The 57671-nt window shown below is 30.4% G+C and carries 52 protein-coding genes (1 of these 52 running past the window's edge); 25 read left to right on the top strand and 27 right to left on the bottom strand.

Features of this window, described 5'->3' with window-relative positions:
* The 6 genes in view from QZ286_RS06010 to polA are tightly spaced (at most 16 nt apart) and all read right to left on the bottom strand, a layout consistent with a single transcriptional unit that may run on beyond the window.
* On the bottom strand, positions 1-112 hold the start of the coding sequence (locus QZ286_RS06010; RefSeq protein WP_291256068.1) for a TaqI-like C-terminal specificity domain-containing protein. 1406 nt of this gene lie to the left of the window's left edge; only the first 112 of its 1518 coding nucleotides appear in the window; its start codon is at positions 110-112; its stop codon lies off the left edge, out of view.
* Positions 112-1572: a murein biosynthesis integral membrane protein MurJ gene (murJ, locus tag QZ286_RS06005; protein WP_291256067.1), complete on the bottom strand. Its 1461-nt coding sequence runs from the start codon at positions 1570-1572 to the stop codon at positions 112-114. The genes QZ286_RS06010 and murJ overlap by 1 nt, the downstream gene beginning before the upstream one ends.
* Positions 1573-1583: 11 nt before the next feature.
* Complete coding sequence (locus QZ286_RS06000) at positions 1584-2261, bottom strand: ScpA family protein (protein ID WP_291256066.1); 678 nt, start codon at positions 2259-2261, stop codon at positions 1584-1586.
* Positions 2252-3199, bottom strand: a complete 948-nt coding sequence (locus QZ286_RS05995; protein WP_291256065.1) for a bifunctional riboflavin kinase/FAD synthetase — start codon at positions 3197-3199, stop codon at positions 2252-2254. Before QZ286_RS05995 ends, QZ286_RS06000 begins: the two co-directional genes overlap by 10 nt.
* A gap of 2 nt (positions 3200-3201) precedes the next feature.
* On the bottom strand, positions 3202-4104 hold the full coding sequence (whiA, locus tag QZ286_RS05990; protein WP_291256064.1) for a DNA-binding protein WhiA: 903 nt from the start codon (positions 4102-4104) through the stop codon (positions 3202-3204).
* Positions 4105-4120: 16 nt separating this feature from the next.
* A complete protein-coding gene (gene polA, locus QZ286_RS05985; RefSeq protein WP_291256063.1) occupies positions 4121-6832 on the bottom strand; it encodes a DNA polymerase I in 2712 nt (903 codons plus the stop codon).
* Positions 6833-6991: 159 nt separating this feature from the next.
* Here polA and QZ286_RS05980 point away from each other — a divergent pair, with 159 nt between their 5' ends.
* The gene (locus QZ286_RS05980) at positions 6992-7408 is read left to right on the top strand and encodes a single-stranded DNA-binding protein (RefSeq protein ID WP_291256062.1); all 417 of its coding nucleotides are present in this window, start codon (positions 6992-6994) and stop codon (positions 7406-7408) included.
* A gap of 40 nt (positions 7409-7448) precedes the next feature.
* Here the strand turns inward: QZ286_RS05980 and QZ286_RS05975 are convergent, their stop codons facing one another.
* Positions 7449-7856: a hypothetical protein gene (locus QZ286_RS05975; protein WP_291256061.1), complete on the bottom strand. Its 408-nt coding sequence runs from the start codon at positions 7854-7856 to the stop codon at positions 7449-7451.
* Between the two features lie 268 nt (positions 7857-8124).
* On the opposite strand from QZ286_RS05975, the gene QZ286_RS05970 reads away from it, so the two are divergent.
* Positions 8125-11490 carry an acyl-[ACP]--phospholipid O-acyltransferase gene (locus QZ286_RS05970; protein ID WP_291256060.1) on the top strand — a complete coding sequence of 1122 codons (3366 nt, stop codon included), beginning with the start codon at positions 8125-8127 and terminating at the stop codon, positions 11488-11490.
* Positions 11491-11608: 118 nt separating this feature from the next.
* On the opposite strand, the gene QZ286_RS05965 is transcribed toward QZ286_RS05970, so the two are convergent.
* Positions 11609-13147, bottom strand: a complete 1539-nt coding sequence (locus QZ286_RS05965) for an AbgT family transporter (protein WP_291256059.1) — start codon at positions 13145-13147, stop codon at positions 11609-11611.
* A 179-nt stretch (positions 13148-13326) separates the two neighbouring features.
* On the opposite strand from QZ286_RS05965, the gene QZ286_RS05960 reads away from it, so the two are divergent.
* From QZ286_RS05960 to QZ286_RS05950, 3 genes are read left to right on the top strand one after another with little or no spacing between them, the layout of a single operon-like run.
* Positions 13327-13842 carry a shikimate kinase gene (locus QZ286_RS05960; RefSeq protein WP_291256058.1) on the top strand — a complete coding sequence of 172 codons (516 nt, stop codon included), beginning with the start codon at positions 13327-13329 and terminating at the stop codon, positions 13840-13842.
* Positions 13843-13855: 13 nt separating this feature from the next.
* The gene (locus QZ286_RS05955; RefSeq protein ID WP_291256057.1) at positions 13856-14638 is read left to right on the top strand and encodes an SDR family NAD(P)-dependent oxidoreductase; all 783 of its coding nucleotides are present in this window, start codon (positions 13856-13858) and stop codon (positions 14636-14638) included.
* Between the two features lie 15 nt (positions 14639-14653).
* A complete protein-coding gene (locus tag QZ286_RS05950) occupies positions 14654-14851 on the top strand; it encodes a hypothetical protein (protein ID WP_291256056.1) in 198 nt (65 codons plus the stop codon).
* Positions 14852-14915: 64 nt separating this feature from the next.
* On the opposite strand, the gene alr is transcribed toward QZ286_RS05950, so the two are convergent.
* The 8 genes from alr to mgtE form a co-directional block, all read right to left on the bottom strand.
* Entirely contained in the window at positions 14916-15950 is a 1035-nt protein-coding gene (alr, locus tag QZ286_RS05945; protein WP_291256055.1) for an alanine racemase, read from the bottom strand.
* Positions 15951-16055: 105 nt separating this feature from the next.
* Positions 16056-17387: a sodium:alanine symporter family protein gene (locus tag QZ286_RS05940; RefSeq protein WP_291256054.1), complete on the bottom strand. Its 1332-nt coding sequence runs from the start codon at positions 17385-17387 to the stop codon at positions 16056-16058.
* A gap of 139 nt (positions 17388-17526) precedes the next feature.
* Positions 17527-18528 (bottom strand): 7-cyano-7-deazaguanine synthase, encoded by a 1002-nt coding sequence (locus QZ286_RS05935; protein ID WP_291256053.1) that lies wholly within the window; start codon positions 18526-18528, stop codon positions 17527-17529.
* A 2-nt stretch (positions 18529-18530) separates the two neighbouring features.
* On the bottom strand, positions 18531-19052 hold the full coding sequence (gene sepF, locus QZ286_RS05930; RefSeq protein WP_291256052.1) for a cell division protein SepF: 522 nt from the start codon (positions 19050-19052) through the stop codon (positions 18531-18533).
* A gap of 13 nt (positions 19053-19065) precedes the next feature.
* Positions 19066-19746 (bottom strand): YggS family pyridoxal phosphate-dependent enzyme, encoded by a 681-nt coding sequence (locus tag QZ286_RS05925; protein WP_291256051.1) that lies wholly within the window; start codon positions 19744-19746, stop codon positions 19066-19068.
* 13 nt (positions 19747-19759) lie between these two features.
* Positions 19760-20836, bottom strand: a complete 1077-nt coding sequence (gene hemW / locus QZ286_RS05920) for a radical SAM family heme chaperone HemW (protein ID WP_291256050.1) — start codon at positions 20834-20836, stop codon at positions 19760-19762.
* 13 nt (positions 20837-20849) lie between these two features.
* Entirely contained in the window at positions 20850-22574 is a 1725-nt protein-coding gene (locus QZ286_RS05915) for a phospho-sugar mutase (protein WP_291256049.1), read from the bottom strand.
* Positions 22575-22723: 149 nt separating this feature from the next.
* Positions 22724-24058, bottom strand: coding sequence for a magnesium transporter (gene mgtE, locus QZ286_RS05910; RefSeq protein WP_291256087.1), 1335 nt, complete (start codon positions 24056-24058; stop codon positions 22724-22726).
* Positions 24059-24214: 156 nt separating this feature from the next.
* On the opposite strand from mgtE, the gene rsmB reads away from it, so the two are divergent.
* The 16 genes from rsmB to QZ286_RS05830 all read left to right on the top strand — a co-directional run bounded on the left by rsmB (position 24215) and on the right by QZ286_RS05830 (position 41969).
* A complete protein-coding gene (gene rsmB / locus QZ286_RS05905) occupies positions 24215-25525 on the top strand; it encodes a 16S rRNA (cytosine(967)-C(5))-methyltransferase RsmB (protein WP_367243731.1) in 1311 nt (436 codons plus the stop codon).
* Positions 25519-26154: an O-methyltransferase gene (locus tag QZ286_RS05900; RefSeq protein WP_291256048.1), complete on the top strand. Its 636-nt coding sequence runs from the start codon at positions 25519-25521 to the stop codon at positions 26152-26154. Before rsmB ends, QZ286_RS05900 begins: the two co-directional genes overlap by 7 nt.
* 132 nt (positions 26155-26286) lie before the next feature.
* Complete coding sequence (locus QZ286_RS05895; RefSeq protein ID WP_291256047.1) at positions 26287-26613, top strand: hypothetical protein; 327 nt, start codon at positions 26287-26289, stop codon at positions 26611-26613.
* Positions 26614-26638: 25 nt separating this feature from the next.
* Positions 26639-30157 (top strand): chromosome segregation protein SMC, encoded by a 3519-nt coding sequence (gene smc / locus QZ286_RS05890; RefSeq protein ID WP_291256046.1) that lies wholly within the window; start codon positions 26639-26641, stop codon positions 30155-30157.
* Between the two features lie 70 nt (positions 30158-30227).
* A complete protein-coding gene (lpxK, locus tag QZ286_RS05885; RefSeq protein ID WP_291256045.1) occupies positions 30228-31250 on the top strand; it encodes a tetraacyldisaccharide 4'-kinase in 1023 nt (340 codons plus the stop codon).
* Positions 31240-32034, top strand: coding sequence for a hypothetical protein (locus tag QZ286_RS05880; RefSeq protein ID WP_291256044.1), 795 nt, complete (start codon positions 31240-31242; stop codon positions 32032-32034). The genes lpxK and QZ286_RS05880 overlap by 11 nt, the downstream gene beginning before the upstream one ends.
* Before the next feature lie 9 nt (positions 32035-32043).
* A complete protein-coding gene (locus tag QZ286_RS05875; RefSeq protein WP_291256043.1) occupies positions 32044-32493 on the top strand; it encodes a PTS sugar transporter subunit IIA in 450 nt (149 codons plus the stop codon).
* Complete coding sequence (nadD, locus tag QZ286_RS05870) at positions 32490-33053, top strand: nicotinate (nicotinamide) nucleotide adenylyltransferase (protein ID WP_291256042.1); 564 nt, start codon at positions 32490-32492, stop codon at positions 33051-33053. The genes QZ286_RS05875 and nadD overlap by 4 nt, the downstream gene beginning before the upstream one ends.
* Positions 33054-33221: 168 nt before the next feature.
* Positions 33222-33914, top strand: coding sequence for a GntR family transcriptional regulator (locus tag QZ286_RS05865; RefSeq protein ID WP_291256041.1), 693 nt, complete (start codon positions 33222-33224; stop codon positions 33912-33914).
* A gap of 27 nt (positions 33915-33941) precedes the next feature.
* A complete protein-coding gene (locus QZ286_RS05860) occupies positions 33942-34838 on the top strand; it encodes an AEC family transporter (RefSeq protein ID WP_291256040.1) in 897 nt (298 codons plus the stop codon).
* 203 nt (positions 34839-35041) lie between these two features.
* Positions 35042-36448, top strand: a complete 1407-nt coding sequence (uxaC, locus tag QZ286_RS05855; protein ID WP_291256039.1) for a glucuronate isomerase — start codon at positions 35042-35044, stop codon at positions 36446-36448.
* 26 nt (positions 36449-36474) lie between these two features.
* Positions 36475-37524 carry a mannonate dehydratase gene (uxuA, locus tag QZ286_RS05850; protein WP_291256038.1) on the top strand — a complete coding sequence of 350 codons (1050 nt, stop codon included), beginning with the start codon at positions 36475-36477 and terminating at the stop codon, positions 37522-37524.
* A gap of 20 nt (positions 37525-37544) precedes the next feature.
* Complete coding sequence (locus QZ286_RS05845) at positions 37545-39146, top strand: mannitol dehydrogenase family protein (protein WP_291256037.1); 1602 nt, start codon at positions 37545-37547, stop codon at positions 39144-39146.
* 16 nt (positions 39147-39162) lie between these two features.
* Positions 39163-40182, top strand: coding sequence for a TRAP transporter substrate-binding protein (locus QZ286_RS05840; protein WP_291256036.1), 1020 nt, complete (start codon positions 39163-39165; stop codon positions 40180-40182).
* Positions 40182-40661, top strand: coding sequence for a TRAP transporter small permease (locus QZ286_RS05835; RefSeq protein WP_291256035.1), 480 nt, complete (start codon positions 40182-40184; stop codon positions 40659-40661). The genes QZ286_RS05840 and QZ286_RS05835 overlap by 1 nt, the downstream gene beginning before the upstream one ends.
* A 3-nt stretch (positions 40662-40664) precedes the next feature.
* On the top strand, positions 40665-41969 hold the full coding sequence (locus tag QZ286_RS05830) for a TRAP transporter large permease (protein ID WP_291256034.1): 1305 nt from the start codon (positions 40665-40667) through the stop codon (positions 41967-41969).
* A gap of 85 nt (positions 41970-42054) precedes the next feature.
* On the opposite strand, the gene QZ286_RS05825 is transcribed toward QZ286_RS05830, so the two are convergent.
* The 3 genes from QZ286_RS05825 to QZ286_RS05815 are packed head-to-tail and all read right to left on the bottom strand — an operon-like array spanning position 42055 to position 44384.
* The gene (locus QZ286_RS05825; RefSeq protein WP_291256033.1) at positions 42055-42792 is read right to left on the bottom strand and encodes an amino acid ABC transporter ATP-binding protein; all 738 of its coding nucleotides are present in this window, start codon (positions 42790-42792) and stop codon (positions 42055-42057) included.
* Positions 42782-43564 (bottom strand): amino acid ABC transporter permease, encoded by a 783-nt coding sequence (locus QZ286_RS05820; protein WP_291256032.1) that lies wholly within the window; start codon positions 43562-43564, stop codon positions 42782-42784. Before QZ286_RS05820 ends, QZ286_RS05825 begins: the two co-directional genes overlap by 11 nt.
* A complete protein-coding gene (locus QZ286_RS05815) occupies positions 43557-44384 on the bottom strand; it encodes a transporter substrate-binding domain-containing protein (RefSeq protein ID WP_291256031.1) in 828 nt (275 codons plus the stop codon). The genes QZ286_RS05820 and QZ286_RS05815 overlap by 8 nt, the downstream gene beginning before the upstream one ends.
* 196 nt (positions 44385-44580) lie before the next feature.
* On the opposite strand from QZ286_RS05815, the gene yfcE reads away from it, so the two are divergent.
* The gene (yfcE, locus tag QZ286_RS05810) at positions 44581-45123 is read left to right on the top strand and encodes a phosphodiesterase (RefSeq protein ID WP_291256030.1); all 543 of its coding nucleotides are present in this window, start codon (positions 44581-44583) and stop codon (positions 45121-45123) included.
* On the opposite strand, the gene QZ286_RS05805 is transcribed toward yfcE, so the two are convergent.
* The 8 genes from QZ286_RS05805 to mutL all read right to left on the bottom strand — a co-directional run bounded on the left by QZ286_RS05805 (position 45120) and on the right by mutL (position 52266).
* A complete protein-coding gene (locus tag QZ286_RS05805) occupies positions 45120-45809 on the bottom strand; it encodes an LrgB family protein (protein ID WP_291256029.1) in 690 nt (229 codons plus the stop codon). The two genes, yfcE and QZ286_RS05805, sit on opposite strands and share 4 nt — an antisense overlap.
* On the bottom strand, positions 45809-46156 hold the full coding sequence (locus QZ286_RS05800) for a CidA/LrgA family protein (RefSeq protein WP_291256028.1): 348 nt from the start codon (positions 46154-46156) through the stop codon (positions 45809-45811). Before QZ286_RS05800 ends, QZ286_RS05805 begins: the two co-directional genes overlap by 1 nt.
* 108 nt (positions 46157-46264) lie before the next feature.
* Positions 46265-47746, bottom strand: coding sequence for a lysine--tRNA ligase (gene lysS, locus QZ286_RS05795; protein ID WP_291256027.1), 1482 nt, complete (start codon positions 47744-47746; stop codon positions 46265-46267).
* 37 nt (positions 47747-47783) lie between these two features.
* A complete protein-coding gene (locus QZ286_RS05790; protein WP_291256026.1) occupies positions 47784-49226 on the bottom strand; it encodes a tetratricopeptide repeat protein in 1443 nt (480 codons plus the stop codon).
* A gap of 10 nt (positions 49227-49236) precedes the next feature.
* The gene (locus QZ286_RS05785; RefSeq protein ID WP_291256025.1) at positions 49237-49608 is read right to left on the bottom strand and encodes a DUF1934 family protein; all 372 of its coding nucleotides are present in this window, start codon (positions 49606-49608) and stop codon (positions 49237-49239) included.
* The gene (locus QZ286_RS05780) at positions 49608-49949 is read right to left on the bottom strand and encodes a hypothetical protein (protein WP_291256024.1); all 342 of its coding nucleotides are present in this window, start codon (positions 49947-49949) and stop codon (positions 49608-49610) included. The genes QZ286_RS05785 and QZ286_RS05780 overlap by 1 nt, the downstream gene beginning before the upstream one ends.
* Before the next feature lie 14 nt (positions 49950-49963).
* Entirely contained in the window at positions 49964-50431 is a 468-nt protein-coding gene (gene rlmH / locus QZ286_RS05775; protein ID WP_291256023.1) for a 23S rRNA (pseudouridine(1915)-N(3))-methyltransferase RlmH, read from the bottom strand.
* Between the two features lie 11 nt (positions 50432-50442).
* Positions 50443-52266: a DNA mismatch repair endonuclease MutL gene (gene mutL, locus QZ286_RS05770; RefSeq protein ID WP_291256022.1), complete on the bottom strand. Its 1824-nt coding sequence runs from the start codon at positions 52264-52266 to the stop codon at positions 50443-50445.
* 144 nt (positions 52267-52410) lie between these two features.
* Between mutL and QZ286_RS05765 the strand changes: the two genes are divergently transcribed.
* The 3 genes from QZ286_RS05765 to rbr all read left to right on the top strand — a co-directional run bounded on the left by QZ286_RS05765 (position 52411) and on the right by rbr (position 57455).
* Positions 52411-54249, top strand: a complete 1839-nt coding sequence (locus tag QZ286_RS05765; protein WP_291256021.1) for a transglycosylase SLT domain-containing protein — start codon at positions 52411-52413, stop codon at positions 54247-54249.
* 14 nt (positions 54250-54263) lie between these two features.
* Positions 54264-56825 (top strand): single-stranded-DNA-specific exonuclease RecJ, encoded by a 2562-nt coding sequence (gene recJ, locus QZ286_RS05760; RefSeq protein ID WP_291256020.1) that lies wholly within the window; start codon positions 54264-54266, stop codon positions 56823-56825.
* Between the two features lie 90 nt (positions 56826-56915).
* Positions 56916-57455: a rubrerythrin gene (rbr, locus tag QZ286_RS05755; RefSeq protein ID WP_291256019.1), complete on the top strand. Its 540-nt coding sequence runs from the start codon at positions 56916-56918 to the stop codon at positions 57453-57455.
* Positions 57456-57671 lie beyond the last annotated feature (216 nt).

Genomic DNA, 57671 nt, shown 5'->3' with positions numbered 1-57671 from the left:
TCAATTTTTCTAAAGTTTTTTCATTTTCAAAATATAGATTTAACCCCTTTTTTACCATCTCTTTAGCTATCTCGTTAGGAGTATACACTTTATAATTATACTGTTTTTCCATTAAAACACTTCCAATTTATTTTTTAATAAACTTTTTGCCCAAAATAGCATATACACACCTGAAAAAACTAGTAGTTTCAAGATTGTATTATCTATTTTGTAACTACATAATAATGAAATTGCGGTTACTACCAAAGTTTTTAAGAAAAATACATAGGATTTTTTTAAACTAAAATTGATATATTTTTTTCTAAATACAGTGACAAGAAGTAGAAAATTAACAGCTGAAGCTATTGAAGTTGATAGTGCTAGTCCTCTGTATTCCATTATATCTATCAACAAGAAATTTAAAACTATATTTATAACTATGGAAATTATTGAAAACTTTACTGGATAGGTACTATTTTTCACACTATAAAAAGCTCTTGTCATCAGATAAATAGCTGTATAGAAATATAACCCTATAGAGTAATAGATCAATGCTTGAGATGTTACTCTCACAGCCTCTTCTCCAAATTTTCCATATGAAAGAGTTAACCTAATCACCTCTGGAGCGTAGAAAGTAAGTACAGCTGTTGAAGGAATAATCAAAAATAACAGTATATTCAACCCCTTAACTATATTGTCTGTAGCCTCTTTCAAATTATTCTTTGACATAGCCTTAGATAGTGCTGGAAATATTACTGTTGAAATTGAAACACCGAAGACACCAACAGGTAATAGGTATAATCTAGTAGCATTTTCTAAAGCAGATACTCCCCCCTCTGCTAAGTATGAGGCAAACATCTGATCCACTATTGTATTTACCTGTCTAGCTACAATCCCAACCAACATTGGACAGATCATTATAAAAATTTTCTTTAAATATGGATCTTTCCAATCTATCTTTAATGAGTAACCTCTAACAATCTTAAAAAAAGAGGGCAATACAACTAAAAACTGCAATAGTCCACCTACTACAACTCCATATGCTAGAGCATCTATTCCATAGGTTTTTCCAAAATACATAGATGCTAAAATAATTGCTAAATTGAAAAAAATAGATGTGGATGCTGGAATAGCAAACTGTTTAAAGTTATTCAATATTGCACATATCATTCCTGACAAACTTATAAAAATAAAGTAGATTGACATTATTTTCAGAAGTTTTGAAGCTATTATCTTAGTTTCATCTGGAAAGCCACTCACTATTCCCAAAATTATCTGATCTGAAAATACTATCATCAATATAGTTATTATTGTACTGAACACAAATAAAAGATTTATTACTGAGAAGATAAACTGTTTGCTTCTCTCCTCTCCTTCACTTTCAACTTTCTCATTATACAGCGGAATAAAGGAACTTCCCAAAGCTCCCTCTCCCAAAAGTTGTCTAAAAAAATTACTAATTTTGAACGCACTAAAAAAAGCATCTGTCATTGCTGATGCTCCAAAATAGTAAGCTATTATTCCAGCTCTTACCAAGCCTAAAACTCTACTTACCATTGTGATTATCATAACTAGAAGTCCACTTCTAAACATAAAACTCCTTTCTACCCTTTTATTCTTATTACCATTTCTCCCTCAATCAAAACTTTTCCCTCTTTGTACAGTTCTAAGAGTGATAAAAATATATATACTAAATGCATCTTTCCCTCTGCTTCAGAAAAAATCGAATCAAAGGTTCTATTCTGTGAGTAAAGTTTCAAGTATAATTTATCCATCTCATCTTTTAGAGTGTATTTTTTCTCCAACTCCAACTCTAAATACTCACTCTCTTGTTTTTCAAAATACCTCTTATAGGCAGAGTACAGATCACTTGCCTGTAGTTTTGAGATATCATACTCTTTAGGAGCTTTTTTTATTATCTTTCTACTTTCACCTCTAGTATACGATATGTTGTACTCATTTTCCATCTCTCCCATTTTGACAGCTATCTCTTTAAATAGTTTATAGTCTTCTAATCTTCTTTTTAACTCTTTCTCTTTATTTTCCTCTTCATTTATAGATAATAGAGTTGAAGCCTTTATCTCTAACAACTCCGAAGCTGTTACTAAGAATTCAACTTTTATATGTAAATTCTCCTCTTGGGCATTTTTTAATATTCCTAAATATTCATCTATAATTTGTGAAATTTTTATCTCTGAGATTTTTAGTTTTTTCTTATCTATTAAATGTAAAAGTAAATCTAATGGTCCCTCAAAATTATCTATTTTTAATACTATATCCATTTTCTCTCTCTTATCTTTTCAGTCCAAACTTTTACATCATTACCAATGACTCTTTTTAACTCTTCAATTGAATCAAACTTCTTCTCTTCTCTCAAGTACTCTAAAAGTTCCACAGCTATTATTTTTCCATATATAAACTCATCAAAATCTAAAATATTCACTTCAACACTTTTCTCTCCAGGTTTTAATGTAGGATTTACACCGATATTTACAACACCATATCTATAAAAATCCTCACCCTCTATCTTAACTCTTGCTCCATATATCCCGTTTTTAGGATAAACTCTCTTTGCCATCTTGACATTAGCTGTTGGAAATCCCAACTCTCTAGCTATTTTCTTACCGTGCACTACCTCACCTAATATTAAAAAGCTATGTCCTAAATATCTGTTAACCTCTGATATATCTCTATGTTCCACCTCTTTTCTAAGAAATGTAGAGCTTACAAGCTGTTCATCTAGATATATTGCTGGGATCTCGTTGACAACTATACCTCTTTCCTCTCCCAATCTTATCAAATCTTTAGTGTTGGATTTTCCACCCTCACCAAAAGAGAAGTTAAATCCTACAAAGATCTCCTTACTCCCCACTTTTTCCTTTAATATATCCACAAACTCCTCAGCTTTTAAGTCTGCAAACTCCTTTGAAAACTCCTGTAAAACTATACAATTCACTCCCATATCTTCTAATATATACACTTTTTCATCAATAGTATTTATATTTTTAGGAGCTTTTTTGCTATTTATAAGCTCCATTGGGTGGCTAGAAAATGTAAAAACTACTGCTTGTCCTCCATTTTTCTCAGCTTTATCTATTGCCATTTTTATAAGTTGTTGATGTCCATAGTGTACACCATCAAAAGTTCCTATTGCCACATAGCTATTTTCCAATTTTTCCTTTAATTCTAGTATATTTTTTACTATTTTTATTTTGCTCATACTTATTCCTCAATCTCTTCATTTTTTAGATTATTGTAAATTTCCTCTATTCTCCTAAATCTATTTCTAACTCCAGATTTTGAAATCCCTATCATTTCAGCTATCTCTTGAAGAGAGCTCTCTGGATTTTTTAATCTCACATATGCAATCTCTTCCAAAACAGGGCTAAGAGAGTTTAGCCCCATCTCCTTATCTATAAGTTTTATCATTTTTATCTGGTTATTCCCAGTATTTAAAGTCTTAGTTTCATTGGCTACTTCCCAGTTCATCTCTCTTATAGTCTTATTTTTTAAGTCTTTTATCATTGTAGTCTCTTCATATTTAAAGAAAGATTGAATAGAACCTATCATAACCATTATATCCATAATATCCTCTGAGTTTCTTATATAGACTAAAGGTTTGTTTCTTTTTAAAGTTTTAAATACCTTTTTCTTTTTAGAAAAAAGTATATTATAAAACTTATCTGCAGTCTCCTCATCATCCATAAAAAAATCTAGAGCATACTCCTTCTGTGGATCTTTTATATAACCGCAAGAGAGAAATATCCCTCTTATAAACCCCTTAAGTATCTCTTCACTTGCTAAAATCAATTTTTCACTAAAACTTCTCATTGTTTCAGTAAAATCTCTATATCCTCTCTGCTTAGGAATAAGTATTATATATACATTATGCTCTCCTAATCTCTTTGAAATAGAGTACTTAATCTCTATTCTTAAATCTGTTACTTCTTTTATGAATTTATAAACTCTTTTTGCAAGTGACAAATTTTCTAATCTCAACTCTATTTTATCTTTATGAAAGGCATTTTTACTAAAAAATATAGCAGAAAGTTCAGCCTTTTTCTCAATCTCTGTCACTAATTCATTCTCTAGTATCTCTTGTTTTACATTATAGGTGTAAGACATCTCTCCTCCTATCTTACTACTTTGTTTCAGCCCAATTTACTCCAATATTAGTATTTATCTCCAATGGAACACTATCAAACTTTACTGTTGTTCTCATTATTCTCTCGATCTCTTCTCTATAAGTCTCAACCTTATCTTTTTCAATTTCAAATATCAATTCGTCATGAACTTGTAAAAGTAGTGATATTCCCTCTTTATCTTTTAAGTATCTATATAATTCAATCATAACTTTTTTTATTATCTCAGCAGCAGTTCCTTGAATTACACTATTAACTGCCATTCTTTCAGCTTGGTTTCTTATATTTTTATTTTTAGAGTTAATTCCTTCGATTATTCTTCTTCTTCCAAAATATGTTTCAGTATAGCCATTTTTCTCTGTAAACTCTATTATCTCTCTTTCAAACTCCTTTACCTTAGGATATTGATTAAAGTATCTATCTATATACTCCCCAGCTTCCTTTTGATTTATTCCCAATTCTTTGGCCAATCCAAAAGCTGTCTTTCCATATATTATACTAAAGTTTATAGTCTTAGCTATGGTTCTCTGCTCTCTTGAAACTTCCTCATCATCACCCAATTCAAATATTCTTCTAGCTGTTAAACTGTGTAAGTCCATATTATTTTGATAAGCAGATCTCAAATTCTCATCTTTACACATCTGCGCCAATACTCTTAACTCTATCTGTGAATAATCTATTCCCATTAAAACACTATCTTTTTCAGCTACAAATCCCTGTCTAATCTTTATTCCTTCATCACTTTTTACAGGAATATTTTGTAAATTTGGATCTGAAGATGAAAGTCTACCTGTTGTTGTTCCAATTTGATTGAAAGTAGTGTGTATTCTATCATCTTTATCTCTCAATTTTGGAATTGCATCTACATAGGTATTTTTTAATTTTGTTAGCTTTCTATATTCCAATATATATTTGGCTATACTTGCCCCATCAGCTTTTAACTTTTCCAAAACCTCTTCATCTGTAGAAAGTCCTGTTTTTGTTTTCTTTACAGGTGGAAGATTCAATTTGAAGAAAAGTATCTCTCCTAACTGCTTTGGTGAATTGATATTAAACTCCTCATCAGCCTCTCTATAGATCTCTTTTTGTAATTTTTCTATAGCTAAGGCTAACTCCTCACCATATTTTGAGAAATAATCTGGATCTATTTTTATCCCCTTTATTTCCATAGCTGAAAGTATTGAAATCAATGGCATCTCTACCTCTTTTAATATTCCCATTAAATTTTTTGATTCTAATTCCTCTTTTAAAGAGTCGTAACACTCTAATAACCCCATAGTTCTTTGACATAGATATTTTCCAAGCTCTTCCTTAGCTAGGTTTTCTGGCTTTTCTTTTCCAAACTTTTCTACATAATTATCCAATTGTACACCTGTTAACTGCTCTATAGGTATATCTATGCTCTCTTTTGTTTGTGAGCTAATCAAGTGGTAAGCTAACATTAAATCCATCTCACACTTATCAATCTTGATCCCATTATTTAAAAGATTTTTTAAGTTATAAGTTATAACCTCTCCATTGAAATTGTTAAAAAACTCATTGATCTCCTCTATTTTAAGAGAGTTATCACTCTTCGGTACAAACTCTGTAAATAAAGATATATTCTCACCTAAAACACTGTCATTTTTTAAAGGGTAGTAATAATCTCCATCATATGAACTCATTGCTACTCCATTCTCTGTGTAGTAGATAGAGATAAGATTTTTCTCTTTCATCTCTGATTTAAAACTCTTAAAATCTTCTTTATTTTCCAATAGTTTGAAATTTCTCTCTTGAGATACTCTCTGAATCTTTTCACTACTCTCTTCTACACTATCCTCTGTACTTTCAAGTCCCATCTTTTTGATCAAAGCTTTAAACTCTAAAACTTTAAAAAGTTCATATAACTTTTCATTATCTATTCCATAAGTTAAACTCTCTAAGTTAAACTCCAAAGGAACATCTTGGCATATTATTGCCAACTCTCTACTCATAAAAGCTATATCTCTATCCTCTTTTAAATTAGCTATCAGTGCTTTCCCTATTCCTGGAATTTCAGTAAGAGAATCTATATTTTCATATATTCCCTCTAAATCTCCATACTTTTCCAACATTGGTATAGCTTTTTTAGGTCCAATTTTTCTAACTCCAGGAATACCATCACTGGAATCTCCTATCAATCCAAAAAGATCTGGAATCTTATGAGAAGGTACACCTAAATAATTGATGACATCTTCATCATCTCTTATTATTTTAAATCTCTCTCCTCCCTCTCCTTTACCAAGTAATGCTACATTTATATTTGAATCTATTATCTGTGACAGGTCCTTATCTCCAGTCACCACATAAACCTCTACCCCTTGATCTGAAAGATTCTTTGCAAGAGTTCCTAAAACATCATCAGCTTCATACCCATCAATTTTGAATCTTGAGATATTGTAACAATCTAGTAACTCCTCTATTCTTGGTATTTGAAGTATTAAATCTTCAGGGGCAGCTTCTCTTTGTGCTTTATAATCACTATATAACTCACTTCTTTTTAGAGAGGCTCTTTTCACGTCAAAAGCAGCTCCTATATAATCAGGGGCAAACTCTTTTATTATACTCATTAAAGTATTTATAAATCCATATATAGCTCCTGTAGGTTCTGTCTTAGTTCGAAAATTCATATTGGCAAAATATGCTCTATACATTATTGCACTTACATCTAAAAGTACAGCTTTTTTCTTCATTTTTCCCTCCCTATTCTCTTCATTTTACTGTATTATTATATCATAAATACCATTTTTTTGCTTTAATATTTTTCTAGAAAATAAAAAATAAATAATGTGACTTAATATTATTTTTGTGTTATAATTAATTAGAGATAGAAATTAACAGGAGGTAACAATATGAATGTTGTTGTTCTAGTTGGAAGATTAACAAGAGACCCAGAGTTAAAATTTGGACAGAGTGGTAAAGCATACTCAAGATTTTCTTTAGCAGTAGATAGACCTTTCTCTAAAGGAGAAGCTGATTTTATCAACTGTGTTGCTTTTGGAAAAACTGCTGAACTTATTGGTGAATATCTTAGAAAAGGTAGAAAAGTTGGTGTCAATGGAAGACTTCAAATGAATAGATTTGAGATGAATGGAGAAAAGAGAACATCTTATGATGTTTTAGTTGAAACTGTTGAATTTTTAGAGTCTAAAGGTTCAAATGATTCTATGGGAGGATATGAGCCTGAGTACTCTTCAGCTCCAGCAAAACCAGCTGTAAAAGAGGTAGAAGAGATACCTTACGAAGATGATGACGAGTTCCCATTCTAATTGAAAAAAATGATCCTATTAACATAGGATCATTTTTCTTTTATTTTGTGTAAAAATCTAAATTAGGTGATATTCCAAAACCAGTAGTAACTGATTTTGTTTTACTTTTCGATCTTGTATGTGTAGTTGTTCTACTCTCACTTGTTGTAACACTTCCTGTTCCAAAGTTTGATACATTAGTATTTGATACTGTATTTGACATGCTGTTTATATCTGTTTTTGTTCTACTATGTGTCTTACTCTTTCCAAAGCTTGGAATGATCTCTGGATGATTGTATAGTGTTGTTGCTATAAATGTATCTAATATTAAAGATCTATTTTCAGTATTGTTTTTTCTGTTGTATGCCTCATTCATTCTTGCGTAAGTTCCACCCTCTGTATTTGTACATCCTATCATAATTACTCCCAACACCAGAATAATTAGTAATTTTAAAACTCCTTTTAACATTTCTCCTCCTATAATAATTTATTAATCCCTTCTTAATTTCATCACAATATTTTCTGATTTAATCATTTTTAATATAATAATATATTTTGTGAATATTGTCAATAATTTTATCTTTTTTAATCAACAATGTCAATTCAAATTGTTAATAACAACTATAAATTTTATATATTACAAGTGTATTTTTACTATAAATAGCAAACTTTATTTTTTTATAAAATTGTGTTATCATATCTATAATCAATTAGGACTTTAATTATTGGAGGAATTTATGTTAATAAAAAATAAACGTTTTTTACCATTATTCATATCCCAATTACTTGGGGCATTTGATGATAATCTTTTAAAAACATCTATTCTAGCTTTTATCACATACAATCTTTCATTTAATAATAAGCAGGAGGGATTGTTTTTAAACTTTATCTCTATTCTCTTTATTCTGCCTTTCTTTCTTGTCTCTGCTACTGCTGGACAAGTTGCAGATAAATATGATAGAAGTAAAATTGCTAAATATCTTAAAATTATAGAGTTTATTTTAATGTCTATTGCCACAGTTTTAATATATTTTAAACTCTATTACTTTTTAATTTTAATTCTTTTTTTAATGAGTATTCAGTCATCTTTTTTTGGACCAGTTAAATATTCACTGATCCCTCAACATCTAGAGGAGAATGAACTGATCACAGGAAATGCCATTATTGATGGAGCAACTTATTTTTCCATACTCATTGGTACTATACTTGGTACAAAATTAGACTCACCTCTACTTATTGCTAGTATACTTTTACTATCTTCATTTATTGGGGTAGTTGCTAGTTGGTACATCCCCTTAGCTCCAGCTCCACGACCAGATCTAAAGTTAAATTTTAATATATTTAAAGATTTAAAAATCACCTTTAAAAAAATTTCAGAGATTAGAAGTATATATATCACTATTTTAGGTATATCTTGGTTTTTTGCATTAGGAGGTGTTATTCTAACACAACTTTATCCTTTAGCAAGTAATATTTTAGGACTTTCTAGAAATACAGTGGCTGTTTTTATGCTAATTTTTTCTCTGGGAATGGCTGTGGGAACTTTTACTTGCAACAAAATAATGAGAGGGGCTGTACACCCTACATTTGTACCTATTAGTGCCTTTGGAATGAGTATTACAACATACTTTTTATATTTATTCTCTAAGAATTTTATTCCCAATGAAAACATAACTCATACAGTGCCATTTTTTAAATCAGCATCTGGTATTGAGATTGCTATTATCCTATTTTTTATGGCTTTCTTTGGAGGTATGTATATAGTACCTCTAAATGCATTTTTACAGAATAAAGCTCCTAAAAAATATCTAGCCACTATAATAGCTGGAAATAATATTTTAAATGCTTTTGGTATTGTGCTTTTATCTGGAATAGTTGGTGGATTATTTAAGCTCGGTCTACAACTTGACTCTATATTTTTGATTCTTTCAATTATTAGTATCTGTGTAGCTATATATATTCTAACTATTATTCCTGATGCCCTACCACGTTCTCTAGCTCAAAGTTTACTATCTATAGTTTTTAAAATAGAGGTAACTGGACTAGAAAATTATGAAAAAGCTGGAAAGAGGGTATTGTTAATAGCCAATCACACATCATTACTAGATGGATTATTGGTAGCTGCTTTTATGCCTGAAAAAATAATTTTTGCAATCAATACCAATATTGCTAAAAAATGGTGGGTAAGGATATTTAACTCTGTAGTCAAACTATATCCTATTGATCCCACTAACCCTATGGCTCTAAAGCAACTTATTACTGAACTTAAAAGAAATCAAAAGTGTATTATCTTCCCAGAGGGACGTATCACTGTTACAGGTTCTTTGATGAAAGTTTATGAAGGAGCTGGAGTTGTTGCTGTCAATGCACATGCCAATATTTTACCTGTGAGAATAGATGGAGCACAGTACTCTAAATTCTCATACCTAAAAAATAAATTTAAAACTAGAATGTTCCCAAGAATAAAAATATCTATTCTTGAGCCAACAAAAATCACCCTATCTCAAGATGAAAAGGGAGCTATTAAAAGAAAAAAAATTAGCAATCAACTATATAGTATAATGACAAATATGCTGTATAAATCTTCACCTTTAGAGAATAATCTCTTTAAATCTCTTTTAAAAGCTGCTAAATTACATGGATATGATCATATAATTGGAGAGGATATAGCAAGACAACCTATTAATTATAAAAAATTTCTCTTAAAATCCTATGTTTTAGGAGAAGCTATCTCTAAAAACTTCCCAGAAAAAAACATAGGAGTTATTTTGCCCAATTCCATTGCAAATGCTGTTGTATTTTTCAGCTTACAGGGTATAGAAAAGATTCCAGCGATGATAAATTTCACTCAAGGAAAAAATCAGATTTTATCCTGTATAAAAACTGCTAATATATCCACTGTATTGACATCTAAAAAGATGGTTGAATTACTACAGATGGGAGATTTAATCAATGGAATTGAGAAGAGTGGAACCAATGTTATCTATCTTGAAGATTTTCAAAATAAAATAACTCTTACTACAAAGCTCAATGGATTTTTTAAATATATTTTGAAAAAATATCCAAAAACCTCTGCAACTGATCCTTGTACTATACTTTTTACATCAGGTTCAGAGGGAATGCCTAAGGCTGTACTTTTGAGTCATGAAAACTTACAAGCAAATCGTTTTCAGCTATCATCACTGTTTTCATTTACAGGTCAGGATATTATCTTTAATGCACTACCTATGTTCCATTCATTTGGTTTAGGAGTTGGAACTGTACTACCTATTCTTTCAGGACTTAAGGTTTTCTTCTATCCTTCACCTGTGCACTACAAGATTATTCCAGAATTAGTCTATGACTCCAATGCCACAATACTCTGTGGAACTGATACTTTCTTCAATGGCTATGCTAAAAAAGCTAATCCTTATGACTTTTATAATATAAAATATGCCATTGTGGGAGCTGAAAAACTAAAGGATTCAACTTATTATTTATGGATGGAAAAATTTGGTGTTAGACTTTTAGAAGGTTATGGTGTAACTGAAGCCAGTCCAGTTATCTCTGTTAACACTCCTATGCACCAGAAAAAAGGAAGTGTAGGTAGACTTCTTCCAGATATTCAATATAAACTTGAAAAAGTGGAAGGTATTGATAATGGTGGTAAACTTTGGATAAAAGGAAAAAATATAATGCTCGGTTATCTTAAAGATGGTGAGATTCTAGCCCCTGAAGATGGTTGGTATGACACTGGAGATATTGTAGAGATAGATGAAAATGGATTTATCTCCATTCTTGGAAGAGCTAAAAGATTTGCTAAAATTGCTGGTGAAATGATCTCATTAACTGCTATAGAGGAGATTTTAAATACCTATGTTAAGGATTTTCCAACAGCAATTGTCTCAATTCCAGATATTAAAAAAGGGGAACAGTTAATTCTTTTCACCGAGAAAAAAGATCTTGAAGTGAAAGCTCTATTTGAATATTTTAAACAAAATGATTATAGCGAATTATGGATTCCTAAAAAAATTGTTTACTTAGATAAACTTCCTCTCCTTGGTACTGGAAAAGTGGATTATGTAAAATTAAAAGAGTTAGCCTTAAATGATACCAACAATTAATCTCACTTAAAACTATAAAATTAGAATAATTAAAGAAAGGGAAAAACTTACTCACAACAGCTAATGCTATTATAGTAGTTCTTCCCTTTTCTTAATTTAATTTTTTATTATATATCTCTTACATATGAATGTGTACATTTGGACCTATTGGTAATCCCAACCAGAACCAAATTACCATTAATATTATCCAACCTATCATAAAACAAATTGAGTATGGTAGCATTAAAGAGATGAGTGTTCCCATTCCACCATCTTTTTTATACTTTTGCATAAATGCAACTGCCATTGCAAAATAAGACATCAATGGAGATATAATATTAGTTGTTGAATCTCCTATTCTATATGCCAACTGTGTAAATTCAGGTGTATAACCTAATTGCATTAACATAGGTACGAATATAGGTGCCATAATAGCCCATTTAGCTGAAGCTGATCCCATAAATAGATTTATAAATCCTGTTAAAATTATAAAGCAGACAATTAGTGGTAACCCTGTAAATCCTATCACTTTTAAAGTTGCTGCTCCTTTTACAGCTATTACAGTCCCTAAGTTAGTATATCCAAAATAAGCTATAAATTGTGAAGCTGTAAATACTATTGCCATATATCCACCCATACTTGCTAGTGAATCTGATATTAATTTTGCTACATCTTTATCATTTTTTATTGTTTTTGCTATATAACCATAAACTATTCCAGGAAGTAGGAAAAATAGCATCATTGATGTTATTAGTCCTGTTGATGTCCAAGCCTTTAGAGATCCATTCTCTCTAAACACTCCATTTTCTGGAACTATACAGAAAGCCATCACTACAACAAAGATTATCATTGTTATTAGAGCACCTTTTAATCCTTTTTTCTCACTTTCTGAAATACTTGTCATATCTATCTCAGCTTCTCCATGATACTCACCTAATCTTGGCTCTATTATTTTTTCAGTAACAAATGTTCCTAAAATTGTAATTAAGAAAGTCGAAACAAACATAAAGTAGTAGTTTGCTGTTGCATCAACAAAATATCCATGTTGTAATAATCTTGCTGCCTCTGTTGTTATTCCTCCCAATAGTGGATCTGTTGTTCCCAGTAGTAAATTGGCTGAAAATCCTCCCGATACTCCAGCAAAAGCTGCTGCAAGTCCTGCTAATGGATGTCTTCCAAATGATAAAAATATTACTGCCCCCAGTGGAACAAGTACAACATATCCAGCATCAGAAGCGATATTTGACATTACACCAGCAAAAACAACTACAGCTGTTATAGCTTTATGATGTGTTGACATTACTATCTTTTTAATAAGAGCTGACATAAGCCCACTACCTTCACACACACCTATTCCTATAATTCCAACTAAAACAGTTCCTAATGGTGCAAATCCTGTAAAGTTACTAATCATAGAATTAAATATGTAACGAACTCCATCTTCTGTCATAAGTGATCTCACTTCTACAGTTGTTTCTTCAAAAGTTTTTGTAGTCTTATTCAAAACCTCATAAGTTACTGAAACTCCCATTTTTTGAGCAATTCCAGAAATTAATATAATTGCTACACAAAATAGAAAAAATAGTGTAACTGGGTGTGGTAGCTTGTTTCCGCCCACCTCAATAAAATCAAGAAATCTATTTACAAATCCTTTATTTTCTTTTTTTTCTCTCAGCATTTCTCCTCCTAAAAATTGTATTTTACATTAAAAAAGAACTTTTTAAGTATACAAACAAAACAAGTTCCTTTAAATTATACTTTATTTTTCAAATAAAATCAATATAAAAATTTCTTTTTATTAATTTCTTACTTTTATTTGATAAATATACATGTTATAATAATTTCAAGGAGGAATAAATGAAGGAAAATATTGCATTAATAGGTTTTATGGGAAGTGGTAAGACTACTATTGGAAAGATACTTGCTAAATATATGGATATGAAATTTATTGATATTGATAAGATGATTGCTGCTCGTGAGAAAAAAAGTATTCCTGAGATTTTTGCTGAGAAAGGTGAACAATACTTTAGAAAATTAGAGCGCGATATTGTTTTTGAAGAATCATTGAATAACAATATTGTAATTGCAACTGGTGGAGGAGTTATCATTGACAATGAAAATATAAAAAATCTTAAAGAAACTTCATTTATTGTCTATCTTAATTGTACTATTGAATGTATTTATGAAAGAGTTAAAAACAATAAATCTCGTCCTCTTCTCAATGTTGAGAATATGTTTGAAAAAATTCAAGAGCTTCATCAAAAAAGAGAACTACTTTATGAAATATCTAGTGATTTTAGCATAAAAATTGATTTAGATAGCAATATGTATGATACTGCTGAAAAAATAAAAAAAGCTTATATTGAAAGCTAAAGGGGAGTTTAAAATGTTTAATGAAAGTAGATTAATTGGAAAGATAGCATTAATTACAGGAGCAACTAGTGGAATTGGAAGATCTTGTGCTATTGCTCTAGCAAAACTGGGAATGAATATCATAGTTGTAGGGAGAAGAGAAAATCTTTTAGAAGAGTTAAAAAATGAGATTGAATCTCAATACTCAACAAAAGTTTTTTCACTAAAATTAGATGTTAGAGATTCTAGTGAAGTTTTCACTAGTTTGTCCTCTCTTCCTGAATCTTGGAAAAATATTGATGTTCTTATTAATAATGCTGGTCTAGCTTTAGGATTGGAAAAATTATATCTAAATACTCCAGAAGATTTTTCTACTGTCTTTAATACCAATGTAATCGGTCTTCTAAATGTTACTAATGCTCTTGTTCCAAATATGATAAAAAGAGGAACCACTGCTACAATTGTCAATATAGGCTCTGTTGCTGGAGATGCTGCCTATGCTGGTGGAGCTGTTTATTGTGCATCTAAAGCAGCTGTCAAAACTCTATCTGATGGACTTAGAATTGACTTAGTTGACACAAAAATAAAAGTTACTGATGTTAAGCCTGGTTTAGTTGAAACAGATTTTAGCTTAGTTAGATTTAAAGGGGATAAAGCTAGAGCTGAAAGTGTTTATAAAGGAATAGAGGCACTTACTGCAGATAATATTGCTGAAACTGTTGCATATATAGTTAATCTTCCTGAGAATGTCCATATTGCAGAGATCACTATACTTTGCAACAATCAAGCTGATGGAAGAACTATTTTTAAAAAATAATATAAGGAGTTAAAATTGGAAAAGTATTTAATTAGTAAAACTGAAAAAGAGAGTTATTTAAAGGAGTATCCTGCACTAAATTGTGAAGATTCTATTGGAATAGATTATGATGGTTATGTATCTATAAAATGTAAAAAAATTACTGGTACTTGTACTTACAAAAATGCTGTAAAAAATGAGTATGAAAATTGTAAATTTTTTAATAAAAAATAGATTGTTTCAACAATTAAGGAGAGAAGGGTTATTTGCCCGTTCTCTCCTTTTTCATTTTAAAAACTTATATTATCTCTCTTTCCAATCTCGGGCTTAATAGAGTCAACATCTCATATATATTCATTCCATTATGAGCAACACTTTTACTTATATCGTGATACAGTACTACCCTATCTCCCTCTTTTACACTTGTGTCTACCTCTATAAATGTATTGTCCATTGAAACTATTACAACAGGAAACTCCTTATTATTAATAAGACAATTGCTCTTTTCATTGATCTTTAAAAATCCATCTGCATAACCTATCTTTATCTTAGCTATATATTTAGTATTTAAAAATCCCAACTCCTCTTTCGTTCCATAAGCTATGTACTTACTTTCTGAAACATCTCTCACACCTGCTACCCTTCCCTCAAGTGAAAAGACCTGTTTCAAATTCTCATCATAGAAGCCTACCTCTTGTAATCCATAGATCAACATTCCAACTCTTAGGTGAGTTACATCTTCACAATCAAAATTTAAAACTCCAGCACTATTTTGAAGGTGTATCATTTGAAATCTCTCTTTTCCAAGATATCTTAATATCTCATGAAATTTACCAATATACTCCAAGCCCTCTTCATAATTTACTGCAAAAAGATGAGAGTATATTCCTCTAAAATTAAGTTGCTTTTCCTCAATATATTCTTTTAACCTCTGTAGATCTCTCAATAAGACTCCATTTCTTCCAAAACCAAAATCAATCTTAACTTGAACTCTCTTACTATCAATTCCAAAATCTATTATCTTTTCTAATTCCTCGTATGTATTGGCACTTATCTCTAACTCCTCTCTATCTTTTACTAAAGATAGATCTCCTACACTTTCAAAAATTAGAATCTTTAGACCTTTTAGTCCCATCTTCAAAATTCTTTCTGCTTCTACATATCTTGCCACTGCAAACTCTCTCTGTCCATTATCATAGAGAATCTGTACTATCTCCTCCATTCCATGTCCATATGCATTGGCTTTTACTACTGGCAAAACCTCTTTTCCCTTGCTCCTTCTCAGATACTCCATATTGTGAATCAAATTCTCTCTTTTTAAATACAATTTCATAGAGTTTATTACCATTATATTTCCCCTCCTGTTTCCTAAATATCCCACTGATATGAGTATACTATATTTTTCCTAAAAAACAAGAGAGTTTCCACTTATTTAAGGTTATTTATCAAAAAATCTAGCTTCGTACTCTTTTAAGCTTTCAATAGCTTTTGATGTCAATGGAAAAACTCCAATCATATTTACAATTGTCATAAGTCCCAATCCTAAGTCAGCTAAATTCCATACTAGGTAGTTTTGTCTAATTCCACCCCAGTATAACATTATTAAAGTAAAAACTTTAAATAGCTCCTGTGGCCACTCCTTCTCACATAAAAAGTATAAATTTGGTTTAGCATAGAAACTAATTCCTAAAATTGTGCTAAATGAGAAAAGAAATAGAATTACTGCTGTAAATATTACTCCCCACTCTCCAACTTGGTATCTAAAAGCTTCTTGAAGTAGAGTCATTCCACCACTTCCTTCAGTTATATGTCCTTTTGATAAAAGTATAACAAAAGCTGTAGCACTACAGATTAAAACGGTATCTACTAAAACTCCCAAAGCTTGTATCAATCCCTGCTTTGCTGGGTGTTCAACCTCTGCTGCTGCTGCTGCACAAGGAGCTGATCCAGATCCAGCCTCATTAGAGAACAATCCTCTCTTTACTCCTTCCATAACAACACTTCCTAAACTTCCACCTAAGAACTGTTTTATTCCAAAGGCATGTTTAAATATATCACTCATTGTATCTGCCATTAAACCTAGATTTTTTATGATGATATAAGTTACGATCCCTAAGTATAACACTGCCATAAATGGAACTAATTTATCTAATACTTTTACTATCTTATTTCTATTTCCAAATAATACTCCTGCTGATAGAACTACTAAAACCAAAGCTGTATTGTTAGTGTCAAATCCAAAAGCTGTATTAAATGATTCTGTAACTGAGTTAGAGATAACTTGGAAAACTCCTCCCCAACATATAATAGCAAAAATTACAAATAATACTCCTAACCACTTTATATCTAACCCTTTTTGAATAAAGTATGGAGCTCCACCTCTATAACCACCTTTAGGATCCTTCTCTCTATGTAATATAGCTATTGTAGATTCTATAAAAGCTGTTGAAGCATTTAGTAGTGCTACAACCCACATCCAAAATACAGATCCTGGCCCACCTACTGAAACAGCAGCCACAACACCCACTAAGTTTCCTACTCCCACTCTAGAAGCAGTACTTATACAAAATGCCTGAAATGATGAAACCTCATTTTTTCCCACCTTTGTTTTTTCCATTAAAAGTTGGCACATATGTGCTAACAATCTAAATTGTACCCCTCTTGTTTTCACTGTAAAAATTATTCCACTAACCACTAATAACACAACTATTAGATTATAGTTCCACATCACCGTGTTAATTGAATTAACTAAATTTTCAAAAGCATTCATCCTACTATCCTCCTTAATATTTTTAAATTTTATAAAAAAAACGACTGGCTTAGATAATTTAAGGAATGTTATACAAAAATAAACACCTAAATTAAACTAATTCAGTCGCTCTAATTTAACATATTTAACTACAATCCTACTATCCTACTATTTGATATTTTTTCATAAACTGTTCTACTTTTTCTACATCTACTACTGGCACCTTAGAGATCTCTCCATCTATTCTAACTTCGATCTCCTCTTTACCCTTACATTTAGAGTATCTTGAAAATAACTCTTTTACCAACTCTAGCTCTTCCTGTGTAAACTCTCCAAACCCTAACATATGAGGTCCTGGAACTCTATGTCCACATAGGTAAAAACTTCCTAACTCTTTATATCCTGCTATTCTCTCATTTCCCTCTTGATCTCTACCTACAAACAAATACTTACCTTTATCTAATCTATAAAATCTACTCTTCTTGATCAAGTGGAAAAGGAATGAGTAATCCTCTTCTAAATACCCATCTTTTTCTAATACAGATAGTCTATCAGAAAAAGCTGGATCTGTCAATAGGCAACCTCCACCTGGACTAGGATACTCTTTTAATCCATATTTTTCCATTAACTCCATCTGAATCTGTCTACTTCTTCCTTGAATATCTAGGAGCTTTTCTCTATCTATCCATCCCTCTAATTCTGGTTTACTAGGTGGTAATAGTTTTGCCGATAATGGTCTAACTATTAACTCATCCATACCTGATAATTTTTTTACTTTTTCTAAAGCAGCAGAGTTTTGTGACATAGGTCTTTGACCTAATACCTCTCCAGATATTACAAAATCCGCATCATACTTTTCTAAAAGCTCTCCTGCTACTTTAAACATAAGAGAGTGGCAATCTATACAAGGATTCATATTTTTCCCTCTTCCATAGACAGGATTTTTCACCACTTCAGTATGTCTTTTTTCAAAATGTACATACTCCACTTTTATCCCTAATTGTTCTGCCATTTTCTCAGCTTTTTCATTTTTTCCGCCAAAAAAATGTGATACAAAATTTAATGCAATAACATCAATCCCTTGATCTTTTACAACTTTTATTGCTAAAGCACTATCCAATCCACCTGAAAATAGTGCCAATGCTCTCCTTCTTTTTTCCACTTCTACCTCTCTTCTTTTCCAAAATCCTTGAATATTCTTGGGTTCATAGTCTTTTTATCCTCATAATAAACCTTCATACTCTTAGGAACTATTGTATAAACTTTTTTGCTAATTACTAGATAGTTAGATTCCTTTACAGTCATAGCTCCTGACAAGAAATTCATAAGTCTAATTGCTGTATCCTCATCTAAATACTCTAGATTTAATGTTACCATCTTATCTGCTCTTATATAATCTACTATTTTTCTACAATCAGAAAATGCTTTTGGATCTAAAAATATTGTTTGACAATTGCTTCCACTACTGATCTCATTTTCTAAACTTGAAGTCTGTTTCTGCTTAAATCCTGTATGAGGAATATGTGGAGCTGGAGTAGATTCAACTTCATTTTGAACTGTACTTCCCTTATTTATCTCAACTTCTGTTATTCCACTATCTTCGAATCTTAACTCTTCATCCTCTTCGATTCCATCTGGAAATCCAAAAAACTCCTTAACATTATCAAAAAGCTTTTTCTTGCTCATCTCTACTCTCCTCCTATTTCTCATATATTTTTCTACCTACTCTTATGAGAGTAGCACCCTCTTTTAGGGCTAATTTATAATCATTTGTCATACCCATAGATAACTCTGTAAGTTGACCTTTAAAGTATCTTTCATTCAGCTCATCCTTTATCTCTCTAAGCCTTCTAAATACTCCTGTCACCAACTCTTTATCATCTGTAAATGGAGCCATTGTCATAAGACCTATGATATTTATGTTCTTTAGTGCCATAAGTTCTGGCAACTCACCATATAGATCCTCCAAATCATACCCCTCTTTACTCTCTTCTCCAGCTATATTTATCTCTAACAGAACATCTATCTTTCTGTTATTTTGAAGAGCTCTCTTATCAATCTCCTGAGCTAGAGAAAGTTTATTTACAGAGTGTATCAACTTAATAAATGGGGCTATATACTTAACCTTATTTTTTTGAAGATTCCCTATAAAGTGCCACTCAATATCATCTTTATTTTCTGAGTTGTATTTTTCATACTTCTCTTTGATAACCTGTGCCTTATTTTCACCAAACACTCTTACATTACAGTTCAATATTTCATCCATAACATCTGATTGTACATACTTAGTAACTGCAATAAATTTTACTTTTTCAGGATATATTGAATAATTTTTTATATCCTCTTGAATATCTTCAATATTCTTTTCTATACTACTCATCTTTCAACTCCATTTAAATAAACTCATCTAGAACATCATTAGCAAGCATTATCCCCTTTCTTGTGAGAAGAAAATGCTCCCCTACTCTGTATAAAAAACCTTTTTCTTCCAATTCTAGACATTTTTTTAAATATTTCTCACTTGGAACTACTCCCTTTTTTAGAAGTCTGAATCCCAACATATATTTATATTGCTCCTTTGAGTCTAAATCTACAAATTCACTTTCCAATATTGGTATTTCTCTTTTATCTATAGTATCATAATATTTAGAAATTTGCACCTGATTTTTGTATCTCTTTTTATCTATATATCCTGAAGCTCCCAATCCTATCCCTAAATACTCTCTATTTTCCCAGTATTTAGAGTTGTGTCGAGCCTCTCTATTAGGTAAACAAAAATTGGAGATCTCATAGTGAATATACCCCATCTCTTGAGATTTATCTATTATATATTCAAACATTTGAGCTTCCAATTCATTCTCAGTTTCACTGTACACTCCCTCTTCTAATTTCTTAAAAAACGGTGTCCCCTCTTCCCAAATCAATGAGTAGATTGAAAAATGGTCAGGTCTTAACTCTAGCAATCTATGCAGATCTGATTTCACTGCTTGTAAACTTTGGTTTGGAAGTGAAAACATAAGATCTAAACTTATATTCTCAAAGCCAGCTTCCCTAGCTTGTAAATAAGTCTCTATTCCCTCTTTAGAGCTATGCATTCTTCCTAATACTTTTAACATCTCATCATCAAAAGTTTGAATTCCAATACTCACTCTATTTATTCCAGCCTTTTTAAATCCTCTTAACTTTTCTAAATCTACAGTCTTAGGATTTACCTCCAAAGTTACCTCTGCTCCATCTTTTATCTTTAATCTTTTTATTATCCTCTCCACATCTTCACAATCTAAAAGAGAGGGAGTCCCCCCTCCCAAGTAGACTGTGTCATACTCATATTCAGGATATAAGTCTATCTCTTTTAAAATATAATCCACATATTTTTTCCTATCATCTTCATTTGATTTGAAAGATAGGAAATCACAGTAGTTACATTTATTCATACAGAAAGGAATATGGATGTAAACTCCATCTAACATTATCTCCTCCTAACTATAATGTATCTATATATTTTATAAACTCCTCTTTTACATATTGAAGTTTTTCATCAGCTTTTTTATTGTCTGAATCTACAACACACAAGTAGTATTTTATTTTTGGCTCTGTTCCAGAAGGTCTAACTGTAATATATGTCTTATCTTCTAAGATAATTTGAATAACATCAGATTTTGGTAATTCAATTCTCTTCTCTTGACCTGTTAAACAATCCTTTTCCACTTGTAATTTATAATCTTTAATTATAGATACTTTCTTACCACATATTACTGTATGAGCTTTATTTCTCATATTCTCCATTATTTTTCCAATTGCCTCTAGTCCTGATTTTCCTGTTTTTGTTACAGAAACAGTTTCCTCTTTATACCAACCATATTTCTCATATAATTTATTTAGCTCTCTATATAGAGTTGATCCTATACTGTCATAGTAAGTAGCCATTTCAGCTATCATAAGAGAAGCTACAACTGCATCTTTATCTCTTACATGAGTTCCAACTAAGTAACCTATCGACTCTTCAAATCCAAATAGGAATGTTCCATCTAACTCTTTATTTTCAAACTGTCTAATCTTTTCTCCTATATATTTAAATCCTGTCAATGTTCTAAATAGTTGTACTCCCTTATCTTTTGCTATGACGTCTAACATCGGTGTTGAAACAATAGTTGAGATTACAGCTCCATTAGCTGGAATATCTTTTTTCATCTCTAAAAGATAGTTCATCAATAAGATTCCCAATTGATTTCCATTAGGGTAGTACCACTCATTATTGTCATCTTTTATTGCTATTCCTGTTCTATCTGCATCTGGGTCATTAGCTAAACATAGAGTTGCTCCCACTCTATCTGCTAACTCTGTACTCAATTTAAAAACAGCTTTATCCTCTGGATTAGCATATGAACAAGTTGGGAACATTCCATCTGGCATCTCTTGTTCTGGAACTGTGTATACAGACTCATACCCCATCTCTTTCAATACTCTCTGTACTGCTACTCTTCCTGTTCCATGCAATGGTGAGTACACTATTTTAAACTCTTTTTTATTTGGTAAATCTCTATTTATAGCCTGTTTTTCAACTTCCTCTATAAATCTATCATCTACTTTTTTCCCTATATATTCTAGTAATCCTTGAGCTATAGCTTCCTCTTCACTTATAATCTTTATATCTTTGAATAGGTCAACAGAGTTTACAGCATTTACCACTCCACTTGCTTGTGGCTCTACTATCTGAGCTCCATCTTCCCAATATACTTTGTATCCATTGTACTCCTGTGGATTGTGTGATGCTGTTACCATCACTCCAGCTTGAGCTTTTAACTCTCTAGTTGCAAAAGAAAGCTCTGGAGTAGATCTTAGAGATTCAAACAGGTAAGCTTTTATTCCATTTCCTGCCAAAACAAGAGCTGTATTCAAAGCATATTCAGTAGATCCTATTCTACAATCATAAGCTATTGCTACCCCTTTTTTAGCTCCCAACTCTCCAGTAGATTTTAAGATATAATCAGCTAATCCTTGAGTTGCCTTTCTTATATTGTAATTATTGATTCTATTTCTTCCAACTCCTCTTATACCTCTCATTCCAGCAGTTCCAAAGCTTAAATCAGTATAAAATCTGTTTTCTATCTCTTTTTCATCATCTTTTATATTTAAAAGCTCCTCTCTGTCTTCTTTAGTTATAACATCAGAGTTTAACCACATTTTATAATAATCTAAATAATTCATAAGTTGCCTCCTCAATACTCTTTTATTACTATGTTTATATTATACCCTATTCTTCAGAAATATTTAACATTTTATTAAAAAATTTACAGACTTTTTTTATTTATTTTATTAACTAAAAAATAAGAGAGGTTTGTCACCTCTCTGTTATATTAAGCTAAATGTAAATAGTGAGTTGATACCAAGAAAAATACTATCAAGGCACAGGCATCAATTATAGTTGTAATTAAAGGACTAGCCATAATTGCTGGATCTAATTTAAATCCTTTTGCCACTATTGGAAGAGTGCTTCCCACTCCTTTAGCTATTATTATTGTAATAAATAAACTTAAAGATATTGCAAAAGATACTGTATAGTCTATGTCACTTAAGTAATAGATTATTAAAAAGTTTACTACTGATAAAACTAAACCAATAACTATACTTACTCTTAACTCTTTCCAGAATATCTCTTTAATATCTGATAGTTCAATCTCTTCTAAGGCGATACCTCTTGTAATAAGAGTAGAAGCCTGAGCTCCTGCATTTCCACCTGTTGACATTAGCATAGGTATGAATGAGATCAATACCATAGCTGATTGTAAAACTCCCTCATATGTCCTAATTATTATCCCTGTAAAAGTTGCAAGTATCATTAAAATTAAAAGCCACCCTATTCTCTGTTTTACCAAAGAAAAAACTGACTCTTTCAAATACTCTTCATCTGATGGAGCCATTGCTGCCATCTTTTGTAAATCCTCTGTGTACTCCTGATCAATAACGTCAACTACGTCATCTATCGTGATAATTCCAACTAGTCTATCTTCATTATCCACAACTGGCATAGATGTCAAGTCGTACTTTCTAAAGTCTGAAGCAATATTTTCCTGATCATCAGTTGTACGACAACTTATTACATTTGTCTCCATTGCCTCTATAAGTGGTACATCATCATCTAAGAAAATCAATTTCTTTAATGATATATACCCCACAAGTTTTCTCTGATTATCTATTATATAACAGATATCAATTGTCTCATTATCAATTCCAAATCTTTTGATAGAGTGTAATGCTTGTCCAATATTCATATCATTTTTTAGTGAAACATACTCAACTGTCATAACACTACCAGCACTATTTTCTGGATATCTTAAAAACTGATTTATAAGATTTCTCATATCAGATGTAGTATTTTGTAAAATCTTGTCTACTACATTAGCTGGCATCTCCTCAATAAAATCCACAGTGTCATCAATAAACATATCATTTATGATATTACGTACCTCTTCATCAGTTATATTTTCAATGATCTCCTGCTGTTTATCAGAAGAAAGATAGCTAAAGATATCAGAAGATAAACTCTTAGGTAAAATTCTAAAAAGTTTCAACCCCTGTTCTCTACTCATATCCTCGAAGTATTCAGCTATATCAACTGGTTGCATATCAGCTAATACCTCTCTAACCTTGTTTAGTTGATTCGTCTCTAATAAATGAAAAATATCTTCCAACGGAACCTCCATGTATAAAACCTCCATATATAAAAATCTCTCTTATTATAGATTACCATTTTAATTTAAAAAAGGCAAATAAAAATTCTATATTACTACAAATTAATCCTTAAATATTGTATAATATAAGTGAATGAAAAAATTAGGAGGCTAATAATGAATATAAAAGCTAGAGTTATCAGCTTAATTAAAGAGGTTGAAAATGGAAAATATTCCAATATAGCTCTCAATGAGTATTTTAAAGATAATGCTCTATCAAAAAAAGAGAGAGGATTTATCACTGAACTTTTTTACGGAGTGATTAGAAATAAAATTTTCCTTGATTATGAGATTGAAAAGAGGACTACATCTGTAAAAAAAGATTGGTTAAAAAATATGTTAAGAATCTCTATGTATCAGATGAGTTTTATGAATAGTGATGATAAAGGTGTCATTTGGGAAGCCACAGAACTATCTAAGAAAAAGTTTGGTGTCCCTGTAGGAAAATTTGTAAATGGAGTTTTAAGAAGTTATCAAAGAGAGTGGAAAGATGATGTAAAAGATTTAAAAGAGAGTGGAAAAGCTCACATCTATCTATCATACCCACAGTGGTTTTATGAAAAACTTATTGATGAGTATGGTGTTGAAGAGGGAGAGTTATTTCTAAAATCTCTAAAAAAAATACCCTATATCAGCTTTAGAGTTAACACTTTAAAATATACAACTGATGAGTTTGAAAAGTTATTACAAGAGAAGAAGATTGATATTATAAAAAAAGTCGATACTGTTTACTATGTTGACTCTGGAATATTACTATACAGTGACGAGTTTAAATCTGGAAAGATAATTGTTCAAGATGGCTCTTCATATCTTTCAGCTAGAAACTTAGCTCCTAAAAGCGGGGAGTCAGTCCTAGATACTTGTAGTGCACCTGGTGGAAAAACAGCAGTTTTAGGGGAACTTATGAAAAATGAAGGAGAGCTTTTAGCTCTAGATATCTATCCACATAAATTAAAACTTATAGAGGAAAACTGTAAAAAGTGTGGTATTACCATAGTTCAACCTGTAAAGATGGATGCTAGAAAACTTAATCAACAGGGAAAAAAGTTTGATAAAATTTTAGTAGATGCACCTTGTAGTGGATATGGTGTACTTAGAAAAAAACCTGAAGCTATATATAACAAAGACTCTGAAAACGTAGAAGAACTTGCTAAGTTACAGTTTGAAATCTTAGAATCAGCCTCTCAAATTTTAAAAGAGAGTGGTGAGTTAGTATATAGTACTTGTACTATTTTAGCTGAAGAAAATGGTAAAAATATTAAAAAGTTTTTAGAAAAATACCCTGAATTTACTACAACTGATCTCTATATTCCTGAAAATGTAAATGGAACTTTTGATGAGGTAGGTGGATTCACTGTAGATTATAAAGAGGAGATCCTAGATGGATTCTATATCGTAAAATTAAAAAAGAGAGGAAAAGAATGTTAGAAGAGTTAAAAGAAGCAAATAGATATATAATTGATAAGATTAAAGAGAAGGACACACTTATTCTTGAGATGGAAAAATATGCTGAAGAGTTTAATGTTCCTATTGTGACAAAAGAGGTAGCTGAATACTTAAAATTTATAGTTAAAAGTCACCAATTTAAAAATGTTTTAGAGGTGGGGACTGCTATTGGTTACTCTGGAATCCTTATGGCTAGAGAGATTCAGAAAAATGGTGGAAAGCTATATACCATTGAGATTGATGAGGAAAGATTCAATCTAGCTCAAGAAAATTTTAAAAAATCTAATTTAGATAATATAATCTCTATTAAGGGAGATGCTGTAGAGGAGATTAAAAAAATTAATGATAAATTTGACTTTGTTTTTATAGATGCCTCAAAAGGACACTATATGGAATTTTTTGAAGATTCTTATAAGCTTCTTAATGAAAATGGAATCATATTTATCGACAATATTATGTTTAGAGGTTATCTGTACAAAGAGTTTCCAAAAAGATTCAAGACAATAGTTAGAAGATTGAATGAATTTATTGACTATCTCTATGAGAGAGAGGGAGGGGAGTTTGTACTTCTTCCTTTTGGAGATGGAATAGGACTATACAGAAAAAAATAGTTGTATCTTACTGAGGAGAAGAGTGGATTACAAACACTCTTCTCCTTTAATATTTCTAAAATATTTACATAGTAGATAGGTTAAAAATATGGTATAATTTTTTAACAGAAGATTTTATTGTAAGGAGATTATATGAGTAAAAATTTAAATGATATAGATATTAAAGTTATAAAATTTCTCTTATCTGCTGGTGTCTATAGTGAATTAGCAATAGTTAAAAACTTAGGAATCAGCTATGAAGAGTTATCTCAATCCTTTGAAAGACTTACAAAAGAAGGATACTTAGAAACATATGAAGAGTTTCAAAAGAGAGAGAATGAGGAATGCTCTACTTCATCTGGTTGTGGTGGTTGCTCTAAAGATAAAAAAAGTTGTGGTTCATGTTGCTCTAATGCTCCAAAAGATTACTCAGATGTAAAGGTAATTACTTGGAAAGCAATAGATGAATTTCAAGAATAAATTACTATATTACAGGGTGGTATAAATGTTTTTAAAAGCAGTAGAAATTTTTGGTTTTAAATCCTTTGGAGAAAAGGTTTATATAGAATTTAATAGAGGGCTTACCTCAATTGTTGGTCCTAACGGAAGTGGTAAATCAAATATACTTGATGCAGTACTTTGGGTATTGGGAGAACAATCATATAAAAATATAAGAGCGAAAGAGAGTGCAGATGTTATATTTTCTGGTGGAAAAGATAAAAAACCTATGAATTTTGCAGAAGTTTCTCTTTATATTGACAATAACGATCGTTTTTTACCTGTGGAAAATGACGAGATTAAAATCACTAGAAAACTACATTCAACAGGTGAAAATGAGTACTTTATAAATGATACAAAAACTAGATTAAAAGATATTGGAAATCTATTTTTAGATACCGGAGTTGGTAAAAGTGCTTACTCTGTAATTGGACAAGGGAAGGTCGAAAGAATAATAGGCTCATCTTCAAAAGAGATAAAAAGTATAATTGAAGAAGCTGCTGGAATTAAAAAATTCCAAAGTCAAAAAAATGAGGCTGTTAAAAATCTAGAAAATGTTGATTCAGAGTTAGAAAAGATTGATTTAGTTCTAAAAGAAGTGGGAGAGAATAAAGAGAGAGTTGAAAAACAAGCTGGCAAAGCTCAAGAATACCTTAATCTAAAAGAAAACAGAGACTCCCTTGCTAAAGGAATATACAGTTGTGAATATGAAGCTAAAAACTCAGATCTTTCTAGAGATCTTTCTAATTACGAGAAATTATCTGAAGAGAATTCAAATCTACAAGTTGAATTTCAAGGAATAGAGAAAAGATTAGAAGCTATTGATGAAGAAAAAGCCACTTTGAAAAAATATATTGAAGAGAATGGAGATAAAAATCAAGAGTTAAAAAAAGAGATTGATGAGAAAGAGAGAGAAAAAGTAAGAGTTGTTGAGAGATGTGCTAGTTTTAAAAGAGAGATTGTTGAAAAAGAGGAAAGCTCTAAGCAAAATCACATTAGACTAGAAGAAAAACAAATTGTTCTTAATAACTTAGATAAAGAAGCATTGGAGATAGAAAATAGAGTTAAAACTCTCTTTGAAGAGAATCAAGTTTTTGAAAATGAGATAAAAGATTTAGAAAAAGAGAGAGAAAACTTCAATATAGCTAGAGAACTTAAGAAAAAGAGAAGTATGGAGCTAGAATTAGAAAAAATGAAACTCCTAAATGATATTGAAAATTCTAGCAGAAGAGCTAAGGGAAGTAGCAATAAGATTGGCTCATTGCAAAAGGAGTTAGATGATAGTAATAAAAAAATGGAGATAGCTGAAAAAGAACTTACTCTATCTAAAAAATCTAAAGAGGAAAAAGTATTAACTCTTGAAAAAACTAAGGAGAGAGGTATCTTTTTAGAGAGCGAGATCAGTAAATGTAGCCAAGAGATGAATAGACTTTCAGAGATTATTAGAACCTCTGAATATGATGAAAAGAGATTTTCAGCTAAACTCCAAGCTCTACTTAGAATGGAAGAGAACAACGAGGGATTCTTCAAAGGAGTTAAAGAGGTTTTAAACAGTAAAATTCCTGGAGTGGAAGGAGTTTTCATCTCACTTGTTAACGTTCCTGAGAAATATATGAAAGCCATTGAAGCTGGTGTACCTGGAAACATACAGGATATAATTGTTACCACAAGTGACGTAGCTAAAAAAGCTATCAACATCTTAAAGGAAAAAAAGTCTGGAAGAGCCTCTTTTCTAGCCTTAGATACAATCAAAGTAACTCCTAAAAAAGAACCAAATATAAATCTTCCTGGAGTGATTGGATTAGCTTCAAATTTAGTAAATACAGAAGCAAAATTTAAAATTGTTGCTGATTTTATTTTAGGAAATCTTTTAATAGTTGAAAATATGGATACTGCTTTAAAAATCATAAAAAACTCTATGTTTGGTGGAAATGTTGTAACTCTTGCTGGAGAGCTATTGAGTTCTAGAGGTAGAATTACAGGTGGGGATTCTGGTAACTCCACTGCTAGTCTACTATTCGAGAGAAAAAAAGAGATCAAACAACTTAAGGAGCAGGTTGAAAAACTACAGACTTCTATTACTCAAGGAATAGAGAAACAGAACAAGATAAGTAAGGATCTTGAAAATTATGAGAATGAGATAGATAAATTAGACTCTACTCAAGAGGATTTAAGAAAGCAGTGTAGAATTGCACAAGAGTATTTTGAAGATTGTAATTCAAAAGTTGAAAGAATCAGTAAAGAGATTAGAACAATAAAATTAGAACTTGAAGATGAGATAAGATATAACGAGGAATTTGAAAAGAAGATTATAAACTCTAATAGCGAAAAAGAGAGAATTGCCACTATCATTGAAAATCTCAAAAAAGAGGAAGAGGAAGATATTGTTAAAGCTCAAGAGATCAATGTTATTATAAATAGCAAAAGAGAGGAATTTGCTGATAAAAAGATCATCTTCCTAAACTCTCAAGATAGAGTTAATCAAATTGAAAAGGAGAAGGAGAAGGAGAAAAGAGAGTTTTTCCTACTCTCTTCTGAGATAGAAAATTTAAAAAATAAGATCTCTCAATTAAGAGTTGAAATTTCAACTCTTGAAAAACAAGAGGAGAGTTTGACTTCTGAAATAAATGAGAGAGTTTTAAGATATGAGAGTGAAAATAGTGAGATCACTCTGAAAAAACAGACTAATGAAAAACTACTAGAGGAGGAACATACTCTACTAAAAACAAGAAAAGAATTGGATAGCTATCTTCTACATAAAAAAGATAGTTTGAACAAATTAAATGAATCTATTAATAGATTGAAACTAGATATTGAAAAATTAGGTGAAAATCTTGAGTCTCTTGAAGATATAAAAGGTTTAGAAATTGATATAACTAATTTAAAATCAGAAAAGGAGAGATTTAAAACTCTAGATAATCAACTAAGAAACTTCCAAGCTGTAAATCTACTAGCAATTGAGGAGTTTAAAGAGTTAAATGAAAAATATACATTCTTGACTACACAAAGAGAGGATTTAGTCAACGGTAAAACTGTATTACTAAATTTGGTTAAAGAGATAGATACAACTATTCATGATAGATTCTTTACAGCATATAAATCTATTGATGAAAATTTTAACAAGATGTGTATGGAAACTATTAACAATGCTGAAGGAAAGTTAATCTTAAATAATCCTGATAACTTTGATGAGTGTGGTATTGAGATATATATTAAGTTTAGAAATAAAAAAAGACAATCTCTATCTTTACTGTCTGGTGGAGAGAAATCAATGGTAGCTATTGCTTTTATTATGGGAATCTTTATGTTCAAACCAAGTCCATTTACGTTCCTTGACGAGATCGAAGCTGCTCTTGATGAAAAGAATACTAGAAAACTTATTGGAAAACTAAAGGAATTTACAGATAGATCTCAATTCATATTAATTACTCATAATAAGGATACAATGAGAGAATCAGAGAGTATTTTTGGTGTAACTATGAACAAAGAAATAGGAGTTTCTAAAATAGTACCTGTAAGGTTTTAGAAATACCTTGACTTTTTACTTTTACTAGGGGTACAATATAGAGTAAAACATTTTTATTCGAGGAGTAATAATGAGGATATTATCATATATATATTATCTCATCACCTCTTTTAGGAATTTTCTCTTTGATAAAGAGATACTTCCCATAAAAAGAGTTGACGGAGTAGAAGTTATCTGTATAGGAAATATAACGGTAGGGGGTACTGGTAAAACCCCTGCTGTACAATACTTTGTTAAAAGACTACAAAAAATGGGAAGAAAAGTAGCTGTGGTTTCTAGAGGATATAGAGGTAAGAGAAAGAGAGAGCCACTTCTGGTCAGTGATGGTTTTCAAATATTTGCAACCCCTAGAGAGAGTGGAGATGAACCATTTATCCACGCTTTAAATCTCAAGGTTCCCATAATTGTTAGCTCAAATAGATATAAGGCTTGTATGTTTGCTAAAAAACATTTTGATGTTGATACCATTGTACTAGATGATGGATTTCAACATAGAAAACTCTATCGTGATAGAGATATTGTCCTTATTGATGCTACAAATCCTTTTGGTTGGGGGGAACTTCTTCCTAAAGGTATGTTAAGAGAGGATTTTAAAAAGGGAGCACAGAGAGCTTCTGAATTTATAATTACAAAATCTGATTTAGTTAGTGAAAGAGAAGTTGAAAGAATAAAAAAATATTTAAAGAAAAAGTTAGGTAAAGAAGTTTCCACTGCTAAACATGGAGTTACATCTCTTTGTGATCTAAAAGGAAATCAAAAGCCTTTGTTTTGGGTAAAGGGAAAAAGAGTTTTACTATTTTCTGGTCTAGCAAATCCTTTAAATTTTGAAAAAACTGTGATCTCTCTTGAACCTTCTTACATAGAGAGAGTGGATTTTATGGATCATCACAATTTTAAAAAGAAGGATATTGAACTTATACAAAGACGTGCTGACAGTATGAAAGCATCTTTTATAATTATGACAGAAAAAGATCTTGTTAAGTTACCTACTGACATGCCTATGGAAAACTTTTTTGTACTTAAAATAGAATTTAAACTGTTGGAGGATAATAGTTTAAAAGGAATTGGAGGAAATAAAGAAAATGCAATTTGATATGCTTAATATAATTAAAGAGAAGAATGAGCAAGAGCTTGTAGCACTTTTAAAAGAGTATGGAAAGATTCAACTTTTAAGTGAATCTGCTCAATTTTTAGATAAAAGAGCATATATTACTGTTGATACTTTAGGAAATCTAAAGAGAAAAAGAGGTAGTTTAGCCCTTCCTGTATCTGCTTTTTTAGATGAAGCTGAGCTAATTGCTGAGATTATTGATTCAAGTGATATAAAAGAGAGACAAAACTACGATAAAATTGAAAGATTTTCTAGTTTAGATATTGAAAAAGTGAGATTAAACTTAATAAAAACACTGTTTAATGGAAGCTATGACTTTGCTAAAAAATATGGAAAAGAACTTTTTTTAAGAGATAGGGATGCGTTTTTTAAGCTTCTTGCTAACTTCTCTCTAATAGGAGAGAGCAGTAACTTAAAACCTTTAATGGTTCTTGCTCTAAAAAGATCTATGCTTGAATTTGATGAGAATATATTCTCACTATTTATCTCTTATTTTAGTAAGTATAGAGATAATACTTCTAACTATGAAAAGAGTCTAGATATTAGTATTGAAATTTCAGATCTTAAAACAATGCTTAGAGATAAAAAAGAGCTTCTTAACTCACTTGAAGGTTTAGGAATACTATCTTCTCTAGCTCTTTTAGAGGAGATAGAAGTGGATAATTACAACAGATCTCTAAATAAATTAAAATTTGAAATTGAGAATACAGTTTCATTTACTCCATTAAATGAGAGAGAAAGAAAGCTTTTAAACTATTTTTTGTAGGAGGAGAGTATGTTACAATATTTAAACAGTAAACTAATAACTTATATTGAAGGGAATCCTACTAAAGAAGAGGCTTTAAAAATGTTAGTTGAGCTTATTAAAAAAAATAGTGATGCTCTCAATGATGAGAATAATTTTTATGAAAATATATTGGCTAGGGAAGAGTTAGGAAGTACTGGTATTGGGCAGGGAATTGCAATCCCTCACGCAAGAAGTGAAAAGATAAAAAAATTAATTGTAGCTATTGGACTACTTAAAAATGGTGTAGATTTTAACTCATTAGATGGAGAAAAGGTTAAACTGATAATTCTAGTCGGATCTCCAAAAGGACAAAATAGAGAGTATCTCTCTTTGGTTTCTGAGCTGATGAGAACATTTAGAAATGAGAAGTTGAGAGAAAATGTCATCTGCACTAATAATTATCAAGAGCTTTTAGAAGCTATTGCGGAGTTAAAATGAAAATAGGAATCTATGGTGGTAGCTTTAATCCAATTCACAATGCTCATATAGAGATTGTTAAATTTGTATTAGATAAACTTAAACTTGATAAAATAATTATAATTCCTGTTGGAACAGCATCACATAGAGATGATATAGTAGTTGAAGGAAAACTTAGAATGAAAATGTGTGAATTAGCCTTTGAAAATGAAAAAAATATATCAGTATCTGATATTGAGATAAATGAGCATAAAGTTTCATATACCATTGATACACTTTATAAAATTATCTCTCTATATGGTGAAGAAAATGAGTTTTTTGAGATTATTGGCGAGGATTCTGCTAACTATTTCTCAACTTGGAAAGAGTATAAGAAAATTTTAGAACTCAGTAAAGTAGTGGTATTTAGAAGAGAGGGATACACTGGTGATATAAGTCATAAAAATCTTATCTATCTCGATACTCCTCTCTATGATATATCATCTACTATGATTAGAAAAAAAATACATAACAATGAGGATATTTCTAAACTAGTTCCTGAAAAGGTAGCTAATTTTATAAAAGAGAATTCTCTATATTAATCTAATAAACTGATAGAAAAATCTCTTCTTTACATAAAGGAAGAGATTTTCTTTTCAAAAAATAATCATAAAATAAATATTTATATATTCTGCAACTCAATAAATATTGCTTTTTTCTAAAGTTTGATGTAGAATAAGGAGAAAATCATTGGTGAAAGAGGATGAGGAATGGATTTTAAAATAACAGAGAAAATTAAAGGAGAAAGTAGCAAACAGTATACTTATCGAATTTTGAAAGATAGTATTATGAATCTATCTTTAAAGCCTGGAGAAGCTCTCAGTGAAATAGAGATCAGTCAAGCTTTAAATGTTAGTAGAACTCCTGTAAGAGAAGCAATTGTAAAACTAAAAGAAGAAAAATTGATTAATGTTTTTCCTCAAAAAGGATCGCTAGTCTCAAAAATGAATTTAAAGCTTATAGAAGAGGCTGTATTTTTAAGAGAAATTTGCGATAAAGAGATACTTAAAATGGTATGCTCTAGAAAAAATAATGATTCTTTAATTAAAGAATTAAGAAAAAATTTAGAATATCAAAAAATAATTGTAGAATTTGAAGAAGATATATATGAGTTTTTTAGATTAGATAACAAATTCCATGAAATTATATATGAATTTTGTAATAAATTGAATATTTGGAAAGCAATTAAAAAACTAAGTACTCATTATGATAGATTACGACTTTTCGACGTTATTGAAAAAAAGAATCTTAGAGACATACTAGTTCAACATGAAAAAATAATAGATATTCTAGAAAAAAATAGTTTTGAATCTATTGATGATATGGTTACAGAACACTTATTTAATTTTAAAGAGATGTTGGGAATATTTATTGAAAAATGCCCAAACTATTTTGAAAAATAAAACTTATTTTAAATTTTAGGAGAGAGTGTGTTAGATATAATCTTTGAAAAATTATTACCTATAATATTATTTTTTATTATTGGTTATATATTAAAAATATTAAAAATCTTATCAAAAGAAGAGGCTTCTATCTTATTAAAGTTAATTTTCTATTTAACAAATCCTGCAGTAATTATTCTATCTGTAAGTTCAATGAAAATTTCTAAAACTTTAATATACTATCCAATTTCAGCTATTTTTATTCATTGTATTATGATTTTTTTAGGTTTTTTTATTTCAAAACTTATAAATCTGAGTGAAAATGAACGAAAAATATTTAGAGGTGGAACACTTATAATGAACATGACTTTTATTCTCCCCTTTTTTATAATGTTCTTCGGTGAAAAAAACGTTTATCTCCTTTCTCTTTTTGATGCTGGAAATTTAATAATGGTTACAACAGTAGTATATTCCATATTTATTACTACAAAAAACGACGATATTAAAGAGAAAATTCTCAAAATTCTTAAATCTCCTTTAATAATAGCTTTAGCCATAGGAGTTATTATTAATATCATTGGATTTAAAATTCCACTTGGAATTAAAATAACTCTTCAACAAATTGCAAATATCACTGGTGTTTTAATAATGATAGCTCTTGGAGCATATTTTACACCAAAATTTACTAGATTAAAATTAAGTTTAATTATAATAGGATTAAAAATTGGTGGAATTCTAGTTGTTGGAACACTTATAGGAAGGTTGCTTCCTCTAGATGAGATGGGAAGAACTATTATTTTATTAGGAGCTCTTTCTCCTATTGGAAATAATATATTAACCTATGTTTTTATAACTGACGGAGATATGGATTTAGCTATAAATGTAGTTTCTCTTTCAATAATTTTAAGCTTTATAAATGTATCATTACTTTTAATATTTAGATAATGGCTTTTTGACTAGGGCTGTTGCAATAGAATTTGCAATGGCCCTAGTTTTATTTTACAAAAACAAAACACTTTTAAAATTTGTACTAAAACAGTATTTTCCTTTTAAAAAACAAATTGTTATGTAAAAAACAGTTGACATTATAACAAAAATATTATAACATACTAGTATACAAGTATGTAAGTTAATTGGAGGTAATATATATGTATAAATTTATGGATGAAGATTTCCTTTTAAAAACAGAAGTTAGTAAAAAGTTATATCATGATTATGCAAAAAATATGCCCATTTTTGATTATCATTGTCACTTAAATCCTAAAGAGATTTCTGAGAATAAAAATTATAAAAATTTGACTGAAATTTGGCTTGCTGGAGATCATTATAAGTGGAGAGCTATGAGAAGTAATGGAATAGATGAGAAATATATCACTGGAGATGCAGATGATTTTGATAAGTTTATGGCTTTTGTAAATACTATTGAATATTGCTTTGGAAATCCATTATACCATTGGTCTCATTTAGAATTAAAAAGATTTTTTGGAATAGATCTAGTAATAAATAAAAAAAATGCAAAGGAGATTTGGGATAGAGCAAATGCATTATTAAATACTCCAGAATTTACAACAAAAGAACTAATAAAAAAATCAAATGTAACAGCTTTATGCACTACAGATGATCCTATTGACTCTCTTGAATATCATCTTGAGATTTCAGAAGATAAAGAATTTGGTGTAAAAGTACTACCAACTTTTAGACCAGATAAAGTTTTAGGAATAGAAAAAATTGGTTTTAAAGATTACATAAACAAGCTTTCAGAAGTTTCAAATATAAAAATAGATTCTTTTGAAAAATTGGTAGAAGCATTAAAAATTAGAATTAAATTCTTTGTAGAAAGAGGTTGCTTAGTAACAGATCACAGTCTTGAAGAACCTTTCTTCCAATTAGCTACAAAAGAGGAAGTAGAGGAAGTATTTAAAAAGTCCTTAGAAGAAAAAGAATTAAATAAAAAAGAGATAGAAATGTATAAAACTGCTATATTCTTAGAGTTAGCTAGAGAGTATAAAAAATATGATTTAGGAATGCAGTTACATATGGGAGCTCAAAGAAATAATAACACAAGAATGTTTGAAAAATTAGGAGCAGATATTGGAATGGACTCTATAGGAGATAATAACTATGCTTATTCTCTTTCTAGATTATTGGATGAGTTGGAAAAAACTATGGAATTACCAAAAACAATATTATACTGTTTAAATCCTAAAGATAATGAAGTGTTAGGAACTATGATCGGAAATTTCCAATGTGGAGAAATGCCAGGTAAAATGCAATTTGGTTCAGGTTGGTGGTTCTTAGATCAAAAAAATGGAATGATAAATCAAATGACTACACTATCTAGTTTAGGATTATTAAGAAGATTTATAGGAATGCTAACTGACTCTAGAAGTTTTATATCTTACACAAGGCATGAATATTTTAGAAGAATAATGTGCAATTTAATAGGAACTTGGGTAGAAGAGGGTGAAATTCCTTATGATTTAGAAATCCTAGAACCAATGATCAAAGAAATTTGTTATTTAAATGCAAAAAATTACTTTAAACTAAAAGATTAAAATATAAATAAATTTAAGGAGGAAAAATGAAATTATCATTTAGATGGTATGGAGATACAGACCCTGTAACTCTACAGTATATTAAACAAATCCCAACTATGCATAGTATAGTAACAGCTATATATGATGTTCCTGTTGGAGAAGTATGGGAAATGGAGAAAATTCAAGTTTTAAAAGAAAAAGTAGAAAAAGCTGGATTAAAATTTGAAGTAATTGAAAGTGTTCCAGTTCATGAAGATATTAAATTAGGACTTCCTACAAGAGAAAAATATATTGAAAATTACAAAAAAAATATTGAAAACCTAGCAAAAGCAGGAGTAAAAGTTATTTGTTACAACTTCATGCCTGTATTTGACTGGACAAGATCTCAATTAGATAAAGAGTTAGAAGATGGTTCTACAACATTAGTTTATTATAAGGATCAAGTTGATAAATTAGATCCATTAAATGCTGAACTATCTCTACCTGGATGGGATTCAAGTTATACTAAAGAAGAGATGGCAACTCTATTTGCTAAATATAAAGAGATTGGAGAAGAAGGACTTTGGGAAAACTTAAAATACTTCTTAGAGCAAATCATTCCAGTAGCTGAGATAAATGATATCAAAATGGCAATTCACCCTGACGATCCACCTTGGTCTATATTTGGATTACCAAGAATTATAACTAAAGAGGAAAACATAGACAGATTCTTAAATTTAGTTGATAGTAAGTACAATGGATTAACTTTATGTACTGGTTCTTTAGGATGTGCAAACTTCAATGATATGCCAAAATTAGTAGATAAATATAGTGCTATGGGAAGAATACATTTTATGCATGTTAGAAATGTAAAACTTCTAAATGATGGAGTAAGTTTTGAAGAGTCAGCTCATTATTCTGGTTGTGGATCTTTAGATATTGTTGAAATTATGAGAGTTCTATCTAAAAATAATTTTGATGGATACTTAAGACCAGACCACGGAAGAATGATTTGGGGAGAAACAGGTAAACCAGGTTATGGGCTATATGATAGAGCCTTAGGAGCAAGTTATATAACTGGAATTTGGGAAACTTTGACAAAACTAAATAAATAGTATTTGATTTGGAGGATAATATGAAACTTTGTTTAAATAATTTAGCAGAAATAAAACAAATAAAAGAGATAAAAGCTCCAATATATGACATAGAAAAAATCAAGAAAAATACAATGGAAGCACCAAAATGGTTACATTTTGGTGCTGGAAATATATTTAGGGCTTATGTTGGAAAAATGCAACAAAATCTATTGAATAAAGGTCTTGAAAATACTGGAATAATTGTTGCTGAAAGTTTTGATAATGAAATCATTGATAAAGTATATAAACCATATGACAATTTAACATTATCAGTAAGACTATCAAAAGATGGGGATTTTTCAACTGAATTAATTGGAAGTATTGTAGAATCTTTAAAAGTTGAAACTGATATGGAAAAACTGGAAGAAATAGTTAAGGCTAAAACTTTACAAATGATTAGTTTTACAATAACAGAAAAGGGATATAACCTTAAAACTCCAGATAAAAGCTATATGAGTATCGTAGAAGAAGATTTTAAAAATGAACCTTCAAAAGCAAAACACATAATGAGTATAATAACAAATCTATTGAATATAAGATTTAAAAACGGAGCTACTCCTATTGCTATAGTTAGTATGGATAACTGTGCTGGAAATGGTGAAAGAATAAAAGTTGCTGTTCAAGATATAGCTAATCATTGGTTAGAAAAAGGTTATGTAGATAAAGACTTTATAGCATATATAGAAGATGAATCTAAAGTGAGTTTCCCTGTATCAATGATAGATAAGATAACTCCTAGACCAGCAGAAGTAGTTAAAGAATATCTTGAAAAATTAGGTCTTGAAGATATGGAAATAGTTGTAACTAGTAAAAACACTTATTCTGGACCTTTTGTAAACTCTGAAGAAGCTGAATATTTTGTTGTTGAGGATAAGTTTCCTAATGGAAGACCTCAATTGGAAGAATCAGAAGCAGGAGTTTATATAACAGATAGAGATACAGTGGATAAGACAGAGAGAATGAAAGTTACTACTTGTCTAAATCCTTTACACACAGCATTAGCAATATATGGATGCCTATTGAATGAAAAAACTATTTATAGTGCTGTATCTAATCCGTTACTTAATAAACTTATTAAAAATATAGGGTATGGTGAAGCTTTAAAAGTAGTCGAATCACCAAAAATATTGGATCCAAAAGCATTTATAGATGAGGTAATCGACGAAAGATTTGCAAATCCATATATTCCAGATCAACCTGAGAGAATAGCAACAGATACTTCTCAAAAAGTTGGAATAAGATATGGAGAAACTTTAAAAGCATATTTAGATAGTAAAGAGTTAAATATTTCAGATATAAAATATATTCCTTTAGTTTATGCTGGTTGGTTTAGATACCTATTAGGTATAGATGATAATGGTTGTCAAAGAAGTATTAGTCCTGACCCAATGTTAACAATGTTACAAGAAAAATTATCAGGAATTGAATTTGGTAAACCAGAAACATATCAAGGACAACTTAGGGAGATCCTAAAAAATAAAATGATTTTTGGTGTTGATCTAGAAGAGATAGGATTGGCAGAAACAGTAGAAAAATATTTTGTAGAAATGTTAGTAGGACCAGAAGCAGTAAATAATACTCTAAAAAAATACTTAAAGTAAGATTAGGAGGATAACCGTGAAAAAATTAAGATCATTTTTGAGTTTTACCTTACTAGTGATTTGTGCTCTAATTCTAACATCTTGTGGAAAAGAAGAAAATAAAAGAATAATAAGAATTTCACATAACCAAGCACAAGATCACCCAACAAATATAGGATTAATGGCTTTTGAAGAATTTATCGAAAATAAACTTGGAGATAAGTATGACGTTCAAATATTTCCAAATGAATTGCTTGGATCACAAGTGAATACTGTTGAATTAACTCAAACAGGAGCAATAGATTTTGCTGTAGCAAGTAATGCTATTTTAGAAAGTTTTGATAATATCTATCAAATATTTAATCTTCCATATCTATTTGATAGCCCAGAACACTATCATACAGTTATGGATAATAAAGAATTAATTGAACCAATATTTACCTCTACGGAAAAATCAGGATTTGAAGCTGTAACTTGGTTAGATGCTGGAACAAGAAACTTTTATACAGTTAAAAAACCTATAAAAACTCCAGCTGATTTAAAAGGTTTAAAAATCAGAGTACAACAAAGTGCTTCTAATATAAGAATGATGGATCTATTTGGCGGAGCAGCTACTCCTATGGGATTTGGAGAAGTTTACACAGCTTTACAACAAAGTGTTATAGATGGTGCTGAAAATAATGAACTAGCTTTGACAAGTAATAAACATGGAGAAGTTGCAAAATTCTATTCATACAATATGCATCAAATGGTTCCTGATATTTTAATAGGAAATCTAAAATTCTTAAATAGCCTTTCTTCTCAAGAGAGAGAAATTTTTAACGAAGGTTTTATTTTAATCTCAAAGGTACAAAGAGATGCTTGGGAAGACTCTGTAGAAAAAGCTAAAATACATGCTGAAAAAGATATGAAAGTACAATTTATCTATCCAGATGTAGCTTTATTTAAAGAAAAAGTAATTCCACTTCATCAAGAAATCCTAGATGCTACTCCTAAATTAAAACCTATCTATGAACAGATACAAAAGATAGGAAAACAGATGAAGGAGGATAAATAATGGAAAATTTAAGAAATGGTTTAGATAAATTAATTCTTTTTATTTGTGTTGTTTTATTCATGTTTATGACAGCAGTGGGAACCTATCAAATATCAGTAAGATATATTTTTAAAGATCCTAGTACAATTTCAGAGGAGTTAATATCTTATTCTTTTGCTTGGATGTCAATGTTTGCTGCATCATATGTTTTTGGAAAAAGAGATCATATGCGTATGGTGTTTTTTGTTGAAAAATTTAATAAGAAAACACAATTATATATTGCTATTCTATGTGAAATTGTAATCTTATTATTTGCTTTTGGGGTATTAGTTTGTGGTGGAAAAGCAATAACAGAGTTAACTATGACACAAATATCTCCAGCTCTAAGAATATCAATGGGATATGTATACTCTGTACTTCCAACTTGTGGAATAATAACTTCAATATACAGTATTTTAAATATAAGAGATCTATTTATTAGATTGAAAGAGGAGGTATAATAGATGGTATTTACAACAGCTTTAATAATGTTTGTTGTCTTAATAGTAACTTTATTATTAGGATTTCCAATTGCTATAAGTATAGGAGTGTCTTCTATATTAGCTATACTTCCCTCTCTAGTTTTTGATAATACTTTAGTAACAGGTGCTCAAAGAATTTTTTCAGGAATATCTAACTTCACTTTAATAGCAATTCCCTTCTTTATATTAGCAGGAAATATAATGAATCAAGGTGGAATAGCTAAAAAATTAGTAGCCTTTGCCCAATCATTAACAGGAAGAATTCCAGGTTCATTAATGCAAACAAATATACTAGCAAATATGATGTTTGGAGCAATATCTGGATCAGCTACAGCTGCCTGTGCTGCAATGGGTGGAATTTTATTGCCAATGGAAGAGGAAGAAGGTTATGATAAAAAATTAGGTGCTACTGCTAATATAGCTAGTGCTCCTACAGGACTTTTGATTCCACCATCAAACTCTTTAATAGTGTATTCATTAGTTAGTGGTGGAACATCTGTAGCAGCACTATTTATGGCAGGATATATTCCAGGAATACTATGGGGATTAGGATGCATGATTCTAACTCTATATTTATGTAAATCTAAAGGAATGAAGGGAACTAATAACTTTAAACTTAAAGTTGTAGTGGCTACTTTTATAGATGCTTTACCATCTTTAGCACTAATAATAATAGTCATTGGTGGAATTATTAAAGGAATATTTACACCTACAGAGGGTTCAGTTGTTGCAGTTGTTTATACTCTACTTCTATCAATGTTATTCTATAGAACTATAACATTCAAACAACTGATCAATATTTTTTCTGAAAGTGCTAAAATGACTGGAATAATTGTATTTCTAATAGGAGTTTCAACTATAATGTCTTGGGTAATGGCATTCACAGGTGTTCCTCAAGCAATCTCAGATCTTATTTTAGGATTGACAAGTAATAAATACCTAATTTTACTGTTAATGAATCTATTACTACTTTTTATTGGAACATTTATGGATGTAACTCCAGCGATACTAATTTTCACTCCAATATTTTTACCAATAGTAAAATCTTTTGGAATGAGTCCAGTACATTTTGGAATAATAATAGTTTTCAATCTTTGTATAGGGAATATAACTCCACCAGTAGGAAATACTCTATTTGTAGGAGTTAAAGTTGGTAAATTAAAAATAGAAGATGTAATGGGACAATTGATAAAATATTATGGAGTAATAATATTTGTTCTAATGTTAGTTACATATGTTCCAGCAATTTCAATGTATCTTCCTAAACTTGGTGGATTTATTAAATAGTAATTTCATAAAAACTTTATAAAAAAAGTTGATTGACCTTAGTTTTAAAGCTAAAGTTAATCAACTTTTTTATTTCTAAATAATTTTAAACATTCCATTCAAGAAGTTTGCTTAAAAATCTTTTCAACTCTGGTGTAGCTGGATTGGTAAAAACTTTAGAACTCTCTCCATATTCCAAAAGCTCACCATTGTAGAGGAAACATACCTTATCACAAGCATGTCTTGCAAATCCCATCTCATGGGTTACTATTATAAAATCTATTCCTTCAGATTTCAACTCTTTAATAACATCTAGAACTTCCACTGTATATTCTGGATCTAAAGCTGAAGTTGGCTCATCAAAAAGTAAAAATCTAGGTTTGAACGTTATTGCTCTTATAATACTTATTCTCTGTTTTTGTCCTCCAGAAAGTTCTGCTGGTCTCTTATTTATCTCATTTTGTAGTCCAAATCTTTCCAGATATTTTAAAGCTATCTCTTTTGCCTCTTCCAACTCATACCCATGTACATTTACAAGTGGATTTACAATGTTTTCTAAAACTGTCATATGTTTAAATAAGCCCTCTTGCTGAAATATAAAACCTATAGATCTCCTATACTCCAAAAGCTCATTCTCATTAAAATTTAAAACTTTTCCATCTATCTCCACACTTCCATCTGTTGGCTCTATCAACCCAGCAATAATCTTTAAAAAAGTGGATTTTCCTCCCCCTGATGGTCCTATTATAGCAAGTGATTTCACATCATCCTCAAAGTCAATTCCATTTAAAATTATATTGTTATCTGAGAATTTTTTAGATATATTTTGTAATTTAATTCTCATATTTAAATCTCCTTTCCAATTTTTCACTAATATATGAAAGAGGTAGAGTAAATACTAAGTATAAAACTCCTAATAATATATAGCATTCAAAAAGTTTAAAGTTCAATGAAGATATCTCTCTCATAGTTTGAGTTAACTCTATTATAGCTATTATAGAAAGTAGAGAGGAATCCTTTATTATTGAAGCAAACTGTCCTGTTAAAGCTGGGATAGTTTGAACTATCAATTGGGGAAGGATTACAAATTTTATTGTCTGTTTTTTAGTATAGCCTATTGCTCTAGCAATTTCAATCTGATTTTTATCAATGGATTCAAAACTCCCTCTTAAGATTTCAGCTATATATGCCCCTTCAAAAATGGATAAAATTAAAACTCCTGCTACAAAACGATTGTCAATTCCCCAAGCCGTACCTATTATATAGAAAAATAGATAAATCTGCATAATTAATGGTGTTCCTCTGATAAATTTTACATATAACAGACTAAAGTATCTCAATATAATGAGATTACTTCTCTGAAATAGAAAAACTATTACTCCTATTAGGGAACTAAATACAAAACTGCTTATACTTATATAAAAAGTCAGTAAAAATCCATCTAAAATTCTACCTTGAAACTGTTTTACAAAACTAAAGTCCAACTCTAGTCCTATTTTTTTTAATGAATAGTAGATTCCTATTCCAATGACTCCGATTAAAATTACAATATTTACTATAATTTTACCTAGTGAGTCCCTCTCCTTTTCAGTACTAAAAAAAACTCTTCTAAGCATTATTTTCACCATTCTTTAGGTCGAAGAACCACTGAAATTCCAACTCTTTAAAAGCTTTTCTCTCCTCAGGTAGATATTTTTCTGACAATCTCTCAAACCCACCATCTGAATAGAATTTCTCTATAAACTCATTCATTTTTATAACTAACTCTTCATTTCCTTTAGGAAAAGCTACTCCCCATTTTTCAGCCTCTTGAAACGGTATAAAAATAGCTTCTGTAACCTCTTTATTATTTTGCCAATTTCTATATATAGTCAATTGATCATATAGAAATACATCAGCCTTGCCCTGAACTACCTCTGTCACACATGCACTCTCATCTGGAAATGATCTTATTTGAGCATCTTTTAAATACTTTTGAGCATATAAAAAGCCTGTAGATCCTGTTTTTACAGCTATAACTGCGCCACTCTTATTCAGATCTTCTACAGTTTTTACCTTTCCATCTCTATTTACTAACATTCCCAATAGAGAGTTAGCATATGGATTGGAAAAATCGACTATTCCTTTTCTCTCATCTGTTATTGTCATAGATGAGATAACCAAATCTACTTTTTTAGTTTGAAGTGAGGGTATCAATCCGTCCCAAGCAATATTTTCAATTTTCACATCTCTACCTATATATTTTCCAAACTCTTTTATGAAATCAACACTTATTCCTGTAGCTTCACCATTTTGATCCTTTGTTTCAAATGGTGGATATGCTAACTCCATTCCCACTACTAATGTATCTTTTTTACTGTTTTTTTCTCCACTACAACCAACAAAAAGAGTTGCAATGATCAAAACTAAAAATATACTAAATAAAAATTTTTTCATTTTAAATCTCCTTTTATCATTAATTTTTGAGTAAAATCTATCTTTTAAATAATTCTTGACTTATTAACTCATGTATATTATATTTGTTTATTTAACAAAAAGCAACACTTATTTATGAAGCTCTCTATCACTCAAGTTGACTTATCCTCGTATTCTATATATAATATTTATAAAAAATGTAATTGGAGGAGAAATTTTGAAGTTATTTATTATATCTGATATTCACGGTTCACTATATTATTTAGAAAAAGTTATGGAAATTTTTAAAAAGGGAGATTATGACAAATTGGTTATTTTAGGAGATGAACTCTACCACGGACCTAGAAATCCTCTACCTAAGGATTACTCTCCAAAAGATGTTATTCAAATATTGAATGGATATAAAGATAAGATTATTGCTGTGAGAGGAAACTGTGACAGTGAGGTGGATCAAATGGTTTTAGATTATCCTATTATGAGTGACTATGCCCTTCTTTATCTTGGAGAAAAGAGAGTATATATAACTCATGGACATATCTATAATAAAGAAAATCCCCTTCCTATGAGTGAAGGAGATATCTTACTATATGGTCATTTTCACATTCCAATGATAGAAAAAATTGAAAATAGATACTTTTTCAATCCGGGTTCTATATCTCTACCTAAAAATAGCAGTAAAAATAGTTTTGCTATACTTGATGAAGAAACTTTTACTATCAAGGATTTAGATGAAAATATCATTATGGATATAAAATTTTAAACAAAAGCATTTATAAGGGGGGCTAGAATAATGGTAAGTATCCCAGCTATTACAATAGCTAAAGCACTCATAGCTCCCTCTATCTCTCCCATCTCTATAGCTCTACTTGTTCCCACAGCATGACTGGATACTCCCAATCCCAATCCCTTTGCTATTGGATGTTTTATCTTAAATACAGAGTAGATAAATGGAGCTGTTACATTTCCAGTGATCCCTGTTACAACTATTGCAAAAACTGTAATAGAGGGAATACCTCCCAACATCTTTGAAAGTTCTATCCCTATTGGTGTAGTTATTGATTTTGGCATAAATGATACCAATAGTTTGTGATCTATTCCTAAGAATTTCCCCAATACTACAACTGAAACTATTGCAACTACTGCTCCTACTATCCCTCCTCCTATTATTGGTACCCAATGTTTTTTTAGAAGGTCTATTTTTTGATACAGTGGAATAGCCAAAACAACAGTGGCTGGGGCTAGAAAAAATACTATTAAACTTCCACCTAACATATAGTCTTTAACACTTATATGAAAGAAATTTAAAATTCCCATAACAATCAATGTTGCTATTAAAAGTGGATTAAAAATTGCCAACTTTGTTTTTTCAAATATAAATTTTCCTATCTCAAAAGCAATTAGACTGATTATCACTCCAAATAATGGATTACCTGCTATCTCCTGCATTATCTCTTCTCTCCTCTCTCTATTAAATACTGTACTGTAATTCCTGTTATTACCATTGTTATCACTGTTGTAAATATTACTAAAAATATTATTTTCAAAAATCCTGTTTTAAGTAAATATATATTTTCTAATAGACTTACTGCTGGAGGAAGAAAGAATATTGTCATATTCAAGAGCAAAAAATTCCCAGCTTTCTCTATATGTGTAAGTTTTAAAAACTTGAAATGAAGTAGTAAAAATAGAAGTAACATTCCACTTATAGTTCCTGGAATTGGTAGGTGTAATACTTCTGACAAAACAACACCTATGTAATTTACAATAAAAATCAGTAAAAATTCTCTTAACATCCTTTGCTCCTTAATATTATTAAAAAATTTAAAGGAGAAAATTTTACCTAAAGTAAAATATTCTCCTTTTTAACTATCTTTATTCTATTCAGTTAATAAATAGTAAATCTAGTCTCTTGGTTTCATTTGAGGGAAATATAATACATCTCTTATAGACTCAGAGTTAGTTAATAACATGATAAGTCTATCTATTCCTATTCCCATTCCTCCTGTAGGTGGTAATCCATACTCTAATGCCTCTACGAAGTCATCATCAATTACTGGAGTCGCCTCGTCATTTCCTCTTTCAGCTTCTTCCACTTGAGCTTCAAATCTTCCTCTTTGGTCTGCTGGATCTTGTAACTCAGAGAAAGCATTAGCATACTCTCTAGCATCTATAAATAACTCAAATCTATCTGTGAATCTTGGATCCTCTTCATTTCTCTTAGCAAGAGGTGAGATCTCTACTGGGTGTCCAAAAACAAAAGTAGGTTGTACTATTGTCTCTTCACACTTCTCCTCAAAGAATTGGTTAATTATGTGTCCTACAGTATTCATGTGATCAGGTACTTCTACATGATGTTGTTTTGCAAGAGCTTTTGCTTCTTCAAATGTTATATTTTTATCCCAGAAGTCAACTCCTGTTACCTCTTTTACTAAATCTACCATATGAACTCTTTTAAAGTTCTCTAATACAATCTCTTTTCCATTGTAAGTGATAGTTGAAGTTCCTAAAACCTCTTTAGCTAATGTGCTTATGATCTCTTCAGCTAAGTCCATCATATCTCTGTAATCAGCATATGATTGGTACATCTCTATCATTGTAAACTCTGGATTGTGTCTTGTACTCATACCTTCATTTCTGAAGTTTCTTCCTAATTCATACACTTTTTCCATTCCACCAACAATTAATCTCTTTAGATATAATTCTGGAGCAATTCTCATATATAAATCTACATCTAGTGTATTGTGGTGTGTTATAAATGGTCTTGCTGCTGCTCCTCCTAAAATAGGGTGCATCAATGGAGTTTCTACTTCTAAGAAACCTTTACCATCTAATATTCTTCTAATTCCCGATATAATTTTTGTTCTTTTTATAAATGTATCTCTTACATCTCTATTCATTATAAGGTCTACATATCTTTTTCTATATCTAGTCTCTATATCTGTAAGTCCGTGAAACTTCTCAGGTAATGCTCTAATATTTTTACATAATAGAGTTACAACACTAGCTCTTATAGTTAACTCCCCAGTTGAAGTAAGGAAAAGTCTTCCCTCTACTCCTATGATATCTCCTACACCTATCTTTTTAACAAGCTCGTAGTTTTTCTCTCCTAACTCATCTTGTCTTAAGTAAGCTTGTATTCTTCCACTTATATCCTCTATATGAACAAAAGCTGTCTTACCTTTTCCTCTATATGCCATTATTCTTCCAGCAGTTTTGAATGTTAATTCCTCTTCTGGAGTATGAGTTAAAATCTCCCCTATCATATTTTTCTTATCGAACTTCTCTCCGAATGGCTTTATCCCCATCTCTTTTAACTCTTCGACTCTTTTCCATTTTTCCATGACAAGACTGTCACTGGCGATCCTATCAAAATATCTCTCCATAGGTACTCTCTCCTTCTATTTAAGTTGTTTAATATGCTTATTTTGTTGGATATTGCTGCATCTGCTGTAAAAGATATAGACTAGCTTTTACACTCCAAGATGAGTTCTTGTAATTCTGTCTTATATATGTTAGATAGTTTACAGCTTGCTCCTTATCTCCAAGTTTATCATACACTATTCCTATATTATAATATATTTCTGCTTTTTTTTCATCATTTTTTTCTAAATTTAGAGATTTTTTGAAATAATTTACAGCTTCTGAATAGTTACCTGTTTTAAAATAGCTCTCTCCCATATAGAAATATATATCTTTTTGTTCAATATACTCCCTATTTAATCCTAAAGCTTTCTCAAAATAAATAATAGCCTCTACATAATTATCTTTATTAAATTTTTTCTTTCCATCTTCAAAAAAAGTTAAATATTGAGTATAATTCTGTGCCTCTAGATCAACAGGTGCATTTTCTTCAACTTTAGTATCCTTTATTTCAGAATTTAGAGTACCCATATCAACAGGATTCTCTCCACCATTATTTAAGTAACTAGCTCCCTTTATTGGATTTCCATTTTTTATATACCAATTTCCTATAAAATTTCCCATTGTCTCATCTGGAGTAGTTTCATACATCTTCTCTAAAAAGATTATCTCTTCCTGTGTATTTTTATTCTTGTTCATAATTAATCCAGCTATCTCTTGGTTTAAATTTGTTGCTGATCTCTTATACTCAAGTAGAGCTGAACTTATTATAAAGTTTTTATCTTGGATCATCTTCAATGAGTTAACTATATTTAATTTGTCATACTCATCTAACTTTGTGTATCTCTGTAAGAAATCTATCTCATCTTTAATAATCTTAGCATTTCCATCTTTTCCTGCCAATTCAATCAGCATAAAAGAGATCTCCTTATCTCTAAAACTATTAGGGAATGCTATTCTGTGTACAGCTACACTATCACTTAATCCCTTTAAATTTCCTGTTTTATACTCTTGTAAAATAACCTCATAGTTATTCTGCTCTGTAAACTCATATTTTAATTTATTTTGAATAGCTATCTTTCTACTAAATGAACCTCCAGAATAGATATTTACCTCATAATTTCCCTGATATATCCCTCTGAAAAATAGTTTTCCATCTTTTATCTCCATCTCATATGATGCACCCAATGGTGAATAAAGAACGTTATAACTATCCTCACCTATTCCCAAAGGTATAGAGACATAATCCCCTACATATACTTCATAATTATTTCTATATGTGGAATTGTACTCTCTTACATAACCTCTCTTTAGACTTGTTGATATATCACTTAATATTCCTGAAGGTGCTGAACTATTTAATATGATACTCTGTGCTTTTAGTTCACCTACATTATTCCATGGTTTTTCTATACTGCTCTCTGATAAACTTCCCTTTAGGTTATCTAAATTAGTACAACTGCTTAAAAGTAGTACTAAACTTAGAAAAATATAGTTTTTCATATCTCCTCCATTAGTAACTCTTTATTCCTATAGTTATTCTATTTAACTCCTCGTTACCCTCAAAGATCTTATAAGAAAATTCTACAATAGAGTTCATCTCATCTACTTCTATCTTCTCCCCTTGTATCTTAAATAGCTTTCTCATCTCTTTAGTAACATAGTTAAATTCTGTCACTCTATCTAGATCCACATCTATAATAGCAGATACCTCTCCTTTTCTAGATATGATAACTCTTCTTGGACTTACTATTAACTCACACTCTCCCAATCTACTGTTATATCTATATATCAGTTGCCCATTCTCTTGAGATAGAGTTCCCTCAACCTTTTCAAAACTCTTTTCTCCATAACTATCTGTATTCTTTATAATAAATCTACTCATTAATAATATTCCTCTTCATCATCTTCATAATAATCTTCATTGTCGTATCTATCCCCGTACTCTTCATCTTCTCTATCATAGTACTCATCATCTTCATAGTCTCCAATATCCTCACCATCAAGATACTCATTTTGCCAGAACTCTATTACTTCCATAGCATCTGAGTCCTCCATAAGATAGATCTCCTCCTCATCTTCATCATAATCAAATACATGAAGCTCTCCATCATAATCCTCTGCTATGATATACTCCTTATCTCTCATTGATATATTTTCAACTACGCTTAATTCAAACTCCTCATCATCTATATTGTAATAAAAAGTTTCTCCCTGTGAATACATAATTATTCCTCCCTTTATTTATGATATTTTCCATTATTTATTATACTAAACCATCTATATATCTGCTCAGTAAGTATCAATCTCATCAACTGATGAGGAAATGTCATCTTTGAAAAGCTAAGTCTCATTTGACTAGCCTCTCTCACTCTTTGTGACACTCCATAAGAACCACCTATTACAAAATTTATTGTACTATCTCCTTTTACAGTTATCCTCTCTATCTCCTGTGCCATCTCCTCAGATGAGTAATTCTTTCCTTGAATATCAAGCAGTATATTGTATCCACCTAATTTTTCTAAGCTCCTTAATATATCTTCAGATTCCTTCTCTATCGACATATTTCTGTTGCTATCATTCCCATCCTCTTTCAATTCTACTATCTTCATTTTAGCAAAAGATTGCATTCTTTTCAAGAACTCATTTATTCCCTCAATTATATATTTATCCTTTACCTTACCTATACAAACGATATTAATATTCAAATCTACTCTCCTTATTTCCTTTTAAAAAGTTTTTCTAGATCATCTCTTGTTATCTTTACAATTATTGGTCTTCCATGAGGACAGGTGTATTCCCCTATCTCATGCAACTCTCTTATTATCTTCTCCATCTCTGAAATCTCCAATTTCTCATTGGCTTTAATGGCTCCTCTACAAGACATTGAGATCAAGATGCTCTCTCTTATATCTAGATTTCTATTCTCCTTAATATTTTTTAAAATATTTCTAAATATATTCTCAATACTATCTCTCAGATCAATTATCGGTATTGCTCTTATCAAAATCTCATTATCTGAAAATCTATCTATCTCAAATCCTGCCTTTAAAAAATTCTCACTATTTTCAAAGATTATCTCTTTCTCTCTTGGATCAACTAAAACCCTTACTGGAACAAGTAGTTGTTGCATACTAACCTCTGTCCCATAATACTGTTTTTTTAATTTTTCATACAGGATTCTCTCATGTACAATGTGTTGATCATAGATCTCAAAAACACCATCTCTCTCCACTAAAATAAAGGTGTCAAAAACCTGCCCCATAACTTTAAAGTTTATCTCTCTCTTCTCCGGTTTTTTCTCATCTTTTTCAATTTTAGGTAGCTTTTCCTCAGTTTTCTCAATTTTTTCATATTTAACTGGAGGTTCTTTTACACTTTCCACTACTTCTTCAGGCTCTTCTCTCTCCTCTACTGGATAGCTAATCTCCTCTTTTTCTACCACTATTTTCTCTTCTACTGGTATCTCAAGAATTTTCTGTGGCTCTGCCTTCATTGGAGTAAATCTCTCAAACTCTGAAAAATCAAGATATTTTTTCTCATCTTTTTCAATTTTCTCCTCTAAAGTAGGCGATACAAACTCATCATCTCTTTCAAAACTTTTTTCAATCTCATTTAGAACATACCTATATATTCTATCCTCATCATCAAATTTTACCACTTTTTTAGAAGGATGTACATTCACATCTACATTTTTAGGATCTACCTCTAAAAATACTATTGCAAATGGATATTTTCCCTTCATCAACTTTGTATAGTATCCGTCTATTACTGCTGTCTCTATTATCTTAGACTTCACCATTCTATTATTGACAAATGTAAATATAGAGTCCTTACTACTTCTGTACAAAGCTCCATTTCCCAAGTATCCCAATGGAAATTTTTTTACATTTTTCAAAACATTTCTTCCAAATATCTCAACAATAGCATTATCTATCCCATTTCCAGAAGTTTTTATACTCTCCTTTCCATCAATTATCAAAGATATAGCCACTTCTGGATTAGATAGTGCCTCTTGGATTATGATATCCTTGATATTTAGATATTCAGTTGTTGGTTTTCTTAAAAATTTTAATCTAGCTGGAGTATTGAAAAAAAGCTCCTTTATCTCAATAGTAGTTCCCTTATTTCTCTGTATACTCTTTAAACTCGTTACCTTTCCACCCAATACTGTTATCTGACTTCCCAACTCATCAGCCTCTGTTTTAGAAGAGAGTGTCAATCTTGATACAGCACTAATAGAGGAGAGTGCTTCACCTCTAAATCCATAGGTATAAAGGTTGTAAAGATCCTCTTTCTCCTTTATCTTGCTTGTTGCATGTCTCTCTATTGAAAGTAGAAGATCCTCCTGTGACATTCCTACTCCATCATCAGTGATTGTAACATCTCTACCACCATTTTTTATCTCTATCTTTATACTCTTACTCTCTGCATCTAAAGAGTTTTCCAACAGTTCTTTTATCATACTAGCTGGATTTTCCACTACCTCTCCAGCTGCTATTATATTTGATACAGACTCATCTAATATCTTTATTTTTCCCAAAATTTCACCTCCTATAAAATATAAATGTTCAATTTAATTATCTTATAATTTATGAATAATTTCAAGGTTTTTTTAGAAAATAGATTGCCATTTTTTTGTTATTTTGAGATAATTATATAAGAAAGTATATTGTCGAGGTGTATTATGAAAAGAATTTTTACTCTATTTATTTTTTTAACTCTGTTTATAAATAGTTTTTCACAATCTAATGATGACTACACTCTTTTTCTCAATGGAAAAGATGCTTATTACAATAAAAACTTTAATGAGGCAAAACTCAATTTTGAAGCACTTTTAAAAAGCTTTTCTAAATCTGATATATTTGATAACAACTATCCATATTTCTATATTGGTATGAACTACTATCAGCTAAAAGATTATGAAAATTCTGCATATTTTTTAGAGAAAGTAGTCTCTAGTCCAGAAATATTTATCAGTGAAAACTTCAAAGTAGAGAATATTCACTTTTTAGCTGAAAAAAACTTTGCCCTTGGAGATTCACTATTCAAAATTGGAAATATTGAAAAGGGAACCCTCTATCTAAAAATGATTGATTCAGATGTATATTACCCCTTTATAGCTTATTATGAGAAGGAAGCTTTAACTATTCTAAGTAAAATATCTATTAAAGATGAATATAAATTACGATTAAAATTTAACTATGATTTTTCAGTTGTAGATAATTTTACAACTGATGAGCTTTTAAAAATAGGAAACTATTTTCACTCTAAAAAAGAGTATGGATATGAGGAAAAACTCTATACTTTAATTTTAGAGAAAAATACTCTGACAGAAAAAGAGAGAGAAAGAGTTATGAGTTCATACCTCAAACTTCTATTAGACTCTCATTCTCAAGAGAAACTTCTAGCTATTACCAGTGAGAATGATTCTCAATTAAAGGATCTATACGATTTCTATAGAGGACTTACTTACTACAAAAATCGTGATTTCTCTAGAGCACTCTATCTCTTCTCAAATATAAAGAGTGGCGAGTATTTTTCAAAGGCAAATTTCTATATAGCTAGTATCTATTTTTCACTAGAGGATTATCCTGAAGCTCTCAATGCTTTGAAAAAAATTCAAAATAAAAATATAATCACTGACTCTATGGCAGCTATCTCATATTTTGCTTTGAAAGATACAAAAAATCTTAATCGTGCTGTTGAGGCTATCAGCAAAAAATATCCAAACTCCTATGTTGGACTATATTTTAACAACTTAAATGAAAATTACTCTGAAATATCTTTAAACTCATTAGCCAACCTTTTTAATTTTTCTACTAATATAATTAATAATTTTGAAACTCTTCCTGACAATTTTTTACAGGTTGGAGATATTGCAGAGGTTGAGCAGATTTCAAAAATATCGAAACTGAGAGATAGAGCTATATTAAAAGTTGCAGTAGAAAAAAGTAGTTTTATGGATAATCATACTACCAAATCAGCTCTTGCTATCACAACCATATTGGAAAATGGTGAGTTTTATGAATTAGCTTTTAGAAACTCAAAAAAACATTTAGGAGAGTTTTCTAAATATAGAGGACTTATTAAATACAACTTTCCTCTTTATTATAGCAATATAATTGATAAGTATTCTAAAAAATACCAAGTTCCTCAAGAGCTTGTCTATACTATTATACATGAGATTACTGGTTTTAATCCCTATCATATCTCTGATGGATCTAAAATTGGTATTATGAATATACCTTATGAGGAAAATCCCACTATATTCTTTGATTATTTCAATGTGGATAGAAATATGGAAGAGGGAGTTAAGATCCTAAAAACATACCTAGATAAATATGAGGGAAATAATATCAAAGCTTTGATAGCCTATATCTATGGAGATGAGTATTTGAAGAGAATCTATTTTGATTATACTAATGATATTAACCTTGCCTCTATTATAGAGCCAGAGGAGAGATTCTTTCTTCAAAACCTTTTCATTACCTATATTTTTTATACAAGATTATACAATTTTTAACAAGGAGAGTAACTATGAGAAATACTAGATGGATATATAGAGATATGGAGTCAAACTCCAACTCTAAACTTAATATTGATAGAGATATTCTTAATTTATTAAACAACAGAAACATAACTAAAGATGAGGAGATATATAGTTTTATAAATCCATCTTTAGATAATATACAATCTCCATCACTTCTAAAAGATGTGGATAAAGCTATAGAGAGAATCATACAAGCTAAAGAAAGTGGTGAAGAGATCTGGATATATGGAGATTATGATGTAGATGGAATCACCTCTACTTCCCTTTGTTATCTTGCTCTAAGTGAACTAGATTTCATACCTAAATACTACATACCATTGAGAGATGAAGGGTATGGATTGAATAAAGATGCTATTAGATATATAGCTTCTCAAGGGGGTAAAATAATAATTACTGTTGACTGTGGAATCTCTTCACACTCAGAGATAGAACTAGCTAACTCTCTAGGAATTGATGTGATTATAACTGATCACCACGAAATCAACAACGGAAATCCACCAGCTTTTGCTGTTATAAATCCTAAAAGAATAGATAATGAATTTTCTTTTAAATCTCTAGCTGGAGTTGGTACTGCTTTTATGCTAATGCTTGCTCTTTTTGAAAAACTAGGAAAGAGAGAGGAGATCTTTAAATATCTAGATATTGTAGCTATTGGTACAGTAGCTGATATAGTTCCTCTGATGGAAGAGAATAGAGTATTTACAAAATTTGGTATGGAGAAACTTAAGAGAAGTCACTCATTAGGTATCAGTATGCTAATTAAGAAAATTTTTGAAGATTACAAAACTAGAAAATTTACAACCTATGATATTGGCTTTATAATCGCCCCTATATTCAATGCTGCTGGTAGATTAGAAGATGCCAAAAGAGCAGTGGAATTATTCATTGAAAAAGATCATAGAGTATGTAGCAAAATAATTGATGAGTTACTTACTAAAAACAGTGAGAGAAAAGAGATTCAAGAGCTAATTTTAGAAAAAGCTACACACAAGATAGAGAGTAAAAAACTCTTTGAAAATAGTGTGCTAGTAGTTGCAGAGGAAGGCTTTCATCATGGAGTTATAGGTATAGTTGCCTCAAAAATTTTAGATAGATACTATAAGCCTACCATCATTATGGAGATAAAAAAAGATGAGGGGATAGCTACTGCATCTTGTAGAAGTATTGAGGGATTTAATATAATCGAAGCTCTCAACTCAATGAAGGAGCTCTTTGTAAAATATGGTGGACATGCTGGAGCTGCTGGTTTTTCTATTGAGATTGATAAGATTGAGGAGTTCTCTAAGAGAATAAATGAATATGCTAAAAATACAATCTCTGAAACCTCTCTTATCAAACCTGTTAAGATAGATATATCTATCCCAGCCTATAAGATATCCTATGACTTTTTAGAGAAGATCTCTACTCTTGAACCATTCGGTTTTGGAAATCCATCACCACTATTTGTATTGAGAGATTGTGAGATATCTGGTGTTAGAGCTATTGGAAAAGAGAAAAATCATATTATGCTCAATGTAAAAAAGGATAATATGGAGATCAAAAACTGTGTCTGGTTTAATAGTGAGGATATATTTAATGAGATCGTTACTCTTACAAAGGTTGATATAGCCTTTAAATTAAAATTGGAGGTATATAAAGATAGATACCAATATAAGATGTATATTGAAGATATACAACTCCCGCAGATCAAAGAAAATTACATTGAAAAATACTACAACCTATATAATAGTGTATTTCCACTAGAAACTGTTATCTACACTAGAAAAAAACTTGATAATAATGATTTGAAACTTGTATATCAAGATAATGAGGTGGATCTAACTCACAATAGGAACTATCTAACTACATTGGATAATCAAACTTCCTATCTTCTTCTGGAGTTAAGAAAAAACTATAATTATGAATTTAAAGTTACAATAAAAGATGTTATATTAAAAGAGGAAAACTACAATATACATCTAGTTATTGATAGAGATTATGAATTTAACTCATACTCAATTAAGCAAAATGAGTTATTTAGAGATATTAAAAATTTTCTAATAGGGGAATTCAATTACAATAGTATACAGAAAAAGACTCTAGCCTCTATATTTAAAGAGAAAAAAAATAGTGTATTAGTGGCTTCTAAAGGAAGGGGGATCAATACTATACTTGAAACTATCTCACTTTACTATAAAAGCTTAGAAGAGAGAGTAGTATATATTACTGATTCAACCCCTAACCAAAGATTACTTAACACTCTAGATATATCTGATGAGTTCATAGAGGGATATAGTTTCTATATAATTGATAAAGAGATTGATTACTCTCTTTTAGATAACAAAAGAGCCTTAATTATATCAAATAAAAACTTGGAGCTATCTAATTTTAATAAGATTGTTGATGAGTATGATATTCCTAACAATATTGAAATCATTGATAATTTTTCAATAGAGCAAGAGGGGGTATTTAGTAATATACTTCCAATTAGAGAGAAAAAATTACTACTAGAGAGAATAAAAAAAGGAGAAAAGGTTAAGTGTACTAAAGATATACTAGCCTATATGTAAAAAAATATTTGACATATAAGTATAAAAGTGATATCATAATTGTAAGCATTACAAATTTAGAAAAAAATTAGTAATTTGAGGAGGTTAACTATGGAATTTAAAGGAAGTAAAACTGAAAAAAACTTAATGACTGCATTTGCTGGGGAATCTGAAGCAAGAAATAAATATACTTATTATGCTTCTAAAGCTAAAAAAGATGGATATGAGCAAATTTCTAAGATATTTGAAGAGACTGCAAACAACGAAAAAGAGCATGCTAAATTATGGTTCAAACTATTAAAAGGTGGAGAAGTTCCTTCTACAATAGATAATCTTTTAGATGCTGCTGAAGGTGAAAATTACGAGTGGACAGATATGTATGCAACTTTCGCTAAAGAAGCTAGAGAAGAGGGATTCGACGATATAGCTAGAGCTTTTGAAGGTGTTGCAAAGATAGAAAAAAGACACGAAGATAGATATAGAAAGTTATTACAAAATATAAAAGAAAATATGGTATTTGAAAGAGATGAAGAGGTAGCTTGGGAGTGCATGAACTGTGGACATATTCACTATGGTAAAAAAGCTCCAAACCTATGCCCAGTATGTAAACACCCTGGAGCGTACTTCATGATTGAACCTAAAAACTTCTAATTAGATTGTTATAAACCTGTGAGCATATGTTTGCAGGTTTTTTTATATAAAAAAGTGGAGAATCATATCTCCACAAATTATATATTACTTATTACTTTCTTTCCATCAAACACATAGCCTACTTTTACTATATCTTTTACTCCATATCTCACTAGCTCCATATCATATCTATTCTCATCTATCTGTTGGACTGCCTTTTCTACTTCTTTATCTATA

Origin of the sequence: Fusobacterium sp., assembly GCF_019012925.1 — a bacterium.
GTDB lineage: Bacteria > Fusobacteriota > Fusobacteriia > Fusobacteriales > Fusobacteriaceae > Fusobacterium_A.
This window is presented reverse-complemented; position numbering and strand designations above follow the sequence as displayed.

Excerpts from the sequence above, each read along its gene's own strand:
- smc (WP_291256046.1), top strand. The coding sequence starts at position 26,639 with ATGTTTTTAAAAGCAGTAGAAATTTTTGGTTTTAAATCCTTTGGAGAA.
- QZ286_RS05805 (WP_291256029.1), bottom strand. The coding sequence starts at position 45,809 with ATGCAGGAGATAGCAGGTAATCCATTATTTGGAGTGATAATCAGTCTA.
- QZ286_RS05875 (WP_291256043.1), top strand. The coding sequence starts at position 32,044 with ATGTTACAATATTTAAACAGTAAACTAATAACTTATATTGAAGGGAAT.
- murJ (WP_291256067.1), bottom strand. The coding sequence starts at position 1,572 with ATGTTTAGAAGTGGACTTCTAGTTATGATAATCACAATGGTAAGTAGA.
- QZ286_RS05925 (WP_291256051.1), bottom strand. The coding sequence starts at position 19,746 with ATGAGTAGTATAGAAAAGAATATTGAAGATATTCAAGAGGATATAAAA.
- QZ286_RS05815 (WP_291256031.1), bottom strand. The coding sequence starts at position 44,384 with ATGAAAAAATTTTTATTTAGTATATTTTTAGTTTTGATCATTGCAACT.
- alr (WP_291256055.1), bottom strand. The coding sequence starts at position 15,950 with ATGAAATTGTATTTAAAAAGAGAGAATTTGATTCACAATATGGAGTAT.
- QZ286_RS05880 (WP_291256044.1), top strand. The coding sequence starts at position 31,240 with ATGCAATTTGATATGCTTAATATAATTAAAGAGAAGAATGAGCAAGAG.
- QZ286_RS05765 (WP_291256021.1), top strand. The coding sequence starts at position 52,411 with ATGAAAAGAATTTTTACTCTATTTATTTTTTTAACTCTGTTTATAAAT.
- QZ286_RS06000 (WP_291256066.1), bottom strand. The coding sequence starts at position 2,261 with ATGGATATAGTATTAAAAATAGATAATTTTGAGGGACCATTAGATTTA.
- QZ286_RS05965 (WP_291256059.1), bottom strand. The coding sequence starts at position 13,147 with ATGCTGAGAGAAAAAAAAGAAAATAAAGGATTTGTAAATAGATTTCTT.
- QZ286_RS05835 (WP_291256035.1), top strand. The coding sequence starts at position 40,182 with ATGGAAAATTTAAGAAATGGTTTAGATAAATTAATTCTTTTTATTTGT.
- QZ286_RS05830 (WP_291256034.1), top strand. The coding sequence starts at position 40,665 with ATGGTATTTACAACAGCTTTAATAATGTTTGTTGTCTTAATAGTAACT.
- QZ286_RS05865 (WP_291256041.1), top strand. The coding sequence starts at position 33,222 with ATGGATTTTAAAATAACAGAGAAAATTAAAGGAGAAAGTAGCAAACAG.
- QZ286_RS05960 (WP_291256058.1), top strand. The coding sequence starts at position 13,327 with ATGAAGGAAAATATTGCATTAATAGGTTTTATGGGAAGTGGTAAGACT.
- lysS (WP_291256027.1), bottom strand. The coding sequence starts at position 47,746 with ATGGAGAGATATTTTGATAGGATCGCCAGTGACAGTCTTGTCATGGAA.
- nadD (WP_291256042.1), top strand. The coding sequence starts at position 32,490 with ATGAAAATAGGAATCTATGGTGGTAGCTTTAATCCAATTCACAATGCT.
- sepF (WP_291256052.1), bottom strand. The coding sequence starts at position 19,052 with ATGAGCAAGAAAAAGCTTTTTGATAATGTTAAGGAGTTTTTTGGATTT.
- QZ286_RS05820 (WP_291256032.1), bottom strand. The coding sequence starts at position 43,564 with ATGCTTAGAAGAGTTTTTTTTAGTACTGAAAAGGAGAGGGACTCACTA.
- QZ286_RS05940 (WP_291256054.1), bottom strand. The coding sequence starts at position 17,387 with ATGAATGCTTTTGAAAATTTAGTTAATTCAATTAACACGGTGATGTGG.
- rbr (WP_291256019.1), top strand. The coding sequence starts at position 56,916 with ATGGAATTTAAAGGAAGTAAAACTGAAAAAAACTTAATGACTGCATTT.
- QZ286_RS05845 (WP_291256037.1), top strand. The coding sequence starts at position 37,545 with ATGAAACTTTGTTTAAATAATTTAGCAGAAATAAAACAAATAAAAGAG.
- QZ286_RS05915 (WP_291256049.1), bottom strand. The coding sequence starts at position 22,574 with ATGAATTATTTAGATTATTATAAAATGTGGTTAAACTCTGATGTTATA.
- QZ286_RS05785 (WP_291256025.1), bottom strand. The coding sequence starts at position 49,608 with ATGAGTAGATTTATTATAAAGAATACAGATAGTTATGGAGAAAAGAGT.
- lpxK (WP_291256045.1), top strand. The coding sequence starts at position 30,228 with ATGAGGATATTATCATATATATATTATCTCATCACCTCTTTTAGGAAT.
- QZ286_RS05825 (WP_291256033.1), bottom strand. The coding sequence starts at position 42,792 with ATGAGAATTAAATTACAAAATATATCTAAAAAATTCTCAGATAACAAT.
- QZ286_RS05975 (WP_291256061.1), bottom strand. The coding sequence starts at position 7,856 with ATGTTAAAAGGAGTTTTAAAATTACTAATTATTCTGGTGTTGGGAGTA.
- QZ286_RS05895 (WP_291256047.1), top strand. The coding sequence starts at position 26,287 with ATGAGTAAAAATTTAAATGATATAGATATTAAAGTTATAAAATTTCTC.
- QZ286_RS05780 (WP_291256024.1), bottom strand. The coding sequence starts at position 49,949 with ATGTATTCACAGGGAGAAACTTTTTATTACAATATAGATGATGAGGAG.
- QZ286_RS05995 (WP_291256065.1), bottom strand. The coding sequence starts at position 3,199 with ATGAGCAAAATAAAAATAGTAAAAAATATACTAGAATTAAAGGAAAAA.
- QZ286_RS05790 (WP_291256026.1), bottom strand. The coding sequence starts at position 49,226 with ATGAAAAACTATATTTTTCTAAGTTTAGTACTACTTTTAAGCAGTTGT.
- uxuA (WP_291256038.1), top strand. The coding sequence starts at position 36,475 with ATGAAATTATCATTTAGATGGTATGGAGATACAGACCCTGTAACTCTA.
- hemW (WP_291256050.1), bottom strand. The coding sequence starts at position 20,836 with ATGTTAGATGGAGTTTACATCCATATTCCTTTCTGTATGAATAAATGT.
- uxaC (WP_291256039.1), top strand. The coding sequence starts at position 35,042 with ATGTATAAATTTATGGATGAAGATTTCCTTTTAAAAACAGAAGTTAGT.
- whiA (WP_291256064.1), bottom strand. The coding sequence starts at position 4,104 with ATGTCTTACACCTATAATGTAAAACAAGAGATACTAGAGAATGAATTA.
- QZ286_RS05970 (WP_291256060.1), top strand. The coding sequence starts at position 8,125 with ATGTTAATAAAAAATAAACGTTTTTTACCATTATTCATATCCCAATTA.
- QZ286_RS05800 (WP_291256028.1), bottom strand. The coding sequence starts at position 46,156 with ATGTTAAGAGAATTTTTACTGATTTTTATTGTAAATTACATAGGTGTT.
- QZ286_RS05900 (WP_291256048.1), top strand. The coding sequence starts at position 25,519 with ATGTTAGAAGAGTTAAAAGAAGCAAATAGATATATAATTGATAAGATT.
- QZ286_RS05955 (WP_291256057.1), top strand. The coding sequence starts at position 13,856 with ATGTTTAATGAAAGTAGATTAATTGGAAAGATAGCATTAATTACAGGA.
- recJ (WP_291256020.1), top strand. The coding sequence starts at position 54,264 with ATGAGAAATACTAGATGGATATATAGAGATATGGAGTCAAACTCCAAC.
- QZ286_RS05980 (WP_291256062.1), top strand. The coding sequence starts at position 6,992 with ATGAATGTTGTTGTTCTAGTTGGAAGATTAACAAGAGACCCAGAGTTA.
- rsmB (WP_367243731.1), top strand. The coding sequence starts at position 24,215 with ATGAATATAAAAGCTAGAGTTATCAGCTTAATTAAAGAGGTTGAAAAT.
- polA (WP_291256063.1), bottom strand. The coding sequence starts at position 6,832 with ATGAAGAAAAAAGCTGTACTTTTAGATGTAAGTGCAATAATGTATAGA.